The organism is Streptomyces sp. NPDC090032 (assembly GCF_044748025.1).
In the GTDB taxonomy this organism is placed as follows: Bacteria; Actinomycetota; Actinomycetes; order Streptomycetales; family Streptomycetaceae; genus Streptomyces.
Window position 1 is genome coordinate 230,687 of sequence record NZ_JBIVFF010000009.1, and the last position, 56,911, is coordinate 287,597.

Below are 56,911 nucleotides of genomic sequence, written 5' to 3' on the forward strand. Positions count from 1 at the left end.
AGGGTGACGGGGTGTCGAAGGTCATCAGCCAGCGGCTGCGCTAGCCGCGCGGAACCGCCCGGAAAACGATCACGGGCCGGCTCGCGTAGCTCGCACCGGCGTGACATCAGCGGGAGCGTCTGTCGCAAGATCATCTACAGGGAAGCGTTCAAGACTTGAATGACTTCCGCTATCGAGGTGGTTGAAATTCACAGCTGCCCCCCTCTTGACTTCGAAACTTGAAGGCATAGTCTCTGCAACGTTGCTTTTACCTTCAGGTGGTGGGCGGCGTGAAGTTGTGCGCCACTGGAAGGGCTCTCACCCCCACCCCCGGCACCGTTGCCGGTGGCCCGAGGAGTAAACCGTGACCAGCACAGCGAAGCCGCCAAGCGCCCGAGAGGCTCACCCCGACCATCTCGGTCACGTCATCTTCATCACGGCGGCGGCCGCGATGGGCGGCTTTCTCTTCGGCTACGACAGTTCCGTGATCAACGGAGCCGTCGAGGCCATCCGTGACCGGTACGACATCGGCTCCGGAACGCTCGCCCAGGTCATCGCCATCGCCCTGATCGGCTGTGCGATCGGCGCGGCCACCGCCGGCCGGATCGCGGACCGCATCGGCCGTATCCGCTGCATGCAGATCGCGGCCGTCCTCTTCACGATCAGCGCCGTCGGCTCCGCACTGCCCTTCGCCCTCTGGGACCTGGCCTTCTGGCGGATCGTCGGCGGCTTCGGCATCGGCATGGCCTCCGTCATCGGCCCGGCCTACATCGCCGAGGTCTCGCCGCCCGCGTACCGCGGCCGCCTCGGCTCCTTCCAGCAGGCCGCGATCGTCGTCGGCATCGCCATCTCACAGCTCGTCAACTACGGCATCCTCCAGGCTGCCGGCGGCGACCAGCGCGGTCAGGTGCTGGGCCTCGAGGCCTGGCAGGTCATGCTCGGCGTGATGGTCATCCCGGCCGTTCTCTACGGCATGCTGTCCTTCGCGATCCCCGAGTCGCCGCGCTTCCTCATCTCGGTCGGCAAGGAAGCCAGGGCCAAGGAGATCCTCGCCGAGGTCGAGGGCACGAAGATCGACCTGGACGCCCGCGTCGCCGAGATCGAGCACGCGATGAAGAGCGAGCACAAGTCCACGTTCAAGGACCTGCTCTCCGGCAAGGGCAACGGCGGTCTCTACTTCAAGCCGATCGTCTGGATCGGTATCGGCCTCTCGGTGTTCCAGCAGTTCGTCGGCATCAACGTCGCGTTCTACTACTCCTCGACGCTGTGGCAGTCGGTCGGTGTGAACCCGACGGACTCGTTCTTCTACTCGTTCACCACGTCGATCATCAACATCATCGGCACCGTGATCGCGATGCTCCTGGTGGACCGCGTCGGCCGTAAGCCGCTGGCCCTGGTCGGTTCCGTAGGCATGGTCATCGGTCTCGCACTGGAGGCCTGGGCGTTCTCGTACCACCTGGTGGACGGCAAGCTGCCGGCCACGCAGGGCTGGGTCGCCCTGATCGCCGCCCACTTCTTCGTCCTGTTCTTCGCCCTGTCCTGGGGTGTCGTCGTCTGGGTCTTCCTCGGCGAGATGTTCCCGAACAAGATCCGCGCCGCGGCGCTCGGCGTGGCCGCGTCCGCGCAGTGGATCGCCAACTGGGCCATCACCGCGAGCTTCCCGTCGCTGGCCGACTGGAACCTCTCCGGGACGTACATCATTTACACAGTCTTCGCCGCGCTCTCGATCCCCTTCGTACTCAAGTTCGTGAAGGAGACCAAGGGCAAGGCGTTGGAGGAGATGGGTTAAGTCCCCGCTGCCATCTCCTCACCCTCGTCACTGCCCCGGCTCAGACCGCTTGGTCTTCGAGCCGGGGCAGTACGTTTTCACAGAACAGGTGCAGGCTGCGCCAGCCCTCGTCGACCGGCATCCCGCCCGACAGCGGGTGCAGCACATAGCTGTCGAGGGCCTGCTCCACGCACTCGTCGGGCGTCAGGATCCGGTAGACGCCCTCGGCGCGCAGCTCGTCCACCGTCGTGGCCCCCGACTTCACCGCCGACTTGATGTCGCCGGACTGCCAGGACGCGTACGTCCGCGCCTCGTGCAGGAAGTGCTCGCCGTGCTCGGCCCATACACGGTCGGGGTCCTCGGCGATGTGCAGCAGCGGGGTGACCGCCGCGGGCATCATGGTCCAGCCCTCGGTGCCGTGCTCGACCAGCTGTTCCTTGTAGTACGCCTCGAGCTCGGGCAGATGCGCGCTCGGGAAGAACGGCAGGCCGAGGCGGGCCGCGCGCCGCGCCGCCGCCCGCGAGGACCCGCCGACCAGGAGCAGCGGGTGGGGCTGGGTGAACGGGCGCGGTGTGACACGGACCGTGCGGCCGCGGAAGTCGAACTCCTCGCCCGTCCACGCCTTGAGCAGGGTGTCGAGGAGCTCGTCCTGGAGTTTGCCGCGCCGCTTCCACTCGACGTCGAACTGCCCGTACTCCTCGGGCCGGTAGCCGATTCCGGCCACGGTGACGAGCCGGCCGCCGCTGAGCAGATCGAGTACGGCGATGTCCTCCGCGAGGCGCAGCGGATCGTGCAGGGGGCCGATGATCGCGGAGACCGTGACGGCGATGCGCCGGGTCGCGCCGAAGACGGCGCCCGCGAAGGTGAAGGGCGACGGCAGCCAGTTGTTGGCGACGCCGTGGTGCTCCTCGGTCTGGACCGTGGAGATGCCGCGGTCGTCGGCGTACGCCGCCATCTCGACGGCCGCCCTGTAGCGGGCGCTCAGAGATTCCGGCGTCGCCGCGGGGTCTACCAGGTTGAAGCGCACGACCGAGACGGGCATGAGAAGTCCCCCTTCACCGGGCTGAGTAGGTGGCCGCTGGTGAAGGGGGACGGTAGCTGACGGAGCGTCAGACGGCCAGGGTCTCGCGCGCCTCTTCGGCGGGGGCCTCGGGCGTGGCGGCGACCGCGGGCTTCGGCAGGACGACGTACAGCAGGCCGGAGACCACGATCGTGGCGACCCAGCCGAGGCCGTACTCGCCGACCGGGTTGTTCGCGGCGAGCGGGCCGGTGAACCAGTCCGACGTGGTGAACATCAGGCCGCCGACCAGGCCGACGGCCCACGCGGCGACGGCCGCCGGGCTGAAGCCGCCCTTGTACCAGTAGGCGCTGGTGCGGGTGGTGTCGACGAGCGCCTCGGCGTCGTACTCCTTGCGCCGCAGCATGTCGGCGCCGAAGACGCCGACCCAGGCCGAGAAGGCGACCGCGAGCAGCGAGAGGAAGGCGATGAACGAGCCCATGAAGCTGGTCGCGACGAGCATCAGGATGCCGCCGAAGATCAGCGAGATCAGCGCGTTGATCGAGACGGCCCAGTGGCGCGGGACCTTGAAGCCGAGGGTCTGGGCGGTGAAGCCCGCCGAGTACATCGACATCGAGTTGATCAGCAGCATGCCGACCAGGGCGATCAGGAGGTACGGGACCGCGATCCACAGCGGCAGGATCTCGCCGAGGAAGGAGACCGGGTCGGCGGCCGAGGCCAGGGAAGGCGTGGAGACCGCCATGACGGCGCCCATCAGGACCATCGGCAGGACGACGATGCCGGCGCCGCCGACGGAGTTGCGCACGATCGCGGCCGACGAGGCCGTGCGCGGCAGGTAGCGGGTGAAGTCCGGCGACGAGGGGATCCAGCTGACGCCGCCCGCGGCGATCAGGCCGATGCCGGCGAACATCAGCGACATCTTGCCCGCGGGCTGGTCGAAGACCCGGGACCAGTCGGTGTTGGCGATCAGGTAGACCAGCACGAGGACCGAGAAGAGGCCGAAGAGGTACGTCGCGTACTTGTTGCACTTCTGTACGGCGTTGATGCCGAGGCCGGAGATCACGAACGTCGTGACGACGAAGAGCAGCAGTGTGACGATGACCAGGACGTTGTTGCTCTTCACGCCGAAGAGGATGTCCAGGACGGTGAGCACGGCGTAGGCGCCCGTCACCGCGTTGATCGTCTCCCAGCCCCAGCGGGCGACCCAGATGAGCGAGCCCGGCAGCAGATTGCCGCGCTGGCCGAAGACCGCGCGCGACAGAGCCATGCCCGGGGCGCCGCCGCGCTTGCCGGCGATGCCGATCAGCCCGACGAGGCCGTACGAGACGACGGGGGCGGCGATCGCGACGACGAGCGCCTGCCAGAAGTTGAGCTTGAACGAGACGACCAGGCTCGCGCCCATCGTGAGCAGCAGCACACTGATGTTGGCGGCGACCCAGGTGGGGAACAGCTCACGGGTTCTGGCGGTGCGCTCGGACTCGGGGACGGGCTCGATGCCGCGGGTCTCGAGTGCGCCTTCGGTTTCGGCGGTCTTGCTCATGCGGTGGGGTTCCGTGCCTCTCGCTCGGCTCCGTCGGTACAGGCAGGAGAGCCGGTGGGGGGTGTGGGGAGGGGATGCATGGGACTCTACGCGCGTTGACCCATCCTCTTCCATCGTACTTTAGTCCGAGTAATGTCCTCAAGTGGCTTATGTTCTTTGGAGGAAGTCACAAGAGGCGTGCTCCCGGGGCCCATGGCTGATACTGGACCCGTTATGGAAATCGTCATCCTTGCTGTAGTCATCGCCGTGGTCGTGATCGGCGCACTCGGCGGGCTCGTGGTCGGCAGCCGCAGAAAGAAGCAGCTGCCCCCGCCGCCCCCCTCCGTGCCCGACATCACCGCCCCTCCGGCCGAGCCGCACGTCGGCGAAGAGGCCGAGACGCCGCGCGACGAACCCCGCCGCACGATCGAGGAGGTCGACCTCCCGCTCGTCGAGCCGGAGCCGTCAGCGCCCATCGCGGTGGAGGAGCCCCCGGCTCCGGCCGCGCCCGAGATCGAGGTCCCCGAGCCGACCGCCGGGCGCCTCGTGCGCCTGCGCGCCCGGCTCTCCCGCTCGCAGAACGCGCTCGGCAAGGGGCTGCTCACGCTCCTCGCGCGCGAGCACCTGGACGAGGACACCTGGGAGGAGATCGAGGACACCCTGCTCACCGCCGACGTCGGCGTGCAGCCCACGCAGGAGCTCGTCGACCGGCTGCGCGAGCGCGTCAAGGTGCTCGGCACCCGCACGCCCGACGAGCTGCGCGCGCTGCTGCGCGAGGAGCTGCTCCAGCTCCTCGTCCCCGAGTTCGACCGCTCGGTCAACACCGACTCGAACCTCGACACCCCGGGCATCGTGATGGTCGTCGGGGTCAACGGCACCGGCAAGACCACCACCACCGGCAAGCTCGCCCGCGTCCTGGTGGCCGACGGCAAGAACGTGGTGCTCGGCGCCGCCGACACCTTCCGCGCCGCCGCCGCCGACCAGCTCCAGACCTGGGGCGAGCGCGTCGGTGCCCGTACCGTGCGCGGCCCCGAGGGCGGCGACCCCGCGTCCATCGCCTTCGATGCCGTCAAGGAGGGCATCGAGGAGGGCGCCGACGTCGTGCTCATCGACACCGCGGGCCGGCTGCACACCAAGACCGGTCTCATGGACGAGCTCGGCAAGGTCAAGCGCGTCGTCGAGAAGCACGCCCCGCTCGACGAGGTCCTCCTCGTCCTCGACGCGACGACCGGCCAGAACGGCCTGGTGCAGGCCCGCGTCTTCGCCGAGGTCGTGGATGTCACCGGCATCGTGCTCACCAAGCTCGACGGCACGGCCAAGGGCGGCATCGTCATCGCCGTGCAGCGCGAGCTGGGCGTGCCGGTGAAGCTGATCGGCCTGGGCGAGGGCGCCGACGACCTGGCTCCGTTCGAGCCGGAGGCGTTCGTGGACGCGCTGATCGGCGAGTAGCCGTACGGACGTCCTCACGCACATGGAAGCGCCCGCTCCGCAGGGAGCGGGCGCTTCCATGTGCGTGAGGCCTAGACGGCCGGGGAGCGATGGGCCACGTATGCCAGGGTGCCGAGGACGAGGCGGGCCTGCGGGGGCTGGATCGCCGAGTCGAGTCCGGGGGAGCGCAGCCACCGGACGGGCCCGAGGCCGCCGCGGTCGGAGGGCGGGGCGGTGATGTGGGTGCCGGGGCCGAGCGCGTGCAGGTCGAGGGCCGCGTCGTCCCAGCCCATCCGGTAGAGCAGTGATCCGAGTTCGGCGGCGGAGCCAGGCGCGACGAAGAAGTGGGCGCGTCCCTCGGGCGTCGCCGTCACGGGGCCGAGCGGCAGCCCCATCCGCTCCAGGCGGACGAGCGCGCGACGGCCGGCCGCCTCGGGTACGTCGATGATGTCGAACGCGGTGCCGACGGGCAGCATCACCGCTGCGCCGGGGAACTGCTCCCAGATCTCGGCCACTTCGTCGAGGGTGGCCCCCGCAGGGACGGTCGGGGCGTGGTCGATGGGGTGGGCGCCGGGTCGGATGCAGTCCGCCTTGCCGCACGAGCAGGCACCGCCCGAGGCGCGTGCCCCCGGCACCGCCTCCCACCCCCAGAGGCCGGTGAACTCGGCCACCGTGGTGCAGTCCGACGTGCGGCCCGAAGTGCGGCCGCGGCGACGTGCGCCGGACCGGATGTCGAGAATCCCGCGGCTGCCGCCGATCGTGAAGCCCATGCCCCCTCCAACGGGTCCTGCGCACCGGTGGTTACGAGACGGAATCGGATCGTGACCCTCTGCTTCCACAGGACCGTGACCCGCCGGCTCGGGGCGGCTCCTGGTTGTTCCGCGGGTGGTGCGCCCGGTGCCGCACGCCCCGGCGTACACCGCTCCGCCCACTTTCGGCCGTCCTATGTCAAGTGAATCGTGTGTGGCGCTTCCCTAGTTCATTCGAAGGGGTGGCGAATGGTGGCGTTTCCGGGTTCGCCATGGCCGGAGGGGTGATCGTAGGATTACTTTCAGTACACAAGCCCCGAGTTGGACGCACTCTTGGGTATGCCGGAGGCAAGTCGGTTTCCTGTTCGAGGAGTGACAACCACCGGACGGGCGGCCGTAGTTGGCGGCATGCTGGTAGGGCTTGACGCACATCGCACCCCGCAGCAGCGGGGGTGGCGAAGAGGTGGCTTCAGGGATGGGGGCGTTCCAGTGGGCGGCAGCGACGGAAGCGTGACGAACGCTGAGAAGCGCCCCAATGAGCTGCTGAGCTCGTGGTTCCTGCGCAGCGGCTGGTCCAAGGGTGAGCTGGCGCGCCAAGTGAACCGTCGCGCCCGGCAGTTGGGCGCCAATCACATCTCCACGGACACCTCGCGCGTGCGCCGCTGGCTCGACGGCGAGAATCCGCGCGAGCCGATCCCCCGGATCCTGTCCGAGCTGTTCTCCGAGCGCTTCGGCTGCGTCGTGGCGGTCGAGGACCTCGGCCTGCGCGCCGCGCACCAGTCGCCCTCCGTGTCCGGCGTCGACCTGCCGTGGACGGGCCCGCAGACGGTGGCGCTGATCGGTGAGTTCTCCCGCAGCGACCTGATGCTGGCGCGCCGCGGATTCCTCGGCAGCGCCCTCGCGCTCTCCGCGGGGCCCGCACTCATCGAGCCCATGCAGCGCTGGCTCGTGCCCACCCCCGGGACGCCCGTGGTGGAGCCCGACCCGGCGTCCCTGCGCCGCGGGAACCGGCTCTCCAAGCCCGAGCTCGACCTCCTGGAGTCCACGACGGTCATGTTCCGTCAGTGGGACGCCCAGTGCGGCGGCGGGCTGCGCCGCAAGGCCGTCGTCGGCCAGCTGCACGAGGTGACCGACCTGCTCCAGGAGCCCCAGCCGGAGGCCACGACGAAGCGGCTCTTCAAGGTCGCGGCCGAGCTGGCCGAGCTGGCGGGCTGGATGAGCTACGACGTGGGTCTCCAGCCCACCGCCCAGAAATACTTCGTCCTCGCGCTGCACGCGGCCAAGGAGGCGGGCGACAAGCCGCTCGGCTCGTACGTCCTGTCCAGCATGAGCCGCCAGATGATCCACCTCGGCCGGCCCGACGACGCGCTGGAGCTCATCCACCTCGCGCAGTACGGCAGCCGCGACTGCGCCAGCCCGCGCACGCAGGCCATGCTGTATGCGATGGAGGCCCGCGCGTACGCGAACATCGGGCAGCCAGGCAAGTGCAAGCGGGCCGTGCGGATGGCCGAGGAGAACTTCCACGACGCCGACGACTGGGACGACCCGGACCCCGACTGGATCCGCTTCTTCTCCGAGGCCGAGCTGCACGGGGAGAACTCCCACTCGTACCGCGACCTCGCCTATGTGGCGGGCCGCAGCCCCACGTACGCCTCGATGTCCGAGCCCCTGATGCAGCGCGCCGTCGAGCTCTTCGAGAAGGACTCCGAGCACCAGCGGTCGTACGCGCTGAACCTGATCGGGATGGCCACCGTGCATCTGCTCCAGCGCGAGCCCGAGCAGTCCACGGTGCTCGCCGAGCAGGCCATGATCATCGCCAAGAAGGTGCGCTCCGAGCGGGTCAACACCCGCATCCGCAAGACCGTGGACACCGCTGTCCGTGAATTCGGGGACGTCGCCGAGGTCGCGCACCTCACCGACCAGCTCGCGATCCACCTGCCGGAGACCGCCGAAGCGGTCTGAACCCTTGTCCCCGGCCGCGGCCGGCCCTCCCGGACTGCCCGACTCGGCTCCCCCATTGCCAGGTCAACCGGATGGCCGCCGCGGCCGGTCTCGTTGGTTGCGTCACGATAACGATCGCCTCACCCCGTATCAGGCAGTTCATTGACGCGTAACACGCACGACCTCTTCGTCACTGCGGCGAAACATCGAGGGGCGCCCACGGAAACGGCGCTGCACCATTCTCTTGGCGCATAACCGGCCCGCCCCTCTTGACCGCACAGGCTTCGCCCGCACGGGGCCGTACCAACGACGAGGAGACGCCGATGCCCCCAGGCATCACGCTTGCCGCAGACACGCCCACGCTGTCTGCCGCCAACACAGGGTTCATGCTGATCTGTTCCGCCCTGGTGATGATCATGACGCCGGGACTCGCCTTCTTCTACGGAGGCATGGTCCGCGTCAAGTCCACCCTGAACATGCTGATGATGAGCTTCATCAGCCTCGGGATCGTCACGATCCTGTGGGTCCTCTACGGCTTCTCCGCCGCCTTCGGCACCGACCACGGCAGCCTCATCGGCTGGTCCTCGGACTACGTCGGGCTCAGCGGCATCGGCCTGACGCAGCTGTGGGACGGCTACACCATCCCGGTCTACGTCTTCGCAGTGTTCCAGCTGATGTTCGCGATCATCACCCCGGCGCTGATAAGTGGCGCGCTCGCCGACCGCGTGAAGTTCAGCGCCTGGGCGCTGTTCATCACCCTGTGGGCCACGCTCGTGTACTTCCCCGTCGCGCACTGGGTCTGGGGCACCGGTGGCTGGGCGTTCGACCTCGGCGTCATCGACTTCGCCGGCGGCACCGCGGTCCACATCAACGCGGGTGCGGCCGCTCTCGGTGTGATCCTCGTGATCGGCAAGCGCGTCGGCTTCAAGAAGGACCCGATGCGGCCCCACTCGCTGCCGCTGGTGATGCTGGGCGCCGGGCTGCTGTGGTTCGGCTGGTTCGGGTTCAACGCGGGCTCGTGGCTCGGCAACGACGACGGCGTCGGCGCGCTGATGTTCGTCAACACCCAGGTCGCCACCGCCGCCGCCATGCTCGCCTGGCTGATCTACGAGAAGATCCGGCACGGCGCGTTCACCACCCTGGGCGCCGCCTCCGGCGCGGTCGCCGGCCTCGTCGCGATCACCCCGTCCGGCGGCTCCTGCTCGCCGCTCGGCGCGATCGCCATCGGCGCCGTCGCGGGTGTCCTGTGCGCCATGGCCGTCGGCCTCAAGTACAAGTTCGGCTACGACGACTCCCTCGACGTCGTCGGCGTCCACCTCGTCGGCGGTGTCATCGGCTCGCTCCTCATCGGCTTCTTCGCCACCGGCGGCGGCCAGTCCGACGCGCAGGGCCTCTTCTACGGCGGCGGCCTGACCCAGCTGTGGAAGCAGCTCGCGGGCGTCGGCGCGGTCCTCGCGTACTCGCTCGTCGCCTCCGCGATCCTCGCCTTCCTGATCGACAAGGCGATCGGCATGCGGGTCAGCGAGGACGACGAGGTCTCCGGCATCGACCAGGTCGAACACGCCGAGACGGCGTACGACTTCAGCGGCGCGGGCGGCGGCACGGCCCCCCGTTCGGCCGCACCGGGCCCCGGACTCGTCGCCGAGTCGGCAGCGCAGACCAAGAAGGTGGACGCATGAAGCTCATCACGGCCGTCGTCAAGCCGCACCGGCTCGACGAGATCAAGGAAGCCCTCCAGGCCTTCGGCGTCCAGGGCCTGACCGTCACCGAGGCCAGCGGCTACGGCCGCCAGCGCGGCCACACCGAGGTCTACCGCGGCGCCGAGTACACCGTCGACCTCGTACCGAAGATCCGCATAGAGGTCCTCGTCGAGGACGACGACGCCGAACAGCTCATCGATGTCGTGGTCAAGGCCGCCAGGACCGGCAAGATCGGGGACGGCAAGGTCTGGGCCGCCCCGGTCGAGACAGCCGTCCGGGTCCGCACCGGTGAGCGCGGGCCGGACGCGCTGTAAAGGGAACAGAGGAGTCGCTGGGTGACGAGTGTGCATGTGCAGACCGGAAAATCGGACGACGACGATTCAGCACCCAGCGGCTATGCGGCGGCCCGGCTGCGCCTCCTCCAGGGTGAGGCGCAGTCCGGGCCGCCGCGCCGTTCGGCGCTCGCCGAGCTGACCGACGGCTGGCTCGCCGAACTGTTCACCGCCGGGGCGCGTGAGCTGACAGGGGTGTCCCTCGTCGCCGTCGGCGGCTACGGACGCGGCGAGCTGTCCCCGCGCAGCGACCTCGACCTGCTGCTCCTGCACGACGGCAGCGCGGGACCGGGCGCCATCGCCTCCCTCGCGGACCACGTCTGGTACCCCGTGTGGGACCTGGGACTCGCCCTCGACCACTCCGTCCGTACGCCCGCGGAGGCGCGTAAGACGGCGGGCGAGGACCTCAAGGTGCAGCTCGGCCTTCTCGACGCCCGGCACATCGCCGGCGACCTCGGCCTGACGGCGGGCCTGCGCACCGCCGTACTCGCCGACTGGCGCAACCAGGCGCCCAAACGCCTGCCCGAACTGCGCGACCTGTGCGACGAACGGGCCGAGCGCCAGGGCGAGTTGCAGTACCTGCTCGAACCCGATCTCAAGGAGGCCAGGGGCGGCCTCAGGGACGCCACCGCGCTGCGCGCCGTCGCCGCGTCATGGCTCGCGGACGCGCCCAGGGAAGGCCTCGCCGACGCGCGGCGCAGACTCCTCGACGTACGGGACGCCCTGCACCTGGCCACCGGCCGCGCCACCGACCGCCTCGCCCTCCAGGAACAGGACCAGGTCGCCGCCGAACTCGGCCTGCTCGACGCCGACACCCTGCTCCGCCAGGTCTACGAGGCCGCGCGCACCGTGTCGTACGCCAGTGACGTCACCTGGCGCGAGGTCGGGCGCGTGCTCAGGTCGCGGGCCGTGCGGCCGCGGCTGCGCGCCATGCTGGGCGGCGGGAGCAAGCCCGCCGCCGAGCGGTCGCCGCTCGCCGAGGGCGTCGTCGAGCAGGAGGGCGAGGCGGTCCTCGCCCGCGCCGCCAGGCCCGAGCGCGACCCCGTGCTGCCGCTGCGCGCCGCCGCGGCCGCCGCCCAGGCCGGCCTGCCGCTGTCCCTGCACGCCGTGCGCAGGATGGCCGCCGCCGCGCGCCCCCTGCCGACCCCGTGGCCCGCCGAGGCCCGCGAGCAGCTCGTGACGCTGCTCGGCGCGGGCCGGCCGACCGTCGAGGTCTGGGAGGCTCTGGAGGCCGAGGGCCTGATCACGCGGCTGCTGCCCGACTGGGAGCGGGTGCGGTGCCGGCCCCAGCGCAACGCCGTGCACACCTGGACGGTCGACCGGCACCTCGTCGAGACCGCGGTGCGCGCCGCCGAACTCACACGCCGCGTCGGCCGGCCCGACCTGCTGCTCGTCGCCGCGCTCCTGCACGACATCGGCAAGGGCTGGCCCGGCGACCACTCCGTGGCCGGCGAGATCATCGCGAAGGACGTGGCCGCGCGCATCGGCTTCGACCGCGCGGACGTCGCCGTCGTCGCCACCCTCGTACGCCACCACCTGCTGCTCATCGAGTCGGCGACGCGGCGCGATCTGGAAGACCCGGCGACGGTGCGGGCCGTTGCGGACGCGGTCGGGTCCGTGGGGACACTCGAGCTGCTGCATGCCCTGACGGAGGCGGACGCGCTCGCCACCGGGCCCGCGGCCTGGTCCTCGTGGCGCGGGTCGCTCGTCACCGACCTGGTCAAGCGGGTCGCCGCCGTCCTCGCGGGGGAGGACCCCGACGGCGGCGAAGGACCCGCCGCGGCCGAGCCGACCGCCGAACAGGAGCGGCTGGCCGTCGAGGCCTTCCGCACGGGCGGCCCGGTGCTGTCCCTGCGCGCGCAGACGGAGGTCCCCGCCGACCGGGACGCGGACGACGGCGAGGCCGCCCCCGCCGGTCTGGAGCCCCTCGGCGTCGAACTGCTCATCGCCGTCCCCGACCAGCCCGGCGTCCTGCCCGCCGTCGCCGGGGTGCTCGCCATGCACCGGCTCACGGTCCGCACGGCGGAGCTGCGCGCCCTGGACCTGCCCACCCAGGTGTCGGGCTCGGTCCTGCTCCTCGACTGGCGGGTCGCCGCCGAGTACGGGTCCCTGCCCCAGGCCGCACGGCTGCGCGCGGATCTCGTACGGGCCCTGGACGGCTCCCTGGACATCGCCGCCCGGCTCGCGGAGCGCGACGCCGCCTATCCGCGGCGGCGCGGCACCGTCGCGCCGCCGCCCCGGGTGACGGTCGCCCCCGCCGCCTCGCGGCACGCGACGGTGATCGAGGTGCGGGCGCAGGACGCACCGGGCCTGCTGCACCGCATCGGCCGGGCGCTGGAGACGGCGGACGTACGGGTGCGGTCCGCACATGTGTCGACCCTCGGGGCGAACGCGGTCGACGCGTTCTATGTCACGGGGGCCGAGGGGACCCCGCTCCCCGCGGCGGACGCGGCCGCGGTGGCGGGCGCGCTGGAAGGGGCGCTGCGGGGGTAGGGGGTGTCCGGCGGACACCCCCTAGCGGTGCCGGCGGGGAGACCGGCCTCTTGTGGCGCCGGTCTCCCCGGGAGCACTTCGTACGGCCTCGGGACGGCTTCGTACGAATGGGGTGGAGACCCCACTGGACACCTCCGGATACCCTGGAGGACGACCTGTCCGCCCGCCCTTCAACCCGAGGATTCGCGACCGCCGTGTTCGACACTCTTTCCGACCGCCTCGCAGCGACATTCAAGAACCTCCGCGGCAAGGGGCGCCTCAGCGAGGCGGACATCGATGCCACGGCGCGCGAGATCCGTATCGCCCTGCTCGAAGCGGACGTGGCCCTGCCCGTCGTCCGCGCCTTCATCAAGCAGGTCAAGGAGCGTGCGGCCGGCGCGGAGGTCTCCCAGGCGCTGAACCCCGCCCAGCAGGTCATCAAGATCGTCAACGAGGAGCTCATCGGCATCCTCGGCGGCGAGACCCGGCGCCTGCGGTTCGCCAAGAACCCGCCGACCGTGATCATGCTCGCGGGTCTCCAGGGTGCCGGTAAGACCACCCTCGCCGGAAAGCTCGGCCACTGGCTGAAGGGGCAGGGCCACGCGCCGCTGCTCGTCGCCTGTGACCTCCAGCGCCCGAACGCCGTGAACCAGCTGTCCGTCGTCGCCGAGCGCGCCGGCGTCGGCATCTACGCCCCCGAGCCGGGCAACGGCGTGGGCGACCCGGTCCAGGTCGCCAAGGACTCGGTCGAGTTCGCCCGGCAGAAGCAGTACGACGTCGTCATCGTCGACACCGCCGGCCGCCTGGGCATCGACCAGGAGCTGATGCAGCAGGCCGCGGACATCCGCGACGCCGTCTCGCCCGACGAGGTCCTCTTCGTCGTCGACGCCATGATCGGTCAGGACGCGGTCAACACCGCCGAGGCCTTCCGTGACGGCGTCGGCTTCGACGGCGTGGTGCTCTCCAAGCTCGACGGTGACGCCCGCGGTGGTGCCGCCCTGTCGATCGCGCACGTCACCGGCCGCCAGGTCATGTTCGCCTCGAACGGCGAGAAGCTGGACGACTTCGACGCGTTCCACCCGGACCGCATGGCGTCCCGCATCCTCGGCATGGGCGACATGCTCACGCTGATCGAGAAGGCCGAGCAGACCTTCTCGCAGCAGGAGGCCGAGAAGATGGCCTCCAAGCTGGCCTCCAAGAAGGGCCAGGACTTCACGCTCGACGACTTCCTGGCCCAGATGGAGCAGGTCAGGAAGATGGGGTCCATCTCCAAGCTGCTCGGGATGCTGCCCGGCATGGCGCAGATGAAGGACCAGATCAACAACCTCGACGAGCGCGACGTCGACCGCACGGCCGCCATCATCAAGTCGATGACCCCGGCCGAGCGCGCGGACGCCACGATCATCAACGGCTCGCGCCGTGCCCGTATCGCCCGTGGTTCGGGCGTCGAGGTCAGCGCGGTGAAGAACCTCGTCGAGAGGTTCTTCGAGGCCCGCAAGATGATGTCCCGCATGGCGCAGGGCGGCGGCATGCCGGGGATGCCCGGGATGCCGGGCATGGGCGGCGGTGCCGGCCGGCAGAAGAAGAAGCAGAAGCAGGCCAAGGGCAAGCAGCGCTCCGGCAACCCGATGAAGCGCAAGCAGCAGGAAGAGGAAGAGGCAGCGCGCCGCGAGGCCGCCGGACAGGGCGGCAACGCGTTCGGCCTGCCCGCCGGCGATCAGGACAAGAACTTCGAACTGCCCGACGAGTTCAAGAAGTTCATGGGCTGACCGGCCACTTCGTAGACATGCGTAAGTAGCCATGCGTAAGGGGCGCCCGCAATGGCGGGCGCCCCTTACGCATGGGCGGGTCGCGCGGCCCGCGCCGCCGCCTGACTGATCTCCGTGCCGTTCGCGAGCACCGCCGGATCGAGGCCGAGCGTCGCCGCGGCCGTCGCGCCCACGTCCGCCAGGCTGCCCGCGTCCGGCAGCAGTTCGACGCCGGCCGCACCCGGGCGGTGGACCAGGACCGGCACGAACTCCCGGGTGTGGAAGGCGTGGCCGATCGTCGGGTCGTTGCCGTGGTCGCCGGTCACGATCAGCCGGTCACCCGGACCGCCGAGCAGCGGGACGAGCGCCGCGAGCCCCGCGTCGACCTGCTCCAGGACCTGCCCGTACCGCTCCACGTCCTGCTGGTGCCCGGCCAGATCGCTCTCCTGCACATTGGCCACGACCAGGGCGTCCCCCTCGGCCCGGACGGCTTCGAGCGTGTACGCGAGCACGTCCGCGGTCGCCACCGCCGGGCGCCGGACCGCGTCGTCACAGGCCAGGATGTCCGCGGCCTTCCCGACGAGCGTGACGGGGATCCCGGCCCGCGCCGCCAGCTGAGGCAACTGCCGCGTGTGGTCGAGGCCCGCGCCGAGATGCCGCACCTCAAGGCCACCGTTGCGGTAGAAGCCGCTCGCCGGGGTGTCGAGACCGACCGTGCCGCCGTCCCCGTCGCGTACGAAATCGGAGAGCGGGCCGCTCGCGTGGCCGCCCACCGCGATCACCCGCGCGACGGGCGCCACCGCGCGCACCGTGCGCGCGACGGCGAGGATCCCGTCGAAGCCCGGATCGTCGAGGCGGCCCGAGGCGTTCCAGTTGATGCCCGGGTCGGCCTCCAGGTTGTCGTGCACCAGAACAACCCCGTCGACCACCAACAGGGGCCTGTGGTCGAGGAGTTCGACCCGGTGGCCCGCGGCCTCCAGGGCCGCCGTCACCTCGTCCAGGTGGTCGACGAGCCGCGCCACCGTCACCCGGCTGAAGTCCGCGCCCATCATCGTCTGGTGACCCGCGTAGGTGTCCGCGCCGGGGTAGCCGAGCCCGGCCCGGCCCGCCGCGACCGGTAGACGGGTGTGCGTCGCGAGGTCCGGGTGCGGATGGACCAGGCCGAGCCCGAGCGCACCCAGCGCGGGCAGCCGCAGGGGCCGTCCGAACGTCTCGCGGCACCGGTCGAGCACATGCCCGCAGGTGTCCGCCGCCAGGTCGCCGGGGCGCAGGGCTCCCGCGTCCGGCATGGCGCCGACACCGAATCCGTCGACGACGACGATGACGGTCCTGGCGCTCACAGGGCCCTCCCTTGCGCGTCGTACAGGCCGGTCAGGCGCGGCGAACCGGACGACAGGCCCGCCACCACCGCGACCGTGGAGCGGGTCACGAAGATCTGTGTGCGGAACGCGAGCAGCGCCGTGTCGCCCGCCGTGACCGCGTGGCCGGGGGCGGGCGCGTCGAGCAGCCGGTAGTAGTCGATGTTCTCCGCGGGCGCGTCCTGTACGGCAAGGCGCAGGCCGGTGCGCGGCAGGAGCGCCGATCCGATGTGCGCGCGGGGATAGAAACCGCCGCCGAAGACGGCGGGCCGGCCGTCGGCGAGGGTGTGGGCGACCTCGGTGACGTAGACGTACGCGGGCTTTTCGGGCCGGCCGGCGTCGCGGGCGTGCAGGGGGGTGGTGCCGGTGAGCGCGTGGCCCGGCTCGCCGTGGGTCGCGCCGTGTGAGGCGAGGAGGGGGAGGCAGGCCATGGAGGTGGCGCCCGGGGCGCTCAGCTTCAGGCCGGCATGTCCACGTGAGGCGAGCAACTCCCTTGCCTTGACGGCGAGTTCGAAGTTGGCCGTAGGGTGCGGTGTGCCCGTCACGGGGTCGCACAGGACGCACGGGAACGCCGTGACGCCCGCGATCCGCACCCCGGGCAACTTCTCGACGGCGGCCGCGAAGCCGTCGAGCGCGCCGAGCGGAACGCCGCCTTCCTGCCCGGGATAGACCGCACCCTCCGCCCCTTCCACGCGTACGAGGACGTCCTGGACGAAGTCCTGCGCGCGGGCCGTGTCCGAGACCGCGCGGGCGTTGTCGACGTCGAAGACGGTCACGGTCTCCGGCCGCCAGGCCAGCATCCCGGGCAGTGAGCGGCGCGGGATCTGCACGAGGTGACCGAGGTTCCCCGCCCGCGCGCCCGCCGCGTGCAGGGTGCGCGCCTCGGATGCGTCGATGGCCGCGTACTTCGGGATGTGGCGGGCGATCGCCCGGATCAGTTCGGGGTTGCGGCCGAGCTGCTTCACGACGAACCACAGGGTGAGGCCGAGCCGGTCGGCCTCGGCGGCGAGCAGCGCGGCGTTCGACTCGATCGCGTCGAGATCCATGACGTACGTGTCGGGCGGGACAGCACCCCGCCGGTGGAGGCCGGCCGCGGCGTCGGCGAGCTCGGGGTTGCGGGTGAGCAGACTGTCGAGGAACACGGTCAGTCGTCCTTTGCATGGTGCTTCAGTACGTCCGCGTGGTGCTTCGCTGCGTTCGTGTGGTGCTTCAGTACGTCCGCGTGGTCCTTCAGCGTGTCGAGGGAGCGGCGCAGGATGTCGATCACTAGGTCGGCGCCGGCCCGCATCGGATTGATCCGCACCGTCCACTCCGCGAGCCCGGGGGAGTCGTCCAGGGACGAGCTGGACATGCGGTAGAACAACGGCGCGATCTCGTAGCGGGAGTTGGAGCCGACGGGATAGGGCGCGGCGCCGAACCGGGCGGCCACAGCGGGGAGTCGGCGGGCCACGGGCCGGTCGAGGCGCACAAGCAGGCAGCGGTCCTGCGCGTTGGCGAGCCGCACTTCGGCGACCCCGTCCACCTCACCGGCGGCGAGCCGCTCGGCGACCTGTGCGCCCACCCGCGACTGCACCGCCCACATCACCGGCACGTGCGTCAGGGCGCGCAGCACGTCCAGCGCCTGATGGCCCTGGACCTGACCGCCGCCCGAGTAGTTGTCCGCCCGGACCCGCTCGACGAGGTCACGCGCCCCGATCACGATGCCCACGCCCTCGGGCCCGTGCAGTTTGAACAGCGAGAAGCAGGAGGCGTCCGCGCCGAGTTCGACACCTGACGCGGGCACGCGCAGCACGGCGTAGTTGTCGTCGACGACCGTGCGCACCCCGGCGGCCCGGCAGGCCGCGAGCACCTCGCCCGGGTCGTACGAGTCGCCGAGACGCTGCCGGGTGTGCTGGACGTACGCCCACCGGAAGCGCCCCGACGCGAGCGCCTCGCGCAGCGCGCCCAGGTCGTTGAAGTCGACCTCTTCGGTACGGACCCCGATACCGCGCAGCGTGACCTCGGTGGTCCGGTACACCGGCGCCTTGTGGATCAGCAGCGGATCGCCCGCGCTCACGGCGGCGTTCAGCGCGGCACGGATCGCTCCGGTGCCCGCGCCCTGGACGAACGCGGCGTCCTCGGCCCCGAAGAAGTCGGCGAGCACCGCCTCGGCCTTGGCGGTGGTGCGGGGCCGGCCGAGACCCGGCACGACGCCCGCGTCGGCGCCGAACAGCTCCTCGCCGGCGAAGTGCGCGGCGGTGCACTCGATCAGCCGGAACTGCCGGGCCATCGCCTCGTCGACCGGGATCGTGGCGAGGGGGAAGGTCTCGGGGAGCGCGGGTGCGCCGGGGGATGTGCGTGTCACGGTCAGATCTCCTCCACGCTCGCGCCGGTCAGGAAGCGCAGCGGATTGCGGCGCGTCATCAGGTCCACCAGCCCCTCGTCCACGCCCACGGCACGCGCCCGGGGCAGGAACGACCGGAACAGATGCCCGTAACCCTGACCGCCCTCGCGCTCCAGATAGCCGTGGCGCGAGATGTCGCAGCTGAGCAGGACACGGTCGGCGTAGCCGCCCTCCAGGAGGGCGAGCAGCAGCCGCAGCCGCACGTCGTCGCTCTGGTAGTTCTCCTTGCCGACCGTGTCGAACGCGACGTACGCGCCGCTCGCGGCCAGCTCCTTGTGCACGGCCGGATCGTCGAGGAGATCCTGGTGGCCGACCGAGATCCGGTGCGGGGCGAGGCCCTCACCGGTGAGCAGTTCCAGCTGGGCGAGCCCGCCGCGGCCGAGCTGCGCGTGCGTGGCGACCGACAGTCCCGTGGCGACGGCGGCACGGGCCGCCGCCCGCAGCACACGCGACTCGGGCTCGCTGGGCACGTCACCGTGGCTGCCGACCTCGCCGAGCACCCCCGGCCGGATGCCCGTTGCGCCGAGACCGCCGTCGATCTCGCCGATCAGGGTGTCGGCCAGCTGCCCGACCTCCGCGCCGGCCAGCTCGGGCGGGTGGAACGGCTCGTAGTACCAGCCGGTGGCCGCGACGACGGCGACCTGTGCGCCCCGGGAGATCCGGGCCAGCGCGCGCGGGTCGCGCCCCATGCCGCGGCAGGTCAGCTCGATCACCAGGGAGAGACCGAACTCCTCGCGCAGGGCGGCCAGTTCGGCCGTGGCGGCCGGTCCGTGCGCCTCGGCGTCCAGGACCGCGCCGCCGTCGCCGCGCCGGTCCAGGTCGAGCACCAGATGCTCATGGGCGAGAGCCGGGCCACGTACGGCAGCCGCGGGAAGGGGACCGGTGACGGTGTGGACGAGGGGCGGGGTGTGCATGGCGCGGTGGGCTCCCTTCCTGGCGTACGTACCCGGTGTCAGCTCTTGATCGGCGTGAACAGGTCGAGCCAGTACAGGAGGTTGAGCAGGATGCCGCCGACGATCACCGCGGCGGGAGCGGCCGCCATCCGTACGACCGGCCGGCCCATCGCCTCGTTCAGCAGGTAGAGCCCGCCGACGACGAGGATGCCGAGACCGGCGCCCATGGCGTTGGCCGCCATCAGCGAGCCGAAGAGGATCGCCAGCTGGAGCGTGTCGGTGATGGCGCTGCGCAGATGCTCCGACGAGTCGCGCACGCTCGGCAGCCTGCCGAGGAACTTGCCGATGGAGGAGAGGGCGAGCACCTCGACGGCGAAGACGGCCGCGCCGACGATCGCCGCGAGGAACGGGTTCGGCAGCAGATAGCCGATGGGGTAGACGAGCGTGAAGCCCGCGATGCCGTACGCCCCCGAAGCGAGCGCGGTCGTCGCGATCAGCGGGATGAAGCCGAACACCCGGTAGAAGTCCACCTGGGCGGCCTCGCTGTAGTGCCCCTTCGCGATCAGGAAGCTGGTGGCCTCACCACCGCCGAATATGTGCATCTGCGCGAGCACACAGACACCCGCGCCGAGCACCATGAACAGCGGCAGGAACGTGCGCAGTCTCGCCGCGCTCGCGCTGAACAGCGACGCCATCGGGTCGTCCGCGAGGGCCGCTTCCTCGACGGCGCCGCCCTCGGCCCGTTCGGCCTTGCGCTCGCGGACGTCCTTGGCGATGGCGAGGCCGATGAGCATCAGGACACCGACCGCCATGGCGAGCGCGCCCGCGAACATGTTCGGCCAGATCTTCATCGTCATCACGACCAGGGCCAGTTCGAGGACGCCCGCGACGCCGCCCCACACGCGCCCGAACTGCTTGGTGATCGCCAGTACCGGGAACAGCGTGAACAGGAACAGGATCGGCGTCGACATCTGCTGCATCGCGGTGAGGAAGTCGACCGGCAGGTCGTGAGCCACGTCGTTCGCCCCGTTCAGACCGAACACGACGACGGCGCCCCAGGCACCGCCCAGGACCGGCGCGATCCACTTCTTCGGCGCGAGCAGCCCGAGGATGTCCGTGGGCAGGAACAGCAGCCATGGGTTGAGTACCCCGGTGGACAGGGCCATGGGCGCGCCGAGCCCGAAGATGAACCCGGCGGAGAGCCCGAAGGAGACCGCGGTGGTGGCGCTGCGGGTCGACCGGCCCCGGACGAAGTCCAGCATGAACGGGCGTACGCCGTCGTTGAAGACGGCCAGCGCCATGTGCGAGATGAACGCGGTCAGCGCGCACAGGGCGATCACGGTCAGCTGCTGCGCCAGAGAGAAGTCAAGGTTCGCGCCGGCGGCGAGTGTGGTGCTCACGGGGCTCACAGGGCTCACGGGGTCTCCTTCGTGCCCGGGGCGGAGGTGCCTGGTGTGATCAGGGGCGTGCGGCGATGGCGCGGGCGAGCAGCGGTGCGATGACGTCGATCTGGTCCATGGAGAAGCCGAAGACCTGCTTGCCCTGGTCGAGCAGGGCAGTGACCTCGTCCTCGGTCGGTACGGAACGCCCGAAGGTGTGGCACGCCGACTGCCCCATGAGCCCGACGAGGACGCCGAGAGAGGCGCCGGCGCCGGTGTGACAGGTGCCGAGGTAGAAGTCGGCCTGGCCCGCGCGGAGCTTCATCGCGGCGTCCATGTCGTTGGAGACGGCGATGTCGACGCCGTCGAGAGCGAGCGCCTCGACGGTCCCGGTGACCTCGACCTTGCCTACGCCACCGGTGAGGATCTTTGTCATGGGGTGGTCCTTGGGGGTGGGGAGTCGGGTGATGGATGTCCGGTTGATGGCTGTCCCGCCAGCACCGCAAGATGCATGGCCAGGAAATTGACCTCGGAGTCGGGCAGCGTGGCGCCGAGCTGTTCGCAGGCGCGGGCGGCGACCTCGCGGGCGCCGGCCACGGCCCAGGGGTGGCCGGCCAGTTCCGCGGCGACCTGTTCGTCGGTCAGGAACTGCTCGATCGGCTCCCCGCCGACGAGCCGGGTCAGCGCCATCATCAGATGGCTGGTGAGCATGCCGGCGGTCTGCTCGGTGACCTCGTGTCCGCGGGCCGCGAGGGCGGCGAGTTCGGCGCTCACGAAGTCGGCGACCTCGGGCCTGACCTGGCCGCCCTCGCGGAACAGCCTGATGCGGAGCGCGAGTTGGTCGTCCATGGGACCTCCTTCCGGGTTCAGGCGGGAAGGGGGCGGACGAATCCGCCGAGCCCCACCCCGCCGGTTCAGGCCGAGCCCCGGCCCGGCCGGTTCAGTACGACGGCACGCGCTCGCCCCGCAGCACCTCGGCCTGCAGTGCCGTCACCGTCGACAGGTCGACCGCGTCCCGTACGGCGGAGAGCGCCTTCGCGCCCTCGGTCCTGCCGATGATCGCCGCGCTGGAGTTGCGCAGGGACAGACCGCGGGTGACCTCGTCGTCCAGCGGCAGCACCTCGCCGCCCATCCCCGTCCGGCCCTGCACCTCGTCCAGGTTCCAGACGGTGGCGTCGGCCAGCTTCTGCGCGAACAGGTCCCGCAGCTGCATGTACGAGGACTCGACCCACTCGATGTCGCTGCGCCCGGCGAACGCGCGCTCGGCGAGCATCCGCTGGTCCTCCGAGGTGGGGTCCACGGCGACCCGCAGGCCGGGTGCGTCGAGCGAGGCGCCCTCGCGCAGCAGCAGCCCGTGCGCTCCGACGTACGTGGCCGGGCCCAGATCGGCGACGAGTGCGATCCGGCCGGGGTGCTCCTCGATCAGCCGGTCGGCGGCGAAGCGCGACAGCACCACGAGGTCGGCCTTGCCTTCGAGCAGGGCCGTGGTCCGGGCGCCCGCGCCACGCATGAACGTGATCGCGAAGGGGGTGCCCGCCTCCTCGAAGGCGGCACGCAGGCCGGTGGCCAGGCCCTCGTAGCGGCGGGAGTAGGGGAGGGGCATCGCGGCGAGCAGGGTGCCGAGGCCGGAGAGGCGCCAGAGTACGGAGCGCTCGGAGCGGACCAGGAAGGTGCCGAGGTGGCCGCGCGCGGCCGTCTCGATGGCGCCCGACTCCTCCAGGAGCCGCAGGGCGGCCTGGACCGTGCCGTTTCCGCACCCCAGCTCCTCGGCGAAGTCGCGGACCCGGGGCAGTCGTGTGTCGGGCTCGTGGTTGAGCAGCAGGACCGCGAGCCGGCGGGCCGCGAGGCCGTTGCGCGTGAGGAAGCGCTCGTCGAAACCGTTCACGGCCCGGACAGTAACCAGGATTCTGGATACTGGCAAGGGTCCCGGATGTGTGCGGTCATGGGCGGGAGGTGTGACGGCAGGAGGAGAGCAGGCGTGGCCAACCCCGTACCCCCGCGCGACCGGACCGACCAGCCGTGGCGCTCCGAGGGGGCGCCGCCTCCGCAGCCCGCGAAGCCGCCCAGGAAGAAGATGCCGGGCGGCTGGGGCGGCCTCGTCCTCACCGCCCTGGTCGTCTACCTCATCGCCAACCTCGTGCTGTCGTTCTTCAACCAGGGCGGCGAGCCGACTATCTCGTACACCGAGTTCAGCAAGCAGGTCGCCGACAACAACGTCACCAAGATCTACTCCAAGGGCGACGCGATCCAGGGCCAGCTGAAGAAGGAGCGGCCGACCCCGGACGGCAGTGACGGCGCGGGCAAGAACTACACCAAGTTCAAGACGCAGCGGCCGTCCTTCGCGGACGACGCCCTCTGGGCGAACCTGGAGAAGCACAACGTCACCGTGACGGCCTCACCGGTCGTCCAGGAGCGCAGCTTCCTCTCCAACCTCCTCCTCTCGCTCGCCCCGATGTTCCTGCTCGTCGTGCTGTGGATCTTCATCGCGCGGCGGATGCGGCAGGGCATGGGCGGCGGGATGGGCGGCGGCATGCTCGGGCGCAAACAGCCGCCCAAGCCGGTCGAACTGCAGCCCGGCACCAAACGGACCACGTTCGCCGACGTCGCCGGCATCGACGAGGTCGAGGGAGAGCTCAACGACGTCGTCGACTTCCTCAAGAACCCCGACGCCTACCGCGAGATGGGCGCGAAGATGCCCCGCGGCGTCCTCCTGTCGGGCCCCCCGGGAACCGGCAAGACCCTCCTGGCCCGCGCCGTCGCGGGCGAGGCCGGGGTCCCGTTCTTCTCCGCGTCCGCCTCCGAGTTCATCGAGATGATCGTCGGGGTCGGCGCCTCGCGCGTACGGGAACTCTTCGCCGAGGCGCGCAAGGTGGCACCCTCGATCATCTTCATCGACGAGATCGACACCATCGGCCGGGCCCGCGGCGGCGGCTCGGCCATGGGCGGCCACGACGAGCGCGAGCAGACGCTCAACCAGATCCTCACCGAGATGGACGGCTTCTCGGGATCCGAGGGCGTCATCGTCATCGCGGCCACCAACCGGGCCGACGTCCTCGATCCGGCCCTCACCCGCCCCGGCCGTTTCGACCGCATCGTGACCGTCAGCCCGCCCGACCGCGGCGGCCGCGAGGCCATCCTCAAGATCCACACCCGGGAGATCCCGCTCGCCTCCGACGTGGACCTGCTCCAGGTCGCCCGCACGACCCCGGGCATGACCGGCGCCGACCTCGCCAACCTCACCAACGAGGCCGCCCTCCTCGCCGTCAAACGCCAGCAGAAGACCGTCACCCAGACCGACCTCTCCCAGGCCCTGGAAAAGGTCCAACTGGGCGCCGAACGGCCCCTCGTCATGCCGGAGGAGGAACGCCGCCGCACCGCCTACCACGAGAGCGGCCACGCCCTGCTCGGCATGCTCCAGCCAGGCGCCGACCCCGTCCGCAAGATCACCATCGTGCCGCGCGGCCGCGCACTCGGCGTCACCCTCTCCACGCCCGACGCCGACCGATACGCCTACACGGAGGAGTACCTGCGCGGCCGCATCATCGGCGCGCTCGGCGGCATGGCGGCCGAACACGTCGTATACGGAGTGGTCACCACCGGCGCCGAGAACGACCTCGAACAGGTCACCAACATCGCGCGCGGAATGGTCGCCCGCTGGGGCATGAGCGACCGCATCGGCCGCCTCTCCGCCCTGCCGAGCGACGTCCAGCAGGCGTACGGGCTCTCCGCCGCGCCGCACACCCTCGACACCATCGACCACGAGATGCGCCGCATCGTCGACGAGTGCTACGAGGAGGCCTGCACCAAACTCCGAGACCACCGCGGCCAGTTGGACGCCCTGGCCGCGGCGCTCCTCGTGAACGAGACCCTCGACGAGGCGGAGGCCTACCGCGTCGCCGGCGTCGTCCGCCTCACCAAGGGCGAGGAGGCGCAGGAGAGCCAGGACTCTCTGGACGCTCGGGACGCGCAGGACACGGATGGCCCCGGGACGGCGACGGACCGGTGATGCCCGTCATGGAGTGCGCGCGATCACGTAGCGGAACACGTTCGGCATCCATATCGTCCCGTCCCGCCGCTGATGCGGGTGCAGTGCCTCCGTCACCTCCTTCTCGACCTGGGACCGGTCCGTCGCGCCGATCGCCGCGTCGAAGAGCCCCGTCGACAGCAGGCCGCGCACGGCGCTGTCCACATCCGCGTAGCCGAACGGGCAGGCGACCCGGCCCGAGCCGTCCGGCCTCAGCCCGGCCCGGTGCGTGACCTCCTCCAGGTCGTCGCGGAGCGCGGGCCGCCAACTGCCCGTGCTGCGCAGCGGATCGGCGAGCTTCGCCGCGACCCTGAGGACCGACGACGTCGCGCACCGCTCCGGCGGCCCCCATCCGGCCAGCACCACGGGAGTGCCCCGCTCCGCGAACGCCGACGCCGACTCCAGGAGCGCGCCCAGCCCGTCGGAGTCGCCCGCCACGCAGCCGATCGGCTGGAACGCGGTGATCAGGTTGTACGGCGGGTCGTCCGGCTGTGCCGCGTCCGCGGGACCCCCTTCGGTCAGTCGCGTGTCGCCACGCGCGTGTGTGCCCCGCGTCTCGCCCTGGAGACGCTCTCTGGCCAGTGCGAGCCGCTCGGGCTCGGCCGCTTCGACGCCCGTGACCGCCGCGCCTCGCGACGCCGCCATCAAAAGGGCGAGCCCCGAGCCGCAGCCGAGGCCGAGAAGCCGGGTGCCGGCCGCCCGGCCGACCTCCAGTCGTTCGTAGACCGCTTCGTAGAGCGGGACCAGCATCCGTTCCTGTATCTCCGCCCAGTCACGCGCGCGTGCGCACAGGTCCACGTGGGGCACGCGCCCCGCATGGGGGAGGTGCCGCTGCACGAGCGTAGGTGTCATCGAAAGCGCCCCAATCCGCCGAGAGTTGCTGCTGTGGCGTGTTCCTGCGGTTCATCCCGCCCCGTACATGTGCGCTCGCAGTTCCCCCGTATGCCAGAGAACTCCGCATCCGTCGCCACGTCTAGGGGGTGTTCCGAAGGGCGTGCGGCCGGCGCGCGCGGACCTGCGGCGCACGGCCGTACGGGGGTAATTGCGTTGCAAGCCGGGCGTCATCGGGCCGTAGCATGCGCGCCATGGCCAAGACACCCGTGCTCACGCCCCAGGCGGAGGACTTTCCGCGCTGGTACCAGGACATCGTCAACAAGGCCGAACTGGCCGACAACGGTCCAGTGCGCGGCACGATGGTCATCCGACCGTACGGCTACGGCCTGTGGGAACGGATGCAGCAGGACATGGACGCCCGGATCAAGGAGACGGGCACCCAGAACGCGTACTTCCCGCTCCTGATCCCGCAGTCCTACCTCCACAAGGAGGCCGAGCACGTCGAGGGGTTCGCGCCCGAACTCGCCGTGGTCACGCACGGCGGCGGCAAGGAGCTGGAGGAGCCCGCCGTCGTCCGCCCCACCTCCGAGATGATCGTCAACGAGTACTTCGCGAAGTGGGTGCAGAGCTACCGCGACCTGCCCCTGCTCATCAACCAGTGGGCGAACGTGGTGCGCTGGGAGCTGCGGCCCCGCCTCTTCCTGCGGACCACGGAGTTCCTCTGGCAGGAGGGCCACACCGCACACGCCACGTACGAGGAGGCCCGCGACTTCGCGGCCCGCATCCACCGGCACGTGTACGCGGACTTCATGCGGGACGTCCTCGCGATGGACGTCGTCCTCGGCCGCAAGACCGCCCAGGAGCGCTTCGCCGGCGCCATCAACACCCTCACGCTCGAAGGCATGATGGGCGACGGCAAGGCCCTCCAGATGGGCACCAGCCACGAACTCGGCCAGAACTTCGCCAGGGCCTTCCACACCCAGTACCTGTCCAGGGAAGGCAAGCAGGAGCTGGTCTGGCAGACCTCCTGGGGCTCGACCACCCGCATGATCGGCGCCCTCGTGATGATGCACGGCGACGACAACGGCCTGCGGATCCCGCCCCGGCTCGCCCCCACCCAGGTCGTGGTGCTCGCCATCAAGGGGGACGACGCGGTTCTGGCCAAGGTCCACGAGATCGGCGACGCCCTCAGGGCGGCCGGCATCCGGGTCCACGTCGACGACCGTACGGACACCCCGTTCGGCCGCCGAGCCGTCGACTGGGAACTCAAGGGCGTGCCCGTACGCGTCGAGATCGGCCCGCGCGACCTGGAGAACGGCACGGCGATGCTGGCCAGGCGCATCCCGGGCGGCAAGGAGCCGGTCGCCGTCGAGGCGCTCGCCGCGCTGCTGCCCACTGTCCTGGAGGAGGACCAGGCCCTGCTCCTGAAGCAGGCCCGCGAGCGTCGCGAGTCCCGTACGACGGATGTGACGACGGTCGACGAGGCCGTCGAGGCCGCCACGTCGGGCGGCTGGGCCCGCATCCCGTGGGCCACCCTCGGCGCGGCGGGCGAGGCCGAACTGGCCGAGCACTCCGTCTCCGTACGGTGTCTGGTCACCGAGGACGGGGCGGTGCCGGACGCGGACGACGCTCCGGGTAACGTCGCCGTGGTGGCACGCGCGTACTGAGGGCGTACGTACGCCTACGCACCACCTTGGTGTGAGCTGTGCGGCTTCTCCGCAGATCAGCGCACCCGCCCTCGTCCGGACGCATCAGCGGCAACTGACTGGTACGTGCAAATTATTTGGGATGCCCCGGAATCGGAACACAGAGGCATCCCGGCTCGTTGTCACGACGTGAGCACGACACCACCTGTTCTCGCCGCAGAGCTGGCACAGGCGTGGGCCGATATTCAGCGGCACCACCCCGAGCTGCCAGATCTAGCCGCGCCCGAATCCCTGATCGGGGAGTCGTCGTCCGCCTGCGGACACGAGCTCTCCTTCGAGCGACTCCTCCATGAGGCAGTCCATGGCATCGCCGCCGCCCGCGGAGTACGCGACACTTCCCGCGCCGGCCGGTACCACAACCGCAGATTCCTCGCCATCGCCGAAGAGCTGGGCCTCGACCACCCCGAGGAGCCGCACCCCAGCAGTGGCTTCTCGCTGGTGACGCTCAACCCCGAGGCGAAGCAGCGTTACCGGCCGACGATCGAGCGGCTCAAGAGCGCCCTCAAGGCGCACACCGTGGCCACGGCCGCGGACACCAAGCGCAGCTTCCGCGGCCCTGCCGCGCGGCACGGCTCCTCCGGGGGCGGCGTCCGCGTCAAGGCGGTCTGCGACTGCGGGCGCAATGTGCGCGTGGTGCCCTCGGTCCTCGCCCAGGCCCCGATCGTCTGCGGCGGCTGCGGCAAGCCGTTCCGCATCCCGGAGGCTGTCGGCGCGGGCGTCGGGTGATCTCCGGCTGATCTCCCGTGAGGGTGCGCGACCTGCTGCGGGGCGCCCGTTCCCTGCTCTTTCGGAGCTTGGGGGAGGATTCGGCCGCCCCGCCGGCGTATGGCACAATGGCTAGCTGTACTCGACAGCCGCATAGGAACCCTCTCGCCTCCGGCTGACGCGTCCATCGGGCACTCCGAGTACCGCAACCCCACGTGGCATCCCGTTGTGCCCAACCACGTCAAGACCAGGAGACACCACTCCAGTGGCAGTCAAGATCAAGCTGAAGCGTCTGGGCAAGATCCGTTCGCCTCACTACCGCATCGTCGTCGCCGACTCCCGTACCCGCCGTGACGGCCGGGCCATCGAGGAGATCGGCCTGTACCACCCGGTGCAGAACCCCTCGCGCATCGAGGTCAACTCGGAGCGTGCCCAGTACTGGCTGTCCGTCGGCGCCCAGCCGACCGAGCCGGTCATGGCCATCCTGAAGCTCACCGGTGACTGGCAGAAGCACAAGGGCCTGCCGGCCCCCGCGCCGCTGCTCGTCGCGGAGCCCAAGGACAAGCGCGCCGCGTTCGAGGCCTTCACCAAGGGTCTCGAGGGCGACGACGCCAAGGGCGAGGCCATCACCCCGAAGGCCAAGAAGGCTGACAAGAAGGCGGACGAGGCCCCGGCGGCTGAGTCCACCGAGTCCACCGAGGCCTGAGCATGCTCGAGGAGGCTCTTGAGCACCTCGTGAAGGGCATCGTCGACAACCCCGACGATGTGCAGGTCGCCTCGCGCAACCTGCGCCGTGGGCGCGTTCTCGAGGTTCGGGTTCACCCCGACGACCTCGGCAAGGTGATCGGCCGTAACGGCCGCACCGCGCGCGCCCTGCGTACCGTCGTGGGCGCCATCGGCGGCCGCGGTGTCCGCGTCGACCTCGTCGACGTGGACCAGGTTCGCTGAACCGGACCAACGGTTCGGCGATAAATGAAGCACCGGCTCGGGCCGGGGAGGGCCTCAGGGCCGTCCCCGGCCCGTGGCCGTATGACAGGAGAGTTGTTGACGTGCAGCTGGTAGTCGCGCGCATCGGCCGCGCCCACGGCATCAAGGGCGAGGTCACCGTCGAGGTACGCACCGACGAGCCCGAGCTGCGGCTCGGCCCCGGTGCCGTGCTCGCCACCGACCCCGCCTCCACGGGGCCGCTGACGATCGAGACCGGCCGCGTGCACAGCGGCCGCCTCCTGCTGCGTTTCGAGGGCGTACGCGACCGTACGGCCGCCGAGGCGCTGCGCAACACGCTCCTGATCGCCGAGGTCGACCCGGAGGAGCTGCCGGAGGACGAGGACGAGTTCTACGACCACCAGCTGATGGACCTGGACGTGGTCACCAAGGACGGCGTCGAGGTCGGCCGGATCACCGAGATCTCGCACCTGCCCTCGCAGGACCTGTTCATCGTGGAGCGCCCCGACGGCAGCGAGGTGATGATCCCCTTCGTCGAGGAGATCGTCACCGAGATCGACCTCGAGGAGCAGCGGGCGATCATCGACCCGCCGCCCGGTCTCATCGACGACCGCGCCGAGATCGTCTCCAGCCGGGACGACGGCGAGGACTCCGGCACGGGCTCCGGCGAGGCCGCAGGCAAGGGCTCCGAGGCGGGCGGCGCCTGATGCGGCTCGACGTCGTCACGATCTTCCCCGAGTACCTCGATCCGCTGAACGTCTCGCTCGTCGGCAAGGCCCGCGCGCGCGGGCAGCTCGACGTACGGGTGCACGACCTGAGGGAGTGGACGTACGACCGGCACAACACGGTCGACGACACCCCCTACGGCGGCGGCCCCGGCATGGTCATGAAGACCGGCCCCTGGGGCGACGCCCTCGACGACGTGCTCGCCGACGGCTACGAGACCGGGTCCCACGGCCCCGCCCTCGTCGTCCCCACGCCCAGCGGGCGCCCCTTCACCCAGGAGCTCGCCGTCGAGCTCTCCGAGCGCCCCTGGCTGGTCTTCACGCCCGCGCGCTACGAGGGCATCGACCGCCGCGTCATCGACGAGTACGCGACCCGGATGCCGGTCTACGAGGTCTCCATCGGGGACTACGTGCTGGCCGGCGGAGAGGCCGCCGTACTTGTCGTCACCGAGGCCGTCGCGCGGCTGCTGCCCGGAGTCCTCGGCAACGCCGAGTCCCACCGGGACGACTCCTTCGCGCCCGGCGCCATGGCCAACCTCCTCGAAGGGCCCGTCTACACCAAGCCCCCCGAGTGGCGCGGACAGGGCATCCCGGACGTGCTGCTCAGTGGCCACCACGGCAAGATCGCGCGCTGGCGCAGGGACGAGGCGCTGCGGCGCACCACCCGCAACAGGCCCGATCTCGTGGAGCGTTGCGACCCCTCGGCCTTCGACAAGAAGGACCGCGAGATGCTCTCCATCCTGGGGTGGCGGCCGGGCCCCGACGGCCGATTTGGGCGAGACCCCGAAGCCGTGGAAGAATAGGCCGCTGCTGTACGTCCAGCGTGCGCCCCTGCCACAGGGGGAACGACGCCCGCCCGACGCGATCAGCTACCGAATCCTCATTTCGAACACTCCCGCCGATGACCTGTGGCATCGGTGAAGAAAGCAGACGATCATGTCTCACCTGCTCGACTCCGTCGACAGCGCGTCGCTGCGCAGCGACATCCCGGCCTTCCGCCCGGGTGACACCGTCAACGTCCACGTCCGCGTCATCGAGGGCAACCGCTCCCGTGTGCAGCAGTTCAAGGGCGTAGTCATCCGCCGCCAGGGCGCCGGTGTCCGCGAGACCTTCACGGTCCGCAAGGTCTCCTTCTCCGTCGGCGTCGAGCGCACGTTCCCGGTGCACACCCCGATCGTCGAGAAGATCGAGCTCGTCACCCGCGGTGACGTGCGTCGCGCGAAGCTCTACTACCTGCGCGACCTGCGCGGCAAGGCCGCGAAGATCAAGGAGAAGCGCGACAACTGAGCGCGCGCACGGGGTCATAGCGAGGCCGGATAGCATCTGGCCTCGATGGACACCGAAGCACAGACAACGGAACGCGATCGCGTCTCCCACCCCTCCGTACACGAGGGCGAGGAGGAGCGGTCGCGTTTCGCGTTTGTCCCGTGGGCCGCGTCCTGGCTTCCCGGTGGCCGCCTGACCCTGTCCGCGCTGTTCTGCCTCGTGTCGCTGCTCCTGCTGAGCATCTTCGTGATGCAGCCCTTCCAGATCCCCAGCGGTTCCATGGAGCCCGGATTGAGGGTCGGGGACCGCGTTCTCGTAAACAAGTTGGCGTACCGTTTCGGTGCCGAGCCGCAGCGGGGCGACGTCGTGGTCTTCGACGGGACCGGGTACTTCGGCGACGCCGACTACATCAAGCGGGTCGTGGGTGTGGGGGGAGACCATGTGGTCTGCTGCGACAGCAAGGGGAGGATCGGGGTGAACGGCGAACCGGTGGACGAGAGCGCGTTCCTGTACTCCGGCAACACCCCCTCGAAGGTTCCCTTCGACCTCGTCGTGCCCGACGGCACCCTCTTCCTGCTCGGAGACCACCGGGGCGACTCCCGGGACTCCCGCGACTACCTGGGCGCGCCCGGCGGCGGCATGGTCCCCGTGGGCGAAGTGATCGGCAGGGCCCAGTGGATCGCCTGGCCGACGGGCCACTGGGGCTCCCTGTCCCGTAACGACGTCTACGCGCGCGTGCCGGCACCCGGCGGTCCCCATGGGTAACCGCGGACGCTCCCACTCCCGCAGGGGCGGCGGCGACACCCGCCTGCCCACCGGGACGCGCCGCGCCGGCAGCCCGCCGCCGCCGGGCCGTGCCGAGCGGCGCAAGCTGGCGCGCAAGGTGAAGCGACGCCGACGGCGCTCCGCGATCAAGGAGATCCCGCTCCTCATAGGCGTGGCGCTGCTGATCGCGCTCGTCCTGAAGACGTTCCTCGTCCAGGCCTTCGTGATCCCGTCCGGCTCCATGGAGCAGACGATCAGGATCGGCGACCGGGTCCTGGTCGACAAGCTCACCCCGTGGTTCGGCGCGAAGCCGCACCGAGGCGACGTCGTCGTCTTCAAGGACCCCGGCAAGTGGCTGGAACAGGAACAAGGCGCGAAGAAGGACGCGCCGGTCGGCGTCAAGCAGGTGAAGGAAGGTCTCACCTGGATCGGCCTGTTGCCCTCCGACGACGAACGCGACCTCATCAAGAGGGTCGTCGCGGTCGGCGGAGACACCGTCAAGTGCTGCGACAAGCAAGGCCGGATGACGGTCAACGGGACGCCCCTGAACGAGCCGTACATCCACCCGGGAGACGTGCCGTCGAAGTTCGAATTCGAGGTCAAGGTGCCCAAGGGGCGCCTGTTCGTGATGGGCGACCACCGCTCGAACTCGGCCGACTCGCGCTTCCACCGCACCGAGGCGTTCAGCGGCACCGTCTCGGAGGAGTCGGTCGTCGGCCGCGCCCGCGTCATCGCCTGGCCGGTCGGTCACTGGACCACGCTTCCGGAGCCGGACACCTTCGCAACGGTGGCCGCCGCGCAGAGCAGTTCGGCCGCAGCCGCGCGACCGTCGCATAGGGTGGCCTCCGAGGATCTGAACGGAATGATCCCTCTCCCGAGCCCTGCGGAACTCCCGCTCGTTATGGGAGTGGTGGGCCTGCATCGCGTATGGGACGACAGGCGGCGGCACGGAGTGAGGAGTGGATGTGGGGGACTTGGCGGTCGGCGCACGGTCAGGGCAGGGGCCCGACGAGCAGCCCGGGCGATCCGACGACGGAGCGGCAGCGGCCGCGACGGGCGCCGTGAACCTCGAGAGTGACGCCGTGAACGGCGACGGGCACGGTGGTGGACGGGGCGACGACGGCTCTGGCGACGGCCCCGGTGACGGCGGCACGACAGGCGGCCGGGGGGCGAAGAAGCCCCGCTCCTTCTGGAAGGAGCTTCCGCTCCTCATCGTCATCGCGCTGGTCCTGGCGCTGGTGATCAAGACGTTCCTGGTGCAGGCGTTCTCGATTCCGTCTGCGTCGATGGAGAACACCCTGCAGATCGGCGACCGCGTGCTCGTCGACAAGCTGACGCCGTGGTTCGGCTCCGAGCCCGAGCGCGGCGAGGTCATCGTCTTCCACGACCCGGACGGCTGGCTGAAGGACGAGCCGACGGCCGAGCCGAATCCGGTGCAGCGCGTCCTCGGCTGGATCGGCCTCATGCCGTCCACGAACGAGAAGGACCTCATCAAGCGCGTCATCGGCGTCGGCGGCGACACCATCGAGTGCAACGGGACGGGACCGCTCAAGGTCAACGGCCTGGCGCTCGACGAGCCCTACGTCTACCCGGGGAACACCCCGTGCAGCGACGACAATGTGGGCGGCAAGTTCAAGGTCACCGTACCCATTGGCAAAGTTTGGGTCATGGGTGACCACCGTCAGGACTCCATGGACTCCCGGTACCACCAGCAGGACAGCAACCAGGGCTTCGTCCCCGTGGACAACGTCGTGGGCCGCGCGATCGTGGTCGCCTGGCCGCCCACCCGCTGGACGACGCTGCCGGTGCCGGACACCTTCGACCAGCCGGGCATCAGCGGCGCGCTGGGAGCGGCCCCGGGCGCGCTCGGGCTCGCGGGCGCCGCGCCGCTCGTACTGTGGCGCAGGCGTCGGCTTACCCAGGGGAACACCCGGGTTTCTGAGTCGAACACCGCCGGGTAGGGTGCCGTCCCAGATCGCCGATCTTCCGCGGCGAATCTCCGAGGCGGGGAGCAACTGGGATGAGCAGGACACGTCGTACGGACGAGGGCCATGGTCGGCTCGGCAGCACGCTGTCGGGGTTGGCCGTGGCCCTCGGCTGTGTGCTGTTCCTGGGCGGGTTCGTGTGGGGCGCCATCGTGTACCAGCCGTACACCGTGCCCACCGAGTCGATGACGCCGACGATCGGCGCGGGCGACCGGGTCCTCGCGCAGCGCATCGACGGCAGCGAAGTCAAGCGCGGCGACGTCGTCGTCTTCACGGAGTCGGCGTGGGGCGACATGCCCATGGTCAAGCGAGTCGTCGGCATCGGCGGTGACAAGATCGCCTGCTGCGAGGCCGGCAAGCTGACCGTCAACGGCAAGAAGATTGCCGAACCGTATCTCCCCAAGGGGCAGGGCCCCTCGGCCACAGGTATTCCCACCACCACGGTTCCCGAGGGCCGCCTCTTCCTGCTCGGCGACGAGCGCAGCGGCTCCCTCGACTCCAGCGTCCACATCGGCGACTCCAGCCACGGAACGGTGCCGCGCAGCGCCGTTGCGGCCCGAGTCGACGCCGTGGCCTGGCCGATGAACGGGATGCTCGCGCGGCCCACCGGCTTCGAGGCGCTGCCGGGCGGGCTCTCCCAGCCGGGTCCCCTGAAGCTGGTCCTGGCCGCCGTGGTCGCGGGCGCCGTGCTGGTGCTCGGCGGTGCCGCGTACGGGCCGATCGCCAAGCGCGCGAGCAAGGGGCGCGGCCGGTCGCGCGCGTCGGCGGGGGAGCGTGCCCTTGCGGGCTGAGCCGTCCGGTGCCGACCGGGAGCTGCGGAAGGTCGCACGGGTCGTGCTGCTCGACCCCGACGACCGCATTCTGCTGCTGCACGGGCACGAGCCGGGGGACACCGCCGACGACTGGTGGTTCACCCCGGGCGGCGGCCTGGAGGGCGACGAGACCCGTGAGGAGGCCGCGCTGCGCGAGCTCGCGGAGGAGACGGGCATCACGGATGTCGAGCTCGGCCCGGTCCTGTGGCGGCGCACCTGCTCCTTCCCGTTCGACGGTCGGCGCTGGGACCAGGACGAGTGGTACTTCCTGGGCCGTACGACCGCTGCGGTGGCCGGGTCGGAGATCGCCGGGGCAGGCCTGACCGAGCTGGAACGGCGCAGCGTCGCCGGAGCACGTTGGTGGACGTGCCGGGAACTGACCGAGGCACATGAGACGGTGTATCCGACCAGGCTCGCCGGGCTGCTGGAACGGCTGCTCGACGAGGGTCCCCCGAGCCACCCTGAAGTCCTCGACACGGAAATCGTCTAGAGGCCCACGGGGCTGACGCACAATAGGGGGACGCACGGCTGAAGGGGAACATGCCATGAGCGCCGAGGACCTCGAGAAGTACGAGACCGAGATGGAGCTGAAGCTCTACCGGGAGTACCGCGACGTCGTCGGTCTGTTCAAATACGTGATCGAGACCGAACGGCGCTTCTACCTCACCAACGACTACGAGATGCAGGTGCACTCGGTCCAGGGTGAGGTTTTCTTCGAGGTATCCATGGCGGATGCCTGGGTGTGGGACATGTACAGGCCCGCACGGTTCGTGAAGCAGGTCCGGGTGCTCACGTTCAAGGACGTGAATATCGAGGAGCTGAACAAGAGCGATCTGGAGTTGCCGGGAGGGTGAGCCGGGCTTCTGGGCGGGTGAGCCGGAGCCGCTCGGCGGGTGAGTTCGCTGGATTGGGTGGTCGGGTTGTCCACAACCTGTGAGTAGTTCACCAAGATCCACTCCTTCGGCGCCCATGCCTCAGCGTGGGCGTCGGAGGTGGTGCCGACATGAACGCGTCCAAGGCACGCAGCGCACTGGGAAAGTACGGCGAGGAGCTGGCCGCTCGGCGGCTGGCCGAGTCCGGAATGACGGTCATCGAGCGCAACTGGCGCGCGGGCCGGACCGGTGAGATCGACATCGTCGCCCGGGAGGGCGACGCGCTCGTCGTCTGCGAGGTGAAGACCCGCAGGGCGGGCGGCCGCGCCGGGTCCTTCGAGCACCCGATGGCGGCGGTCACGCCCGTCAAGGCCCAGCGGCTGCGCGACCTCGCGGAGCGCTGGGCGCAGGAACACGGGGGAGCGCCACCCGGCGGCGTACGCATCGATCTGATCGGGGTCCTGCTGCCGGAGCGCGGCGCTCCCGTCGTCGAGCACGCCCGGGGCGTGGCCTGATGGGGTTCGCGCGCACATGTTCCGTTGCCCTCGTCGGCGTCGAGGGGGTGGTCGTCGAGGTCCAGGCCGATCTGGAGCCCGGGGTCGCCGCCTTCACGCTGGTCGGGCTGCCCGACAAGAGCCTGTCGGAGAGCCGGGACCGGGTCAGGGCGGCAGTCGTCAACTCCGGCGGGGAGTGGCCCCAGAAGAAACTCACCGTGGGGCTCAGCCCGGCGTCCGTACCCAAGAGCGGCAGCGGATTCGACCTGGCCATCGCGAGCGCCGTGCTGGGCGCTGCCGAGCGCATCGACCCGCGGGTCCTCTCCGATGTCGTGATGATCGGCGAGCTGGGTCTCGACGGCCGGGTCCGCCCCGTTCGCGGGGTGCTCCCGGCCGTCCTCGCCGCCGCCGACGCGGGCTACGAGCAGGTCGTGGTCCCGGAGTGCTCGGCCGGCGAGGCCGCGCTCGTCCCGGGCATCTCCGTCCTCGGTGTACGGAGCCTGCGCCAGCTCATCGCCGTCCTCACGGACGAGCCGGTCCCGGACGAGCCGCCCGACGAGGCCGGACGCCCCGACTCGATGCTCGCGGGCCTGAGCATCCCGGGCCAGGGCCTCGGTGTGGGCCTCGCCGGGATGCCGCACGACGCGCACATCCTCGATCTGGCCGATGTCGTCGGCCAGCGCGCCGCACGCACGGCGATCGAGGTCGCCGCCGCCGGGGCCCACCACGTCCTTCTCCAGGGACCGCCCGGCGCCGGAAAGACCATGCTCGCCGAGAGGCTGCCGCTGGTCATGCCGCCGCTCACCCGTGAGGAAGCCCTCGAAGTGACGGCCATCCACTCGGTGGCGGGCATGCTGCCGCCGGGCAAGCCGCTGGTCGACGCCGCTCCCTACTGCGCGCCCCACCACTCGGCGACGATGCAGTCGCTCGTCGGCGGCGGACAGGGCATCCCGCGGCCGGGCGCCGTGTCGTTGTCCCACAGAGGAGTGCTCTTTCTGGACGAGGCGCCGGAATTCAGCGGCCAGGCACTCGACGCGCTGCGCCAGCCGCTGGAGTCGGGCCACGTGGTCATCGCCCGCAGCGCCGGGGTGGTGCGGCTGCCCGCCCGCTTCCTGATGGCCCTGGCCGCCAACCCGTGTCCGTGCGGCAACCACTCGCTCAGGGGCGCCGGCTGCGAGTGCCCGCCGGCGGCGGTCCGCCGCTACCAGGCCCGCCTCTCCGGGCCACTGCTCGACCGGGTCGACCTCAGAGTGGACGTGGAGCCCGTCACCCGCGCGGAGCTGACCGGGAGCGGCGCACAGGGTGAGACCACCGGCGTCGTCCGCGAGCGCGTGCGGGCCGCCCGGGAGCGTGCCGCAGCACGGCTGACGGACACGCCCTGGCGGACCAACAGCGAGGTGCCCGGACACGCGCTGCGCACCCGGTGGCCCGCGGCGCCGGGGGCCATGGACGAGGTCGAGACCGATCTGGAGCGCGGCTTCCTGACCGCCCGGGGCGTCGACCGCGTGCTCCGGGTGGCCTGGACCGTCGCCGACCTCTGCGGTCACGACCGGCCACGCGCGCAGGACGTGGCGCTCGCCCTTCAGCTGCGCACCGGGATCTCACGCGGTGTGGCCATGACCACCGGGGGGCCGGCATGAGCACGGCGGAGGTCTCCGACGGGATCCGGCTCGCCAGGGCGGCCCTCACCAGGATCGTCGAGCCCGGCGACGAGACGGTGGGGCGGTGGCTGCGGGAGTTCGGGGCGGCGGAGGTCGTGCGACGCATCGTCGAGGACGGGGAGCCGCTGCCCGGGGTGAGCGAGGGCCGCTGGGCAGGGCTGCGGGCCAGGGCGGCCGGCGTGCTGCCCGAGCGTGACCTGGAACGGGCGGCGGTTGTGGGCGCGCGGATCGTGTGTCCCGGGGACGCCGAGTGGCCGTGCCAGCTGGACGATCTCGGCGACGCGCGCCCCGTCGCCCTGTGGGTGCGGGGGCGGACGTCCCTGCGGATATGGGCGCTGCGGTCCGTCGGGGTCGTGGGGGCGCGGGCCTGCACGGACTACGGGGCGCGGGTGGCGGCGAGCCTCGGCGCGGGGCTCGCGGAGCGCGGCAGCGTCGTCGTGTCGGGCGGGGCGTACGGCGTGGACGCGGCTGCCCATCGCGGGACCCTCGGCGCGAGTGGTGCCACCGTTGCGGTCCTTGCCTGCGGGGTCGACCGGCCCTATCCGCGTGGTCACGTCCAGTTGATCGAGCGGATCGCGGAACAGGGGCTCGTCATCGCGGAGTTGCCACCCGGTGATCATCCGACGCGGAGCAGATTCATCCTCCGTAACCGCGTGATCGCCGCCCTCACCCGGGGGACCGTCGTGGTGGAGGCCGCCTACCGCAGTGGCGCCCTCGGTACGGCGCGTTGGGCGCAGCGTCTGGGCCGTCACACGATGGGGGTTCCCGGGCCGGTCACGAGCACTCGCTCCGCTGGGGTGCACGAACTGCTGCGCGGGGAAGCGGTTCTCGTCACCGACGCGGCGGAAGTCATGGAGCTGGTCGGGGACATGGGGGAGCTCGCGCCGGTGCGGCGCGGCCCCGTGTTGCCGCACGACCTTCTCGCGCCGGGTGCCGCGGCGGTCCTGGCGGTGCTGCCCGCCGGCAGGGCTGTAGGGGCGGGGGACATCGCCCGAGCAGCGGGTACCGGAGCCGACGAAGCGATCGGGAGGTTGTACGAACTGCGCTCACTGGGGTTCGTCGAACGACACAGCGATGGCTGGCAGTTGACACGCCAGGCGATGCAGCCTGTCTTGCCGGAAGGAGAGGATCGGTGACGGAGGGTGTTGCGCCGTCCGGATGACGGCCGAACCCCTTGGCGTTACGGGGCGTCGGCGTTTCCGCGCGGTCACGTACAGCGACGGATGCGACTCCGCAAGTCGCCCAACGGAACGTATCTGCGCACGTGCGATCCCATAGCCTTCGCGCACTGCGACACTCCAGTCACGCTACGCTCACCAGGATTCCGGCTCGTTCGGTTCAATCCGGAATCAGCCAGGCAATGACGAGCAACCACGATCAGATCGGCAACTGAGCATCAGACAGATAACTTGGGACCTTCCCCATCAGTCCGGCGCCAGGCGCACAAAACCCCAGTTCACGGCAGAACGGCACAAGGCGACGAATGCCCCAGCACACCTCCGGGTCTGACCGGGCTGCGGTTCCCCCCGCTGCCCGTGGCAGCGTGCGGCCTCCTGCTCCCTCGTCGCTCGAGGAGCTGTGGAGGTCATACAAGGCGACGGGCGACGGGCGATTGCGCGAGCAGCTCATCCTGCACTACTCGCCGCTGGTCAAGTACGTCGCGGGCCGCGTCAGCGTCGGGCTGCCGCCCAATGTCGAACAGGCCGACTTCGTGTCCTCGGGGGTCTTCGGGCTGATCGACGCGATCGAGAAGTTCGACATCGAGCGCGAGATCAAGTTCGAGACGTACGCGATCACCCGGATCCGGGGCGCCATGATCGACGAACTCCGGGCACTCGACTGGATTCCGCGCTCCGTACGACAGAAGGCGCGCAACGTCGAGCGGGCGTACGCCACACTCGAGGCGCAATTGCGGCGCACCCCGTCCGAGGCGGAAGTGGCCGCGGAGCTCGGTATCAAGGTCGAGGAACTGCACGCGGTCTTCAGCCAGTTGTCCCTCGCGAACGTGGTGGCTCTGGAGGAGCTGCTGCATGTCGGCGGCGAGAGCGGCGACCGGCTCAGCCTGATGGACACCCTTGAGGACCAGGCTGCGGACAACCCCGTCGAGGTCGCCGAGGACCGCGAACTGCGGCGGTACCTGGCACGCGCGATCAACACGCTGCCGGAGCGCGAGAAGACTGTGGTGACGCTCTACTACTACGAGGGACTCACCCTCGCGGAGATCGGCAACGTCCTCGGGGTGACCGAGAGCCGCGTCAGCCAGATCCACACGAAGTCCGTCCTCCAGCTCCGCGCGAAGCTGGCGAGCTTCCGGCGCTGACCCTGCGGAATCGTCCCTGCCGAGACGTGTGCGGGGCGGGACGACTCCCGCGGCGCGCGTCCCGTCCGTAAAGTGGTGACGTGCCAAGGATTCGAGCGGCCTCAGTGGCCGAGCACCGGTCGATGCAGCGCGGCGCCCTTCTGGACGCGGCGCGCTCCCTGCTGTCCGAGGGCGGGACGGAGGCGCTGACCTTCCCCGCGCTCGCCGAGCGCACCGGGCTCGCCCGGTCCTCCGTGTACGAGTACTTCCGGTCGCGGGCCGCGGTCGTCGAGGAGCTCTGTGAGGTCGACTTCCCTGTCTGGGCGGCCGAGGTCTCCACGGCGATGGAGCGAGCCGGTACGCCCGAGGCCAAGGTCGAGGCGTATGTGCGGGAGCAGCTCTCCCTGGTGGGCGACCGCCGGCACCGCGCCGTCGTCGCCATCTCGGCGAGCGAACTCGACTCGGGAGCCCGGGAGAAGATCCGCGCCGCGCACGGCGGGCTGGTCGCGATGATCGTCGAGGCACTCGCCGAAATGGGCCACGCGGAACCGCGACTCGCGGCGATGCTCCTTCAGGGGGTCGTGGACGCGGCGGTCCGACGGATCGAACTGGGCGCGGCGGAGGACCCCTCGGCCATCACCGAGGCGACGGTGAGCATGGCCCTACGGGGCGTCAGCGGCTGATCCGGGGCGAGCCAGGGCGGGGCCCGGCAACGGTGGGAAGAGCCATGGTGGGCCGCCCATCGACACCCCCGAACCAGCCGTCCCCGGTACCGGCAGCAGGCGCGACGGGCCGCGGTGCAGCAGTTGGGGTGGCAGTAGGGACAGCGGGTCGAGATAGGTGTCTCCCCGTAGCAGGCCCCAGTGCAGGCAGGGACTCGGGCCGCAGTGGGCTGTCGGGGGCTCCAGTGCGCCCAGTACCTCGCCAGGCCTGACCCGGTCGCCCTTCTTCACCGATGGGGTCACCGGTTCGTATGTGGTCCGGAGAGGGGGATCGCCCGTGCCTGACAGTTCCACCGCCACCACCCCTCTGCCCGCCACGCGGCCCGCGAAGGACACCCGGCCTCCCGCCGCCGCTCTGACCGGCGCGCCGACGGGGGCGGCCAGATCCACACCGCGGTGGCCGGGTCCGTACTCCGTCGCCGGCGGAGCCCAGCCCCGTACGATCGGGGGCCTCGTCCCCACCGGCCAGGCGCCGCCCACGGCGGGTACCGGCGGGGGCGGCACAAGGCCCGCCAGCGCCGCGGTCATCGTCAGCATCAACATCAGTCGCATGACTTGAACGGTCCCGTCCCGACGCGATCCGCGGGGATCATGAACAGGAACTGTGGACTGCCGAGCGGTTGTGGACAGCGGCGTCACCCGGCACGTCGCGGGTCCCGTACACTTCTGATGGCGATCCGGGTCACCGGATCGACTTCGCACGCCCCAACACCAGGTCATTCGTGACGGTGTCCGCGCTCCTCGGTCCCTCGTGGCACAGCGCGCGGGGCGTCAGGCGCGACAGCAATCCTGCGGTCGCGGCAACCGAGAACCCAAGGAGTACGGCCATGGCCGTCGTCACGATGCGGGAGCTGCTGGAAAGCGGCGTCCACTTCGGTCACCAGACCCGTCGCTGGAACCCGAAGATGAAGCGCTTCATCTTCACCGAGCGCAACGGCATCTACATCATCGACCTGCTCCAGTCGCTGTCGTACATCGACCGCGCCTACGAGTTCGTCAAGGAGACCGTCGCCCACGGCGGCACGGTCATGTTCGTCGGTACGAAGAAGCAGGCGCAGGAGGCGATCGCCGAGCAGGCGACCCGCGTCGGCATGCCCTACGTCAACCAGCGCTGGCTGGGTGGCATGCTCACCAACTTCTCGACCGTCTACAAGCGTCTGCAGCGCCTCAAGGAGCTCGAGCAGATCGACTTCGAGGATGTGGCCGCGTCCGGCCTCACCAAGAAGGAGCTGCTCGTCCTCTCCCGCGAGAAGGCCAAGCTGGAGAAGACCCTCGGCGGTATCCGCGAGATGTCCAAGGTGCCCAGCGCCGTCTGGATCGTGGACACCAAGAAGGAGCACATCGCGGTCGGTGAGGCCCGGAAGCTCAACATCCCGGTCGTCGCCATCCTCGACACCAACTGCGACCCCGACGAGGTCGACTACAAGATCCCGGGCAACGACGACGCGATCCGCTCCGTCACCCTGCTCACCCGCGTGATCGCCGACGCCGTCGCCGAGGGCCTCATCGCCCGCTCCGGTGCCGCCACTGGCGACCAGAAGCCGGGCGAGAAGGCCGCGGGCGAGCCGCTCGCCGAGTGGGAGCGCGACCTGCTCGAGGGTGAGAAGAAGGCCGACGAGAAGCCGGCCGACGAGGCTGAGGTCCAGACCTCCGCCGAGACGGAGAAGGTCGCCGACGCCGAGGCCGAGGTCGTCACCGAGGTTGTCACCGAGGCTCCGGCCGCGGACGCCGAGCAGGCCTGAACCTCACCGGTTCGGTAGTTGACGGCGGGGGCCGAGTCGGCCCCCGCCGTTCACCCGTAGATCTTTCAGACTTCGAGAGAGAATTTCAGGATCATGGCGAACTACACCGCCGCTGACGTCAAGAAGCTCCGCGAGCTCACGGGCGCCGGCATGATGGACTGCAAGAAGGCGCTCGACGAGGCCGACGGCAGCGTCGACAAGGCCGTCGAGGCCCTGCGCATCAAGGGCCAGAAGGGCGTCGCCAAGCGCGAGGGCCGCTCCGCCGAGAACGGCGCTGTCGTCTCCCTCATCGCCGACGACAACACCTCCGGTGTCATCCTCGAGCTGAAGTGCGAGACGGACTTCGTCGCCAAGGGTGAGAAGTTCCAGGCCGTCGCGAACTCCCTCGCCGCCCACGCCGCCAAGACGAACCCGGTCGACATCGCGGCGCTCCTCGCGTCCGAGATCGAGCCCGGCAAGACCGTCCAGGCGTACGTCGACGAGGCCAACGCCAACCTCGGCGAGAAGATCGTCCTCGACCGCTTCGCGCAGTTCTCCGGCGCGTACGTCACCGCGTACATGCACCGCACCATGCCCGACCTGCCCCCGCAGATCGGTGTTCTGGTCGAGCTGGACAAGGCCGACGCCGACCTCGCCAAGGGCATCGCGCAGCACATCGCCGCCTTCGCGCCGAAGTACCTCTCCCGTGAGGACGTCCCGGCCGAGGTCGTCGAGTCCGAGCGTCGCGTCGCCGAGGAGACCACGCGCGCCGAGGGCAAGCCCGAGGCCGCGCTCCCGAAGATCGTCGAGGGTCGCGTCAACGGCTTCTTCAAGGAGGCCACCCTCCTCGGCCAGCCGTACGCGCTGGACAACAAGAAGTCCGTGCAGAAGGTCCTGGACGAGGCCGGTGTCACCCTGAAGCGCTTCTCGCGCATCAAGGTCGGCATCTGAGTCCGTTCCGCGACCGCCGGAAGACACCGCCAGGGTCGACGAGATCCCAGTAGGGTCGACAGCAGTCTCCCGCGTACGCCGCCACGAGCGCGTCCGCGTCGGGCGACCGCAGATGTGACGAGGAGGCCATTGCCGAGTATGGGATGCGAACAACACCCCACCGGCAATGGCCTTCTTTGTATGTGTGCCAAGTAAAGAGGCGAGATCACCATGACCACCACCAAGGCCGACAAAGGCGACAAGAGCGACGACGGCAAAGGCGCGGGGCGCTTTTTGCTGAAGCTGTCCGGCGAGGCGTTCGCCGGTGGCGGGGGTCTGGGCGTCGACCCCGACGTGGTGCACAAGATCGCCCGTGAGATCGCGGCCGTCGTGCGCGACGGCGCGCAGGTCGCCGTCGTCATCGGCGGCGGCAACTTCTTCCGTGGCGCCGAGCTCCAGCAGCGCGGCATGGACCGGGCCCGCTCCGACTACATGGGCATGCTCGGCACGGTCATGAACTGCCTCGCGCTCCAGGACTTCCTGGAGAAGGAGGGCATCGACAGCCGCGTGCAGACCGCCATCACCATGGGGCAGGTCGCCGAGCCCTACATCCCGCTGCGCGCCGTGCGCCACCTGGAGAAGGGCCGCGTCGTCATCTTCGGCGCCGGTATGGGCATGCCGTACTTCTCCACCGACACGACCGCCGCCCAGCGTGCCCTGGAGATCGACGCCGAGGCGCTGCTCATGGGCAAGAACGGGGTGGACGGGGTCTACGACTCCGACCCGAAGACCAACCCCGAGGCCGTGAAGTTCGACGCGCTCAGCTACGGCGAGGTCATCACCCGCGACCTCAAGGTCGCCGACATGACCGCGATCACGCTGTGCCGCGACAACAAGCTGCCCATCCTCGTCTTCGAACTGCTCGCCGAGGGCAATATCGCGCGGGCGGTCAAGGGTGAGAAGATCGGCACGCTCGTGGGCGACCACGGAACGCGGGCCTGACACGCCCCCCCCGCCAGGGGATGGACAATGTCCTGCCGGTCGGACACCGTGCAGGAAAGACTCACGACGCAGCCGGCCGCCCTGGGCGCATGCCGGGCCTCACTCAAGACACGCAGGAGCAAGTGGTGATCGAAGAGACCCTCCTCGAGGCCGAGGAGAAGATGGAGAAGGCCGTCGTGGTCGCCAAGGAGGACTTCGCCGCGATCCGCACCGGCCGTGCGCACCCGGCGATGTTCAACAAGATCGTGGCGGACTACTACGGCGCGCTGACCCCGATCAACCAGCTGGCCTCGTTCTCGGTGCCCGAGCCGCGGATGGCCGTGGTGACCCCGTTCGACAAGAGCGCCCTGCGCAACATCGAGCAGGCGATCCGCGACTCCGACCTCGGCGTCAACCCGAGCAACGACGGCAACATCATCCGTGTGACGTTCCCGGAGCTGACCCAGGACCGCCGCAAGGAGTACATCAAGGTCGCCAAGACCAAGGCCGAGGACTCCAAGATCTCGATCCGCTCCATCCGCCGCAAGGCCAAGGAGACGATCGACAAGCTCGTGAAGGACGGCGAGGTCGGCGAGGACGAGGGCCGCCGCGCCGAGAAGGAGCTCGACGACACCACCGCGAAGTACGTCGCTCAGGTGGACGAGCTGCTCAAGCACAAGGAAGCCGAGCTGCTCGAGGTCTGAGGAATCCGTGAACGACTCTTCCTGGGGAGCGCCGACCGGAGCCGGGTACTGGGGGCCGCCCGTCCAGGGGCCTTCCCAGGGGGCTTCCCCGGCGGGTCCCGCGTACGAACAGCATGCGGTTGAGGAGACTCGGCCCATGCCCATCGTGCCCGAAATGCCCGACGTACCCGCCGGTGGTCGTGACCAGGACGACGATCGGGGGGCTGCTCGGCCGAGCGGTCCCCTGTTCCGCGACGAGTCGCCGAGCGGGAGCCGGGACGAGCCCTCTCGCGGGACGCATGATGAGCAGCCGCGCGAGAGCACTCAGCACGAGCCGCCGCGCGGGACCCAGCACGAAACCCAGCATCAGACGCACCGTCAGACGCAGCACCAGACGCCGTATGTGACGCCGCACGAGGCGCAGCACGAGAGCCGGCAGGAGCCCATGCCAAGCGCCGCACAGCCCGCCCCCGCACCGCCGAAGAAGAGCGCGGGCCGTGACCTCGGGGCAGCCATAGGAGTCGGGGTGGGGCTCGGCGCGGTGATCGTCGCGTCGCTCTTCATCGTCAAGGCCGTGTTCATCGGCGTGGTAGCGGTGGCCGTCGTCGTCGGACTCTGGGAACTCACCTCGCGGCTGGAAGAGCGCAAGGGCATCAAGGCGCCGCTCGTCCCGCTCGCGGTCGGCGGCGCGGCGATGGTCGTCGCCGGATACGTCCGTGGCACCGAGGGCGCCTGGGTCGCGATGGCGCTCACCGCGCTCGCGGTCCTGGTCTGGCGCATGACGGAACCCCCCGAGGGCTACCTCAGGGATGTCACGGCCGGGGTCTTCGCCGCGTTCTACGTCCCGTTCCTCGCGACGTTCGTGGCACTCATGCTCGCCGCGGACGACGGGCCGCAGCGCGTCCTGACGTTCCTGCTGCTGACGGTCGTCAGCGACACCGGCGCGTACGCGATCGGCTGGCGCTTCGGCAAGCACAAGCTCGCCCCGCGCATCAGCCCCGGCAAGACCCGGGAGGGCCTGGTCGGCGCGGTGACGTTCGCGATGGCCGCCGGCGCGCTGTGTATGCAGTTCCTGATCGAGGACGGGGTCTGGTGGCAGGGCCTGCTGCTCGGGCTCGCCGTCGCGGCCAGCGCCACGCTCGGCGACCTCGGCGAGTCGATGATCAAGCGCGACCTGGGGATCAAGGACATGGGCACGCTCCTCCCCGGGCACGGCGGGATCATGGACCGCCTGGACTCGCTGCTGCCTACGGCGCCGGTGGTCTGGCTGCTTCTGGTGATCTTCGTCGGGGCCGGCTGACCGGTCCGCACGCTCGGCTGACCTGTGTGAATGCAGGTGACGGGCTCGTTGTCCACAGGGCGGCGGGCCCGTTGTCGTATGGCTGCGACCTCGGATGGACGGGTTATGCCTGCCTGGGCCGGTCCGCGTGGCGGAGCGGTCGGTTCCACGGCCCGGCTCCGCCGGTGCGCGACGGGCAGGGGCGGTGTAGACAGGAGTCATGCCGCAGCGCCGCGAAGGACTTCGACGGCCGGTGCGAGCGGGTCGGTCGTTGCTCGCCATCCCGATCGGGTGGATTGTCGCGGTGTCCGTGATCGACGTTCTTGCTCCGCCCAACATTCATCTGGGTCCACTGCTCGTCGCGGCCCCGGCGATCACGCCGTTGTTCGGCGGGCCCCGGACGGTGGGCCTGGTCGCCGCGCTGGCGGTGATCGCGCAGACGATCATCGGATTGGCGCGCGACCCTGACGAGCTGCTCTCGTCCAACCACCAGGCTCAGATCATCGCCCTGCTGCTGGTCGGCACGAGTCTGGTGATCTTCTGTGTACTGCGGGAGCGTCGCGCAAAGGTGCTGGCGCAAGTGCGGTACGTGTCCGAGGCCGCTCAGCGTGTGGTCCTCCCGCCGCTGCCCAAGGAGATCGGGTCGCTGCGCGTGGCTTCCCTCTACCTCGCAGCAGAGGCCGAGGCCCAGATCGGTGGGGATCTGTACGCGGCGGCGCGCACGACCTCCGGCACCCGGCTGATCGTCGGTGACGTGCGGGGCAAGGGGATGACCGCGGTCAACGACGCCGCCTTGCTGCTCGGAGCGTTCCGCGTCGCCGCCCACCGCCAGGCGAGCCTGGGCGAGCTGGTGGCCTACCTCGACCGCAGCGTGTGCTGGGACCTGATGGAGCCGGGCGAGGCGAGCTGTTTCGGCGAAACGTTCATCACCGCCAACATCCTGGACATCCCCGACGGGGACGGCCGGGTCCAGATGATCGCCTGCGGGCACCCGCCACCGGTCGTCCTGTGCAACGGCCGACCGACGACGATCGACGCCCTTTATCCCGCACCTCCGCTGGGCCTGGGTGAACTGGCGCATCCGCGCTACCACGTCGACAGCTTCCCGTTCGAGGCGGGAGACCTGCTGCTGCTGTACACCGACGGCGTCACCGAGGCCCGCGACGCCACCGGCACGTTCTACCCGCTCGCCGAGCGCATCACAGGCTGGACCGAGAACGACCCCGACGCCTTCCTCGGCCGCTTCCGGCGCGACCTGCTGCACCACGTCGGCGGACACCTGAACGACGACGCGGCCATGATCGCCATAGGGCGCACCGTCACGCCCCGTGCCTGATCACCCGGCAACCTCTCGCACCCCGCAAACTGCGGTGGCACGCACACGATGACGACCGTTGATGACCATGACGAACCCTCCCTCTCCTGAGTTCCAGGTCACATGATTCGATCTGCGACACTGGAAGGGTTATGCCTAAGCCCGGAGAACTCACTTTCGTCGCCCCGCGCGGAGCCAAGAAGCCGCCGCGGCACCTCGCCGACCTCTCGCCCGCCGAGCGGAAGGAGGCCGTTGCCGCGATCGGTGAGAAGCCGTTCCGCGCCAAGCAGCTGTCGCAGCACTACTTCTCGCGGTTCGCGCACGACCCCGCGGAGTGGACCGACATCCCCGCCGGCTCGCGCGGCAAGCTGCAGGAGGCGCTGCTTCCGGAGCTGATGACGGTCGTCCGGCATCTGTCGACCGACCAGGACACCACCCGTAAGACCCTGTGGCGGCTCTTCGACGGCACGCTCGTCGAGTCCGTCCTGATGCGCTACCCGGACCGGGTCACCATGTGCATCAGCTCGCAGGCGGGCTGCGGAATGAACTGCCCGTTCTGCGCCACAGGACAGGCCGGCCTCGACCGGAACCTGTCGACGGGCGAGATCGTGCACCAGATCGTCGACGGCATGCGCGCGCTGCGCGACGGCGAGATCCCGGGCGGCCCGGCCCGTCTGAGCAACATCGTCTTCATGGGCATGGGCGAGCCCCTGGCCAACTACAAGCGGGTCGTCGGCGCCATCCGCGCGCTCACCGACCCCGAGCCGGACGGCGTCGGCCTCTCGCAGCGCGGTATCACCGTCTCGACCGTCGGTCTGGTCCCCGCCATGCACCGGCTCGCCGACGAGGGCCTCAAGTGCCGCCTCGCCGTCTCGCTGCACGCCCCCGACGACGAGCTGCGTGACACCCTCGTCCCGGTCAACACGCGCTGGAAGGTCCGTGAGGTCCTCGACGCGGCGTGGGAGTACTCCGAGAAGTCGGGCCGCCGCATCTCCATCGAGTACGCGCTCATCCGCGACATCAACGACCAGGCGTGGCGTGGTGACCGGCTCGGCCGCCTGCTCAAGGGCAAGCGCGTCCACGTCAACCTGATCCCGCTGAACCCGACGCCGGGCTCGAAGTGGACGGCCTCGCGCCCCGAGGACGAGAAGGCCTTCGTCGAGGCCATCGCGGCCCACGGCGTCCCGGTCACCGTCCGCGACACCCGTGGCCAGGAGATCGACGGGGCGTGCGGTCAGCTCGCCGCCACCGAGCGGTAACCTGACTGGCGTACGTACATCTTCATATTCCGACAGGGGAGCGCCACAGCGCTGAGAGTGCGGCATCGGCCGCAGACCCTCTGAACCTTGCCCAGGTCATTCTGGGTAGGAAGTTCGGTCGCCACTCAAGCTGTTGCGCCCTGCCCGGGAATCGTCCGCGATCCCGGGCGGGGCCGCGTCTCTTCCTGGTCACCCAGGAGGGAACTTAAGTGAGCACCACCATCAAGGCCACGGCCGTCGCCGTGGCGGCCGGTCTCGGACTCGTCACGCTCTCCGCGTGCGGGGGCTCCGGCTCCGGCGAGGACTCGGCGGACTCCCACACGGTCACCCTCGTCAGCCATGACTCGTGGGCCGTCTCCAAGAGCGTGCTCAAGGACTTCGAGAAGCGATCCGGCTACAAGGTCACGGTCCTGAAGGACGGTGACGCGGGAGAGGCCGTCAACAAGGCCGTCCTGTCCAAGGACAACCCGCAGGGCGACGTCCTCTTCGGCGTCGACAACACGCTCCTGTCGCGCGCCCTCGACAACGGACTCTTCCAGCCGTACGAGGCCAAGGGCCTGGACCGCGTCCGTCCCGAGTACCAGCTGGACAAGGACAAGCGCCGGGTCACTCCCATCGACACCGGCGACATCTGCGTCAACTACGACAAGAAGTACTTCGCCGACCACAAGCTGACGCCGCCCGCCTCGTTCGACGACCTGGCCGAGCCCGCGTACAAGAACCTCCTGGTCACGGAGAACGTGTCGACGTCGTCGCCCGGTCTCGGCTTCCTGCTCGGCAGTGCCGCGCAGTACGGCGACGGAGGCTGGCAGGGCTACTGGAAGAAGCTCAAGGCCAACGGCGTGAAGGTCGTCGACAGCTGGGAGCAGGCCTACAACGAGGAGTTCTCGGGCTCCGCCGGTGGCAGGAAGGCGGGCGGCGACCGGCCGCTCGTCGTGTCGTACGCGTCGTCGCCGCCGGCCGAGGCGATCTACTCGGACCCGCAGCCGAAGACGGCCCCGACCGGGGTCGCGGCCGGCACCTGCTTCCGCCAGACCGAGTTCGCCGGCCTGCTGAGCCACGCGAAGAACGAGAAGGGCGGCAAGGCGCTGCTCGACTTCCTGATCGCGAAGGAGTTCCAGCAGGACATGCCGCTGAACATGTTCGTGGACCCGGTGACGAAGGACGCGGCCCTGCCGGCCGACTACGCGAAGTACGACGTCGTGGTCGACCACCCGAAGACCATGGCCCCGAAGAAGATCGCCGACAACCGTGACGCCTGGGTCAAGTCGTGGACCTCACTCGTACTGAAGTAGAGCCTCGGAAGCGGTCCTCCCGAGGCTCCCGGGGTTCCCGGGGCAGCGGGAGCGCGGCGCGGCTCGGCCTGATGGCCGTGCCCGTCGCGTTCTTCGCGATCTTCTTCGCCTATCCGGTCGCGGCCATCGTCTCCCGCGGCCTGAAGGCGGGCGGGCACTGGCAGTTCGGGCGGATCGCCGACGTGCTGGGGCAGTCCGACATCCGGCACGTCCTGTGGTTCACGACCTGGCAGGCGCTCGCGTCGACGGTGCTCACGCTGCTGATCGCGCTCCCCGGCGCGTACGTCTTCGCGCGCTTCGAGTTCCGGGGCAAGCAGGTCCTGAGGGCCGCCGTCACCGTGCCGTTCGTGCTGCCGACCGTCGTCGTCGGCACGGCGTTCCTGGCACTGGTCGGCCGCGGCGGGCTGCTCGACAGCCTGTGGGGCGTACGCCTCGACACCACGGTGTGGGCCATCCTGCTCGCCCATGTCTTCTTCAACTACGCCGTCGTCGTCCGCACGGTCGGCGGACTGTGGTCGCAGCTCGACCCCCGGCAGGAGGAGGCCGCCCGGATGCTGGGCGCCTCCCGCTGGACGGCCTGGCGGCAGGTGACGCTGCCCGCGCTCGGCCCCGCCGTCGCGGCCGCCGCGCTGATGGTCTTCCTCTTCACGTTCACCTCGTTCGGCGTGGTCCAGATCCTCGGCGGGCCGACCTTCTCCACCCTCGAAGTGGAGATCTACCGGCAGACCGCGCAGATCTTCGACCTCTCCACGGCGGCCGTCCTCACGATCGTGCAGTTCGCCGCTGTGGGGATCATCCTCGCCGTGCACGCCTGGAGCGTGCGCCGGCGGGAGAGCGCGCTGCGCCTGGTCGACGCGGCGCACACCGCCCGGCGCCCGCGCGGCGTGGGCCAGTGGGCGCTGCTCGCCGGGGTGGTTGCCACGGTCGCGGTGCTGATCCTGCTGCCGCTCGGCGTGCTGATCCAGCGGTCCTTCCGGGGCGCGGGCGGGCCCGACGGCTTCGGACTCGCCTACTACAAGGCGCTGACCTCGTCCGACAGCGGCGTGTTCCTGGTGCCGCCGATCGAGGCGATCGGGAACTCGCTCACGTACGCGCTGGCCGCGACCGCCATCGCGGTCGCGATCGGTGGACTGGCCGCCGCCGCCCTGACGAGGAAGGCGGGCCGTCTCGTACGGGGCTTCGACGCGCTCCTCATGCTGCCGCTCGGCGTCTCGGCCGTCACCGTCGGCTTCGGATTCCTGATCACCCTGGACAAGCCGCCCCTCGACCTGCGCGGCAGCTGGATCCTGGTGCCGCTGGCCCAAGCCCTCGTCGGGGTGCCCTTCGTCGTCCGCACCATGCTGCCGGTCCTGCGCGCGGTGGACGGGCGGCTGCGCGAGGCCGCCGCCGTCCTCGGCGCCTCGCCGCTGCGGGCCTGGCGTGAGGTGGATCTGCCGATGGTGCGCAGGGCGCTGCTGATCGCGGCCGGGTTCGCGTTCGCCGTGTCGCTCGGCGAGTTCGGGGCGACCGTGTTCATCGCCCGTCCCGACCACCCCACTCTGCCGGTCGCCGTGGCGCGGCTCCTCGGCCGCGCCGGTGACCTCAACTACGGCCAGGCGATGGCCCTTTCGACGATTCTCATGGTGGTGTGCGCGGTGTCTCTGCTGCTGCTCGAACGCATCCGCACGGACCGTACGACGGGGGAGTTCTGATGGCCCTGCTGAGCCTGGACGAAGCGACCGTGCGGTTCGGCGGCCCGTCCAAGTCTGCGCATGCGGCGCTCGACCGCGTCGGCCTGGAGGTCGCCGAGCACGAGATCGTGTGTGTGCTCGGTCCCAGCGGCAGCGGCAAGTCGACGCTGTTGCGGGTCGTGGCCGGACTTCAGGGGCTCGACGGGGGCCGGGTGTTCCTCGACGGACGCGACCAGGCGGGCGTGCCCGCGCACCGGCGGGGCGTCGGCCTCATGTTCCAGGACCACCAGCTGTTCCCGCAGCGCGACGCGGGCGCAAACGTCGCCTTCGGGCTGCGGATGCACGGCGCCTCCCGCTCCGAACAGCAGCTCCGCGTACGGGAGTTGCTGGAGCTCGTCGGGCTGCCCGGGGCCGAACGGCGCGCCGTCGCCTCGCTGTCCGGCGGCGAGCAGCAGCGCGTCGCCCTCGCCAGGGCGCTCGCCCCGCGCCCCCGCCTGCTCATGCTCGACGAGCCGCTCGGCCAGCTCGACCGCTCGCTGCGGGAGCGCCTGGTCGTCGAACTGCGGGAACTCTTCGGCGAGTTGGGCACGACCGTGCTCGCCGTGACACACGACCAGGGCGAGGCCTTCGCGCTCGCCGACCGTGTCGTGGTGATGCGCGACGGGCGGATCGCCCAGTCCGGTACGCCACTTGAGGTGTGGCAGCACCCGGCCGACGAGTTCGTGGCGCGCTTCCTCGGCTTCGACAACGTGGTCGAGGCCACGGTCGCCGGTGAGGCCGCGGACACGCCGTGGGGCAAGGTCCCTGTCCCCGCGGGCTCTCCGCAGGGCCCGCGCCGGATCCTGGTCAGGCCCGCCGGTGTACGCCTCGTGCCCGCCGCCGAGGCCCAGCTGACGTGCACCGTCACCGCGCGCACCTTCCGCGGCACGCATGTCGCCGTACACCTCCAGGCCACCCAGGTGCCCCGCCTCGAAGCGGCCTGCGCGCTGCGGGACGCTCCGGAACCGGGGGACGAGGTCGGGGTGGCGTTCGACGCGGGCGAAATCGTCGTGCTGGACGGGCTGTCCGCCGCATAGGGTCCGCCGTATGACGACGGACACTGCGGCACCCGGACAGCTCACCCATGAGCGCTACTGCGACGAAGTCGTGGCGCAGAGCGCCCTGTTGGCCGGGCATCTCGCCGGGGCCGACCTCACGGCCACCGTGCCGACCTGCCCCGACTGGACCCTGCGCGACCTCGTCGTCCACCTGGGCGGCGTGCACCGCTGGGTCGGGACGATCGTACGGACCGGCGCCACGGAGGCGGTCCGGGACGAGAAGGTGCCGGGCTTCGGCGGCCCGGACAGCGATGACCCGGACGCGCTCGCGGCCTGGCTCATGGAAGGCGCCGAGCTGACCGCGCGGACGCTGCGCGCCGCGGGCCCCGACACCCCCGTATGGTCCTGGTCCTGGCAGCACACCACCGGTTTCTGGGCGCGCCGCATGACGCAGGAGACGGTGATCCACCGGGCGGACGCGGCACTCGCGGCGAAGAGCGCGTACGAGGTGGCGCCCGAGCTCGCCGCCGACGCGATCGACGAGTGGCTGCAGATCGTCGCCCACGCCCAGCGGTCCGACCCGTCCGACAGTGCGGCCGAGTTGCGCGGTGCCGGACGCAGCCTGCACCTCCACGCCACCGACGCGCGACCCGAGCTGAACGCGGAATGGCTCGTCGAGCTGGGCGAGGACGGCTTCACATGGCGCCGCGGCCACGAGAAGGCGACCGTGGCCCTGCGGGGGCCGCTGACCGACGTGCTGCTCGCCTTCTACCGGCGCGCACCCCTCGACGGCGCGGGCGTGGAGGTCCTGGGCGAGCGGGAGCTGCTCGACTTCTGGCTGGAGCGCGCGACGTTCGTGTAGCCGAGCCGAGCCGAGCCGAGCCGAGCCGAGCCGAGAAGCCGATCCGGGCCCAGGTCCGGCCCCGCTCAGCCCAGTTCCGTTCAGCCCGGCCCCGCTCAGCCCAGTTCCGCTCAGCTCGGCCCCGTTCAGCCCAGCTTCGCGAGCGCGTCCGCCGCTTCCTCCACCGTGTCCACCAGCGCGATCCGCGCGTCCATCGAGCGTTCGCGGGCCAGGGCCGTGAGCAGGGGCCAGGCCGGCAGGCGCTCCGTCCAGTGGGCGCGGCCGACGAGGACCATGGGGGTGGGCCTGCCGCGGGACTCGTAGTAGTTCGGCGTCGCGTTGTCGAATATCTCCTGGACGGTGCCGGCCGCGCCCGGCAGGAAGACCACGCCGGCGTTCGAGCGGGCCAGCAGGCCGTCCTCGCGGGTGGCGTTCGCGAAGTACTTCGCGATGTGCCCGGCGAAGGCGTTCGGCGGCTCATGGCCGTAGAACCAGGTGGGGATGCCGACCGAGTCGCCGCCGTCCGGCCAGCGCGAGCGCACCTCGAAGGCGGCCGAGGCCCACGCCGTGACAGACGGGGCGAACGAGGGGGCGGCGGCCAGGAGTTGGAGAGCCTTGGTCAGCATGCCGTCGTCGAACCGTGCCGCGTACGCGCCCAGGTTCGCCGCCTCCATCGCGCCGGGACCGCCGCCCGTGGCGACCGTGACCCCGGACCGCGCCAGTGTCCGACCGAGCCGCGCCGCGCCCGCGTACCCGTCCGTGCCGCGCTCCATCGCGTGACCGCCCATGACCCCCACCACGCGTGTGCCCACGAGGAGTTCGTCCAGGGCGTCGGAGATCGAGTCGTCGTGCACGGCCCGCAGCATCGACGCGAAGATGTCGTGATCGGCCTTGGTCCGCTGGAACCAGTCGTACGCGCGGGCGTCGGGTGTCGACTCGTATCCGCCCTGAGCGAGACCCGCGAACAGCTCGGCGGGGGAGTAGAGATGGCCCCGGTACGGGTCGAAGGGGAGGCCGGGGACCGGTGGGAAGACCAGGGCGCCGGTGGCCCGGATCCGGGCGGCGGCGTCGGGGCCCATCGGACAGCCGAGGAAGACGGCGCCCTCGGCGTCCAGGGTGAGCAGCTCGTCCGTACGCTCCGTCAGGTCGACGGCCTGTACGCGGCGCCCGGCGAGCGAGCCGTGCGCGGCCACGACCTCGTCGAACTCGTCGAGCGTCTCGATCTCACGGCCGGGGTCGGTATGGGGGATCGTGGGCCTGCGCGGGGCGGGTTCAGGGGTCTGCACCCGCCCATGCTAGGCCGCGGTACCTCCGGCCATCAGCCCTGGACGGCCGCCGGGTCCATCCACATGATCTCCCAGGTGTGGCCGTCCGGGTCGTCGAAGGCGCGGCCGTACATGAAACCGTGGTCCTGCGTCTCGCCGGTCTCGGTGCCGCCCGCGGCGATCGCCCTGTCGACGAGCTCGTCCACCTTCTCGCGGCTCTCGGCGCTCAGACACAGCAGCACCTCGCTGTTCTTGGTCGAGTCGATGATCGTCTTCTTCGTGAAGGCGGCGTACTTCTCCTTGGTGAGCAGCATGACCACGATGTGCTCGCTGATCACCACGGAGGCGGCGGTCTCGTCGGAGAACTGCGGGTTGATCGCGTATCCGAGCTCGGTGAAGAACTTCTTCGACGCGTCGAGGTCGTTCACGGCGAGGTTCGTGAAGATCATCTGCTGGTACATGGCTGGTCCGTCTCTTTCATCCGCTGGTGCCGGTGTGGCGTCGCTGTGCCGTACGCAGGGTTAGACGTGTGGCCAGCCCGTAACTCATCGCCCGCCGCGAACTTGCTTCGATCTCTTTTTCGGGGCTCGCGAAGCGGGCGCGCGGGCCCCGCTCAGCCGGCGAGCGGGAGCGCCGCCAGTTCCGCGACGATCCACGTCAGCGGCACGAACACGGCGAGCAGTGCCGCCGCCCGCAGCCCGGCCGCGCCGCGCAGCAGCCCCGCGGGTGCGCCGAGCCGGAGCAGGGCGGCCGTCATGTCGGAGCGGGCGTGCTTGGCCTCGATCGCGGCCGCCAGGAGCGTGGCGACCGTACAGCCCATGACGAGGACGGCGCCGAGCGTGGACAGCGGGCCGAGGTCGGGTTGCCGCCCCGACCAGAGGGTGAGCCCCGCGTACGCGCCGGAGGCCACGGCGCAGACCACGCCCAGGGGGCGGCCGATGCGGCGGGACTCCTCCTGGAGCACCCGGCCCGCCAGCAGCCGCGCCGCTCCGGGCCGTACCGACTGCAGAGCCCGGCCGCACTGGTACGTGAGCCCGGGACCGGCGAGCGCGAGGCCGAGTGCCGTCAGCGTCCAGCCGGCCAGCACGCCTGCCGGGCTGCCGCCGAGCCCGCCCGGCATGGGGAACCCCGCGGTGCCGTGCGCGCGGGACGCGTACGTCTCCACAGCGAGGCCCGCGGCCAGCAGCGCGACGCCCCAGGGCAGGCCGGTCGGCGCGGGCACCGGGGCGGCGGGATCGCGCGGGTCCGGCTGCGGCTCGCCGGCCTTGGGGGCGCGCGGACGCAGCACGATGGCGGAGGCGGCGGACGCGGCGAGGGGGACCAGGGTGAGCAGGGTCAGGGTGGCGGGCAGGGGCAGAGGCCGGTCGGCGGCGAGGAGGCCGTGCGCCGCGCCGTCGAAGGGCAGGCCGGAGAGGTCGCCGCGCAGGACGAGGAAGAACAGCAGGGCCAGCATCGAGCCGAGCGTGCAGGCGGCGGCGGTGGAGATCGCCGAGATGAGCGTGAGGCGCGCGGGGCCGAGGCCGACCGCGGACAGGCCGGGGCGCGGCCTGGTGCCCGGGTCGGTGCGGGCGACGGCGACGGCGAGGTGGACGGTCGCGGCGAGCGGCACCACGCACCAGGCGAGGCGCAGTACGGATCCGGTGGAGGCGTCGGGGTGGCCCAGCGCGTAGCCGAGGGTGCACAGCAGGAGGAATCCGGTGCCGGCCGAGGCGGCCGCGACCAGGAGCCTGCGGAACTGGACGAGGGGCCGGCCGCCGCGGGCTAGACGGAGAGCGAGCACGCGGCCCGGCCTTCCGTGTCGCTGCCGCCGGGGACGCCGGGCAGATGGACCGTGTTCACGCGGCGCCCGTCGAGGAGCGACATCGTGCGGTCGGCCAGGGCGGCGACCTCGGTGTCGTGCGTGGCGAGGACGACGGTGATGCCGTGCGAGCGGGCCGCGGCCATCAGGGTGCGCAGGACGTGGGCGCGGTCCGCGCGGTGCAGGGGCGCGGTGGGCTCGTCGGCGAAGAGCACCGACGGCGCGGTGACCAGGGCGCGGGCGATGGCGACGCGCTGGCGCTCCGACTGGAGCAGGGCGTGCGGACGCTTGCGGGCGCACATGCCGATGTCGAGGCGCTCCAGCCATTCCAGGGCGGAGGCCTTGGCGGCGCGGC

Annotated in this window: 55 protein-coding genes and 1 riboswitch (2 of these 56 cut by a window edge); of the genes, 38 read left to right on the forward strand and 17 right to left on the reverse strand. The window is 70.7% G+C overall.

Annotated elements, in window-relative coordinates; all coding sequences use genetic code 11:
• Together ACIPWY_RS23815 and ACIPWY_RS23820 are read left to right on the forward strand one after the other, a co-directional pair.
• Positions 1–44: the 3' portion of an AAA family ATPase gene (locus ACIPWY_RS23815; RefSeq protein WP_393704264.1), read on the forward strand. The gene continues 3,643 nt to the left of window position 1, outside the view; 44 of the gene's 3,687 nt are visible here — the last part of the coding sequence; its start codon lies beyond the left edge, outside the window; its stop codon occupies positions 42–44.
• A 299-nt stretch (positions 45–343) separates the two neighbouring features.
• Positions 344–1,768: a sugar porter family MFS transporter gene (locus ACIPWY_RS23820; RefSeq protein ID WP_362904808.1), complete on the forward strand. Its 1,425-nt coding sequence runs from the start codon at positions 344–346 to the stop codon at positions 1,766–1,768.
• Positions 1,769–1,808: 40 nt separating this feature from the next.
• Here ACIPWY_RS23820 and ACIPWY_RS23825 read toward each other — a convergent pair whose 3' ends face one another.
• Entirely contained in the window at positions 1,809–2,789 is a 981-nt protein-coding gene (locus ACIPWY_RS23825) for an LLM class flavin-dependent oxidoreductase (protein WP_393704267.1), read from the reverse strand.
• A 67-nt stretch (positions 2,790–2,856) separates the two neighbouring features.
• Positions 2,857–4,305 (reverse strand): cytosine permease, encoded by a 1,449-nt coding sequence (locus ACIPWY_RS23830; RefSeq protein ID WP_362904812.1) that lies wholly within the window; start codon positions 4,303–4,305, stop codon positions 2,857–2,859.
• A gap of 213 nt (positions 4,306–4,518) precedes the next feature.
• Here ACIPWY_RS23830 and ftsY point away from each other — a divergent pair, with 213 nt between their 5' ends.
• Positions 4,519–5,733, forward strand: a complete 1,215-nt coding sequence (gene ftsY, locus ACIPWY_RS23835) for a signal recognition particle-docking protein FtsY (protein ID WP_362904814.1) — start codon at positions 4,519–4,521, stop codon at positions 5,731–5,733.
• Between the two features lie 71 nt (positions 5,734–5,804).
• On the opposite strand, the gene ACIPWY_RS23840 is transcribed toward ftsY, so the two are convergent.
• Positions 5,805–6,482 carry a bifunctional DNA primase/polymerase gene (locus ACIPWY_RS23840; protein ID WP_393705002.1) on the reverse strand — a complete coding sequence of 226 codons (678 nt, stop codon included), beginning with the start codon at positions 6,480–6,482 and terminating at the stop codon, positions 5,805–5,807.
• 468 nt (positions 6,483–6,950) lie between these two features.
• Between ACIPWY_RS23840 and ACIPWY_RS23845 the strand changes: the two genes are divergently transcribed.
• From ACIPWY_RS23845 to ffh, 5 genes are all read left to right on the forward strand, one after another.
• Positions 6,951–8,423: a hypothetical protein gene (locus ACIPWY_RS23845; protein ID WP_362904818.1), complete on the forward strand. Its 1,473-nt coding sequence runs from the start codon at positions 6,951–6,953 to the stop codon at positions 8,421–8,423.
• 302 nt (positions 8,424–8,725) lie between these two features.
• Positions 8,726–10,081: an ammonium transporter gene (locus ACIPWY_RS23850; protein ID WP_362904820.1), complete on the forward strand. Its 1,356-nt coding sequence runs from the start codon at positions 8,726–8,728 to the stop codon at positions 10,079–10,081.
• Positions 10,078–10,416 (forward strand): P-II family nitrogen regulator, encoded by a 339-nt coding sequence (locus ACIPWY_RS23855; RefSeq protein WP_362904822.1) that lies wholly within the window; start codon positions 10,078–10,080, stop codon positions 10,414–10,416. Before ACIPWY_RS23850 ends, ACIPWY_RS23855 begins: the two co-directional genes overlap by 4 nt.
• A gap of 30 nt (positions 10,417–10,446) precedes the next feature.
• Entirely contained in the window at positions 10,447–12,927 is a 2,481-nt protein-coding gene (locus ACIPWY_RS23860) for a [protein-PII] uridylyltransferase (RefSeq protein WP_393705116.1), read from the forward strand.
• Between the two features lie 194 nt (positions 12,928–13,121).
• Complete coding sequence (ffh, locus tag ACIPWY_RS23865) at positions 13,122–14,675, forward strand: signal recognition particle protein (RefSeq protein ID WP_362904826.1); 1,554 nt, start codon at positions 13,122–13,124, stop codon at positions 14,673–14,675.
• A gap of 65 nt (positions 14,676–14,740) precedes the next feature.
• On the opposite strand, the gene ACIPWY_RS23870 is transcribed toward ffh, so the two are convergent.
• The 8 genes from ACIPWY_RS23870 to yhfZ all read right to left on the reverse strand — a co-directional run bounded on the left by ACIPWY_RS23870 (position 14,741) and on the right by yhfZ (position 22,552).
• Positions 14,741–15,994, reverse strand: coding sequence for a phosphopentomutase (locus ACIPWY_RS23870; RefSeq protein WP_401534843.1), 1,254 nt, complete (start codon positions 15,992–15,994; stop codon positions 14,741–14,743).
• Positions 15,991–17,154 (reverse strand): alanine racemase, encoded by a 1,164-nt coding sequence (locus ACIPWY_RS23875; protein ID WP_401534846.1) that lies wholly within the window; start codon positions 17,152–17,154, stop codon positions 15,991–15,993. Before ACIPWY_RS23875 ends, ACIPWY_RS23870 begins: the two co-directional genes overlap by 4 nt.
• 2 nt (positions 17,155–17,156) lie before the next feature.
• Positions 17,157–18,281, reverse strand: coding sequence for an aminotransferase class V-fold PLP-dependent enzyme (locus ACIPWY_RS23880; RefSeq protein WP_401534972.1), 1,125 nt, complete (start codon positions 18,279–18,281; stop codon positions 17,157–17,159).
• 77 nt (positions 18,282–18,358) lie between these two features.
• Positions 18,359–19,309 carry a phosphotriesterase gene (locus ACIPWY_RS23885; protein WP_401534849.1) on the reverse strand — a complete coding sequence of 317 codons (951 nt, stop codon included), beginning with the start codon at positions 19,307–19,309 and terminating at the stop codon, positions 18,359–18,361.
• Positions 19,310–19,347: 38 nt separating this feature from the next.
• On the reverse strand, positions 19,348–20,688 hold the full coding sequence (locus tag ACIPWY_RS23890; protein WP_401534974.1) for a YhfT family protein: 1,341 nt from the start codon (positions 20,686–20,688) through the stop codon (positions 19,348–19,350).
• A gap of 58 nt (positions 20,689–20,746) precedes the next feature.
• Positions 20,747–21,103 carry a DUF2620 domain-containing protein gene (locus ACIPWY_RS23895; protein ID WP_362904834.1) on the reverse strand — a complete coding sequence of 119 codons (357 nt, stop codon included), beginning with the start codon at positions 21,101–21,103 and terminating at the stop codon, positions 20,747–20,749.
• Positions 21,100–21,516 (reverse strand): PRD domain-containing protein, encoded by a 417-nt coding sequence (locus ACIPWY_RS23900; protein ID WP_362904836.1) that lies wholly within the window; start codon positions 21,514–21,516, stop codon positions 21,100–21,102. The genes ACIPWY_RS23895 and ACIPWY_RS23900 overlap by 4 nt, the downstream gene beginning before the upstream one ends.
• A gap of 91 nt (positions 21,517–21,607) precedes the next feature.
• Entirely contained in the window at positions 21,608–22,552 is a 945-nt protein-coding gene (yhfZ, locus tag ACIPWY_RS23905; RefSeq protein ID WP_362904838.1) for a GntR family transcriptional regulator YhfZ, read from the reverse strand.
• A gap of 93 nt (positions 22,553–22,645) precedes the next feature.
• Here yhfZ and ftsH point away from each other — a divergent pair, with 93 nt between their 5' ends.
• On the forward strand, positions 22,646–24,673 hold the full coding sequence (ftsH, locus tag ACIPWY_RS23910; RefSeq protein ID WP_362904840.1) for an ATP-dependent zinc metalloprotease FtsH: 2,028 nt from the start codon (positions 22,646–22,648) through the stop codon (positions 24,671–24,673).
• Between the two features lie 6 nt (positions 24,674–24,679).
• Here ftsH and ACIPWY_RS23915 read toward each other — a convergent pair whose 3' ends face one another.
• On the reverse strand, positions 24,680–25,543 hold the full coding sequence (locus tag ACIPWY_RS23915; RefSeq protein ID WP_362904842.1) for an SAM-dependent methyltransferase: 864 nt from the start codon (positions 25,541–25,543) through the stop codon (positions 24,680–24,682).
• Between the two features lie 233 nt (positions 25,544–25,776).
• Here ACIPWY_RS23915 and proS point away from each other — a divergent pair, with 233 nt between their 5' ends.
• From proS to ACIPWY_RS24005, 18 genes are all read left to right on the forward strand, one after another.
• On the forward strand, positions 25,777–27,192 hold the full coding sequence (gene proS, locus ACIPWY_RS23920) for a proline--tRNA ligase (RefSeq protein WP_393705014.1): 1,416 nt from the start codon (positions 25,777–25,779) through the stop codon (positions 27,190–27,192).
• Between the two features lie 168 nt (positions 27,193–27,360).
• Positions 27,361–27,957 carry a hypothetical protein gene (locus ACIPWY_RS23925; protein ID WP_266559563.1) on the forward strand — a complete coding sequence of 199 codons (597 nt, stop codon included), beginning with the start codon at positions 27,361–27,363 and terminating at the stop codon, positions 27,955–27,957.
• Between the two features lie 244 nt (positions 27,958–28,201).
• Positions 28,202–28,642: a 30S ribosomal protein S16 gene (rpsP, locus tag ACIPWY_RS23930; RefSeq protein WP_127829943.1), complete on the forward strand. Its 441-nt coding sequence runs from the start codon at positions 28,202–28,204 to the stop codon at positions 28,640–28,642.
• Between the two features lie 2 nt (positions 28,643–28,644).
• The gene (locus tag ACIPWY_RS23935; RefSeq protein WP_014176063.1) at positions 28,645–28,884 is read left to right on the forward strand and encodes an RNA-binding protein; all 240 of its coding nucleotides are present in this window, start codon (positions 28,645–28,647) and stop codon (positions 28,882–28,884) included.
• 101 nt (positions 28,885–28,985) lie between these two features.
• Entirely contained in the window at positions 28,986–29,588 is a 603-nt protein-coding gene (rimM, locus tag ACIPWY_RS23940; protein WP_393705017.1) for a ribosome maturation factor RimM, read from the forward strand.
• Entirely contained in the window at positions 29,588–30,409 is an 822-nt protein-coding gene (gene trmD, locus ACIPWY_RS23945) for a tRNA (guanosine(37)-N1)-methyltransferase TrmD (protein ID WP_356289685.1), read from the forward strand. The genes rimM and trmD overlap by 1 nt, the downstream gene beginning before the upstream one ends.
• Before the next feature lie 133 nt (positions 30,410–30,542).
• Positions 30,543–30,893: a 50S ribosomal protein L19 gene (gene rplS, locus ACIPWY_RS23950; protein ID WP_054235359.1), complete on the forward strand. Its 351-nt coding sequence runs from the start codon at positions 30,543–30,545 to the stop codon at positions 30,891–30,893.
• A gap of 45 nt (positions 30,894–30,938) precedes the next feature.
• Positions 30,939–31,637 carry a signal peptidase I gene (lepB, locus tag ACIPWY_RS23955; protein WP_393705020.1) on the forward strand — a complete coding sequence of 233 codons (699 nt, stop codon included), beginning with the start codon at positions 30,939–30,941 and terminating at the stop codon, positions 31,635–31,637.
• Entirely contained in the window at positions 31,630–32,715 is a 1,086-nt protein-coding gene (gene lepB, locus ACIPWY_RS23960) for a signal peptidase I (protein ID WP_362904851.1), read from the forward strand. Before lepB (ACIPWY_RS23955) ends, lepB (ACIPWY_RS23960) begins: the two co-directional genes overlap by 8 nt.
• On the forward strand, positions 32,603–33,598 hold the full coding sequence (lepB, locus tag ACIPWY_RS23965) for a signal peptidase I (protein WP_362904853.1): 996 nt from the start codon (positions 32,603–32,605) through the stop codon (positions 33,596–33,598). Before lepB (ACIPWY_RS23960) ends, lepB (ACIPWY_RS23965) begins: the two co-directional genes overlap by 113 nt.
• Positions 33,599–33,657: 59 nt before the next feature.
• Positions 33,658–34,413, forward strand: a complete 756-nt coding sequence (gene lepB / locus ACIPWY_RS23970) for a signal peptidase I (protein WP_362904855.1) — start codon at positions 33,658–33,660, stop codon at positions 34,411–34,413.
• On the forward strand, positions 34,403–34,924 hold the full coding sequence (locus ACIPWY_RS23975) for an NUDIX hydrolase (protein WP_393705023.1): 522 nt from the start codon (positions 34,403–34,405) through the stop codon (positions 34,922–34,924). The genes lepB (ACIPWY_RS23970) and ACIPWY_RS23975 overlap by 11 nt, the downstream gene beginning before the upstream one ends.
• A gap of 55 nt (positions 34,925–34,979) precedes the next feature.
• Complete coding sequence (locus tag ACIPWY_RS23980; protein ID WP_003965949.1) at positions 34,980–35,288, forward strand: DUF2469 domain-containing protein; 309 nt, start codon at positions 34,980–34,982, stop codon at positions 35,286–35,288.
• 149 nt (positions 35,289–35,437) lie between these two features.
• Positions 35,438–35,821, forward strand: coding sequence for a YraN family protein (locus tag ACIPWY_RS23985; protein ID WP_362904859.1), 384 nt, complete (start codon positions 35,438–35,440; stop codon positions 35,819–35,821).
• Positions 35,821–37,440: a YifB family Mg chelatase-like AAA ATPase gene (locus tag ACIPWY_RS23990; RefSeq protein WP_393705025.1), complete on the forward strand. Its 1,620-nt coding sequence runs from the start codon at positions 35,821–35,823 to the stop codon at positions 37,438–37,440. Before ACIPWY_RS23985 ends, ACIPWY_RS23990 begins: the two co-directional genes overlap by 1 nt.
• Positions 37,437–38,597 (forward strand): DNA-processing protein DprA, encoded by a 1,161-nt coding sequence (gene dprA / locus ACIPWY_RS23995; protein ID WP_393705027.1) that lies wholly within the window; start codon positions 37,437–37,439, stop codon positions 38,595–38,597. Before ACIPWY_RS23990 ends, dprA begins: the two co-directional genes overlap by 4 nt.
• A 347-nt stretch (positions 38,598–38,944) precedes the next feature.
• On the forward strand, positions 38,945–39,781 hold the full coding sequence (gene whiG, locus ACIPWY_RS24000; protein WP_362904865.1) for an RNA polymerase sigma factor WhiG: 837 nt from the start codon (positions 38,945–38,947) through the stop codon (positions 39,779–39,781).
• Positions 39,782–39,885: 104 nt separating this feature from the next.
• Entirely contained in the window at positions 39,886–40,443 is a 558-nt protein-coding gene (locus ACIPWY_RS24005) for a helix-turn-helix domain-containing protein (RefSeq protein ID WP_362904920.1), read from the forward strand.
• Here ACIPWY_RS24005 and ACIPWY_RS24010 read toward each other — a convergent pair.
• Entirely contained in the window at positions 40,423–41,025 is a 603-nt protein-coding gene (locus tag ACIPWY_RS24010) for a M23 family metallopeptidase (protein ID WP_393705121.1), read from the reverse strand. The two genes, ACIPWY_RS24005 and ACIPWY_RS24010, sit on opposite strands and share 21 nt — an antisense overlap.
• Before the next feature lie 284 nt (positions 41,026–41,309).
• On the opposite strand from ACIPWY_RS24010, the gene rpsB reads away from it, so the two are divergent.
• The 11 genes from rpsB (at position 41,310) to ACIPWY_RS24065 (ending at position 53,514) form a co-directional block, all read left to right on the forward strand.
• Positions 41,310–42,224, forward strand: coding sequence for a 30S ribosomal protein S2 (rpsB, locus tag ACIPWY_RS24015; protein WP_383882589.1), 915 nt, complete (start codon positions 41,310–41,312; stop codon positions 42,222–42,224).
• Between the two features lie 93 nt (positions 42,225–42,317).
• Positions 42,318–43,154: a translation elongation factor Ts gene (gene tsf, locus ACIPWY_RS24020; protein ID WP_362904869.1), complete on the forward strand. Its 837-nt coding sequence runs from the start codon at positions 42,318–42,320 to the stop codon at positions 43,152–43,154.
• 210 nt (positions 43,155–43,364) lie between these two features.
• Positions 43,365–44,135 (forward strand): UMP kinase, encoded by a 771-nt coding sequence (gene pyrH, locus ACIPWY_RS24025; protein WP_362904871.1) that lies wholly within the window; start codon positions 43,365–43,367, stop codon positions 44,133–44,135.
• Positions 44,136–44,260: 125 nt separating this feature from the next.
• Positions 44,261–44,818 carry a ribosome recycling factor gene (frr, locus tag ACIPWY_RS24030; RefSeq protein WP_093780078.1) on the forward strand — a complete coding sequence of 186 codons (558 nt, stop codon included), beginning with the start codon at positions 44,261–44,263 and terminating at the stop codon, positions 44,816–44,818.
• A gap of 7 nt (positions 44,819–44,825) precedes the next feature.
• Complete coding sequence (locus tag ACIPWY_RS24035) at positions 44,826–46,097, forward strand: phosphatidate cytidylyltransferase (RefSeq protein WP_362904873.1); 1,272 nt, start codon at positions 44,826–44,828, stop codon at positions 46,095–46,097.
• Positions 46,098–46,296: 199 nt separating this feature from the next.
• Positions 46,297–47,412, forward strand: coding sequence for a PP2C family protein-serine/threonine phosphatase (locus tag ACIPWY_RS24040; RefSeq protein ID WP_362904875.1), 1,116 nt, complete (start codon positions 46,297–46,299; stop codon positions 47,410–47,412).
• Between the two features lie 131 nt (positions 47,413–47,543).
• Complete coding sequence (gene rlmN / locus ACIPWY_RS24045; RefSeq protein ID WP_326773897.1) at positions 47,544–48,650, forward strand: 23S rRNA (adenine(2503)-C(2))-methyltransferase RlmN; 1,107 nt, start codon at positions 47,544–47,546, stop codon at positions 48,648–48,650.
• 24 nt (positions 48,651–48,674) lie between these two features.
• A riboswitch (TPP riboswitch) is annotated at positions 48,675–48,780 on the forward strand.
• Between the two features lie 79 nt (positions 48,781–48,859).
• The gene (locus ACIPWY_RS24050) at positions 48,860–49,945 is read left to right on the forward strand and encodes a thiamine ABC transporter substrate binding subunit (protein WP_401534873.1); all 1,086 of its coding nucleotides are present in this window, start codon (positions 48,860–48,862) and stop codon (positions 49,943–49,945) included.
• 71 nt (positions 49,946–50,016) lie between these two features.
• Positions 50,017–51,636, forward strand: a complete 1,620-nt coding sequence (locus ACIPWY_RS24055; protein WP_362908707.1) for an iron ABC transporter permease — start codon at positions 50,017–50,019, stop codon at positions 51,634–51,636.
• Positions 51,636–52,691: an ABC transporter ATP-binding protein gene (locus ACIPWY_RS24060; RefSeq protein WP_401534876.1), complete on the forward strand. Its 1,056-nt coding sequence runs from the start codon at positions 51,636–51,638 to the stop codon at positions 52,689–52,691. The genes ACIPWY_RS24055 and ACIPWY_RS24060 overlap by 1 nt, the downstream gene beginning before the upstream one ends.
• Positions 52,692–52,701: 10 nt before the next feature.
• Positions 52,702–53,514: a maleylpyruvate isomerase family mycothiol-dependent enzyme gene (locus tag ACIPWY_RS24065; RefSeq protein ID WP_362908705.1), complete on the forward strand. Its 813-nt coding sequence runs from the start codon at positions 52,702–52,704 to the stop codon at positions 53,512–53,514.
• 125 nt (positions 53,515–53,639) lie between these two features.
• Here ACIPWY_RS24065 and ACIPWY_RS24070 read toward each other — a convergent pair whose 3' ends face one another.
• From ACIPWY_RS24070 to ACIPWY_RS24085, 4 genes are all read right to left on the reverse strand, one after another.
• A complete protein-coding gene (locus ACIPWY_RS24070) occupies positions 53,640–54,779 on the reverse strand; it encodes a Rossmann fold nucleotide-binding protein (protein ID WP_362908704.1) in 1,140 nt (379 codons plus the stop codon).
• 32 nt (positions 54,780–54,811) lie between these two features.
• Complete coding sequence (locus ACIPWY_RS24075; RefSeq protein WP_362908703.1) at positions 54,812–55,219, reverse strand: VOC family protein; 408 nt, start codon at positions 55,217–55,219, stop codon at positions 54,812–54,814.
• A gap of 152 nt (positions 55,220–55,371) precedes the next feature.
• Positions 55,372–56,538, reverse strand: coding sequence for a hypothetical protein (locus ACIPWY_RS24080; RefSeq protein ID WP_362908702.1), 1,167 nt, complete (start codon positions 56,536–56,538; stop codon positions 55,372–55,374).
• Positions 56,520–56,911: the 3' portion of an ATP-binding cassette domain-containing protein gene (locus tag ACIPWY_RS24085; protein WP_362908701.1), read on the reverse strand. The gene runs 355 nt beyond the window's last position; the window shows 392 of its 747 coding nt (coding positions 356–747); its start codon lies off the right edge, out of view; the stop codon is at positions 56,520–56,522. Before ACIPWY_RS24085 ends, ACIPWY_RS24080 begins: the two co-directional genes overlap by 19 nt.

Coding starts and splice junctions, on each gene's coding strand:
- lepB (WP_393705020.1), top strand. CDS start 30,939: ATGGACACCGAAGCACAGACAACGGAACGCGATCGCGTCTCCCACCCC.
- ACIPWY_RS23855 (WP_362904822.1), top strand. CDS start 10,078: ATGAAGCTCATCACGGCCGTCGTCAAGCCGCACCGGCTCGACGAGATC.
- ACIPWY_RS23840 (WP_393705002.1), bottom strand. CDS start 6,482: ATGGGCTTCACGATCGGCGGCAGCCGCGGGATTCTCGACATCCGGTCC.
- ACIPWY_RS23850 (WP_362904820.1), top strand. CDS start 8,726: ATGCCCCCAGGCATCACGCTTGCCGCAGACACGCCCACGCTGTCTGCC.
- ACIPWY_RS23825 (WP_393704267.1), bottom strand. CDS start 2,789: ATGCCCGTCTCGGTCGTGCGCTTCAACCTGGTAGACCCCGCGGCGACG.
- whiG (WP_362904865.1), top strand. CDS start 38,945: ATGCCCCAGCACACCTCCGGGTCTGACCGGGCTGCGGTTCCCCCCGCT.
- ACIPWY_RS24075 (WP_362908703.1), bottom strand. CDS start 55,219: ATGTACCAGCAGATGATCTTCACGAACCTCGCCGTGAACGACCTCGAC.
- lepB (WP_362904851.1), top strand. CDS start 31,630: ATGGGTAACCGCGGACGCTCCCACTCCCGCAGGGGCGGCGGCGACACC.
- dprA (WP_393705027.1), top strand. CDS start 37,437: ATGAGCACGGCGGAGGTCTCCGACGGGATCCGGCTCGCCAGGGCGGCC.
- ACIPWY_RS24060 (WP_401534876.1), top strand. CDS start 51,636: ATGGCCCTGCTGAGCCTGGACGAAGCGACCGTGCGGTTCGGCGGCCCG.
- ACIPWY_RS23990 (WP_393705025.1), top strand. CDS start 35,821: ATGGGGTTCGCGCGCACATGTTCCGTTGCCCTCGTCGGCGTCGAGGGG.
- rlmN (WP_326773897.1), top strand. CDS start 47,544: ATGCCTAAGCCCGGAGAACTCACTTTCGTCGCCCCGCGCGGAGCCAAG.
- ACIPWY_RS24065 (WP_362908705.1), top strand. CDS start 52,702: ATGACGACGGACACTGCGGCACCCGGACAGCTCACCCATGAGCGCTAC.
- ACIPWY_RS23900 (WP_362904836.1), bottom strand. CDS start 21,516: ATGGACGACCAACTCGCGCTCCGCATCAGGCTGTTCCGCGAGGGCGGC.
- ACIPWY_RS23915 (WP_362904842.1), bottom strand. CDS start 25,543: ATGACACCTACGCTCGTGCAGCGGCACCTCCCCCATGCGGGGCGCGTG.
- ACIPWY_RS23935 (WP_014176063.1), top strand. CDS start 28,645: ATGCTCGAGGAGGCTCTTGAGCACCTCGTGAAGGGCATCGTCGACAAC.
- ACIPWY_RS23980 (WP_003965949.1), top strand. CDS start 34,980: ATGAGCGCCGAGGACCTCGAGAAGTACGAGACCGAGATGGAGCTGAAG.
- ACIPWY_RS24010 (WP_393705121.1), bottom strand. CDS start 41,025: ATGTTGATGCTGACGATGACCGCGGCGCTGGCGGGCCTTGTGCCGCCC.
- proS (WP_393705014.1), top strand. CDS start 25,777: ATGGCCAAGACACCCGTGCTCACGCCCCAGGCGGAGGACTTTCCGCGC.
- ACIPWY_RS23880 (WP_401534972.1), bottom strand. CDS start 18,281: ATGGCCCGGCAGTTCCGGCTGATCGAGTGCACCGCCGCGCACTTCGCC.
- pyrH (WP_362904871.1), top strand. CDS start 43,365: ATGACCACCACCAAGGCCGACAAAGGCGACAAGAGCGACGACGGCAAA.
- ftsY (WP_362904814.1), top strand. CDS start 4,519: ATGGAAATCGTCATCCTTGCTGTAGTCATCGCCGTGGTCGTGATCGGC.
- ACIPWY_RS23830 (WP_362904812.1), bottom strand. CDS start 4,305: ATGAGCAAGACCGCCGAAACCGAAGGCGCACTCGAGACCCGCGGCATC.
- ACIPWY_RS24040 (WP_362904875.1), top strand. CDS start 46,297: ATGCCGCAGCGCCGCGAAGGACTTCGACGGCCGGTGCGAGCGGGTCGG.
- tsf (WP_362904869.1), top strand. CDS start 42,318: ATGGCGAACTACACCGCCGCTGACGTCAAGAAGCTCCGCGAGCTCACG.
- rplS (WP_054235359.1), top strand. CDS start 30,543: ATGTCTCACCTGCTCGACTCCGTCGACAGCGCGTCGCTGCGCAGCGAC.
- rpsB (WP_383882589.1), top strand. CDS start 41,310: ATGGCCGTCGTCACGATGCGGGAGCTGCTGGAAAGCGGCGTCCACTTC.
- ACIPWY_RS24055 (WP_362908707.1), top strand. CDS start 50,017: ATGGCCGTGCCCGTCGCGTTCTTCGCGATCTTCTTCGCCTATCCGGTC.
- ACIPWY_RS23985 (WP_362904859.1), top strand. CDS start 35,438: ATGAACGCGTCCAAGGCACGCAGCGCACTGGGAAAGTACGGCGAGGAG.
- trmD (WP_356289685.1), top strand. CDS start 29,588: ATGCGGCTCGACGTCGTCACGATCTTCCCCGAGTACCTCGATCCGCTG.
- ACIPWY_RS23895 (WP_362904834.1), bottom strand. CDS start 21,103: ATGACAAAGATCCTCACCGGTGGCGTAGGCAAGGTCGAGGTCACCGGG.
- lepB (WP_362904855.1), top strand. CDS start 33,658: ATGAGCAGGACACGTCGTACGGACGAGGGCCATGGTCGGCTCGGCAGC.
- ACIPWY_RS23885 (WP_401534849.1), bottom strand. CDS start 19,309: ATGCACACCCCGCCCCTCGTCCACACCGTCACCGGTCCCCTTCCCGCG.